Origin of the sequence: Sulfuriferula multivorans (genome assembly GCF_003851125.1) — a bacterium.
GTDB lineage: Bacteria > Pseudomonadota > Gammaproteobacteria > Burkholderiales > Sulfuriferulaceae > Sulfuriferula > Sulfuriferula multivorans.
Genome location: NZ_BGOW01000036.1, coordinates 105,121 through 162,791, shown reverse-complemented (window position 1 = coordinate 162,791; position 57,671 = coordinate 105,121). Strand labels below are relative to the sequence as shown.

Below are 57,671 nucleotides of genomic sequence, written 5' to 3'. Positions count from 1 at the left end.
TGCTGCTTATCCGTTACACTTCAGATAAACAAGGGGAGAAAACATGGGCACCGCTCAGATTGTCACACTGATCATTCTGGTCATTGTCGCGCTTTACACGATATTGCTCTATAACGGGCTGGTCACACTCAAGCATAACGTCGGGCGCGCCTGGTCGAACATCGATGTACTGCTCAAGCAACGTCACGACGAATTGCCCAAGCTGGTGGAAACCTGCAAGCAGTACATGCAGTTCGAGCAACAAACCCTGGAAAAAGTGATGCAGGCGCGCGCCGCGGTGTCTACGGCACGCGAGGCGCACAATGTGCCCGCCTTATCCAGCGCGGAAGGTTCATTGCGTACCAGTCTGGGCGGGCTGTTTGCCGTGGTGGAAGCCTATCCCGAACTGAAAGCCGACGCGAGCTTCAAAACCCTTCAGGCACGCATTATCGGACTTGAAAATGCGATTGCCGACCGTCGCGAATTCTACAATGACAGCGTTAACATCAACAACGTGCGCATTGAACAGTTCCCTGACGTGATCATCGCTAAAAAATTCGGCTTCAAGGCCTTTGAACTGCTCAGATTCAAGGCAGACGAAATAACCGATGTGAACGTTAAAACCTTGTTTGGCTGAATATGGGCTGGATTGCAGAGACCATCGCAGAAGCTCGCCACACCTTCGCCAATGGTCTCACTACCGGATTCAACCTGCTGTTTCTGATCCTGGGTTTGGAGATCGGCAATCACGCTGGCTGGCTTGTTGCGCTATCGCTAGTGGGTGTCACCAGCTTTATCGCCTGGCTCGCCAACCACCGGCGCTACCGTCTGGTAGCTGATACACCCACCTCCAGAATCATCTCCGCACCTCAGGGTTACACTGAATTCGCGGGACGCGGCAGGTATCTTCATGGAGCACAATTAGTCAGTCATCTCAGTAATCTGCCCTGCCTGTGGTATCGCTATCGCGTCGAACGTCGGAGCAACGAAGATAACTGGGAATTTATCGATTCCGGCGCCAGCCATGACACCTTCGCCCTGGATGATGGCAGCGGCCAGATATTAATCGATCCCGACGGCGCTGAAATCCGTACCAACCATAAACGCGAATGGGTCGAACAAGGTTACCGCAAGACGGAATGGATGCTATTGGCCGACGAACCACTCTATGGCATTGGTGGACACGTCACACTGGGGGGCGCCAATGCCGTACTGGATGCGAAACAGGATGTGTCAGACCTGCTGGCGCAGTGGAAACAGGATAAAGCCACGCTGATGTCGCGCTTTGACTTGAACAAGGATGGCGATCTGGACGCACACGAATGGGAAGCCGCTGTACTGCTGGCAAAACAACACATCGCTGCCGAACATCAAGAAATCCGCATGAAAGACGGCGTGCATATGCTGCGCAAGCCCGGTGATGGACGACTATACCTGGTCGCCAACGAACCGCCCGACAAGCTCGCCACCCGCTATCGGCTGTGGTCATGGATACATCTGACCATCATGAGTGGCGCGGTTGCCCGCCTGATCTGGCTCGGAGCGAATTAAGTGATGCACGTCCTGATCTGACTATCTGCTGCACCCTCCCCGGAACAGAAACACGCCCATTTTTCACGCTTTTTCTTGATTGTGTTAGACAGCGCACCGACACAATCCAAACGAAACACCACGCTCTGATGTGATTAAAGGGAACGTACATTATTTTTGTTGCTCCCATATACATCTGTCAAACGCGCCATCATTTGAGCCAGTTCTAAAAAGGAATTCCATTGGAAATTCATGTGCCCACAGATTTAAATTTGCCCAATAGCGCAGACCAGCTCTACGACATCCCCGCATTTGGCAACGTCAGCTTTTTGCATTTCACGGATTGCCACGCCCAGCTGCTGCCTATTTATTATCGCGAACCCAGCATCAACCTTGGCGTAGGTAACAGTGAAGGCAAAGTGCCCCATCTGGTCGGCGCATCCCTTTTGCAACGATTTGGTATCGTGCCGGGGAGTCGTCAGGCTTACGCATTTTCTCATCTCGATTTTTATGCGGCCGCTCTGGCCTACGGGAAAGTAGGCGGTTTTGCGCATCTCGCCAGTCTGGTCAAACGATTAAAAGCAGGCCGTCCCGGCGCCTTACTGCTGGACGGTGGAGATAGCTGGCAAGGCTCGGCCACGGCACTGTGGACTGCCGGGCAAGACATGGTGGAGGCTGCGCTTGAGTTGGGCGTCGACGTCATGACGGGACATTGGGAATTTACCCACGGTGCCGAGCGCGTCCTGCATGTGGTGCGTAATGATTTCAAGGACAAGATCGCCTTCATTGCCCAGAACATCGTGCGCAAGGACAACGCAGACCCGGTGTTCGATGCGTATGTCATTCGCGAGCAGAACGGTATCCCGGTTGCCATTATCGGCCAGGCATTTCCCCACACGCCCTTGGCAAATGGCGAGCAATTTACACCCGGCTGGGATTTCGGCATCGATGAAGCGCACCTGCAGGCTGTGGTCGACGAAGTACGAAAAAAAGGTGCCCAAGTTGTCCTGCTGCTTTCGCACAATGGCATGGACATCGACCTTAAATTGGCTGCGCGCATTTCCGGGATCGACATGATACTGGGTGGACACACCCACGACGGTGTACCGGTGCCCAGTGTGGTTCAAAACCCGGGTGGAAAAACCATCGTCACCAATGCCGGTTCGCACGGCAAATTTCTGGCCGTCATCGATTTTGACGTAAAACATGGTCGTGTTGCCGACTATCGATATCATTTGTTGCCGGTCTTTTCGGAACTGTTGCCCGCCGATCCCGCCATGCAGGCATGCATAGATCGGGTGCGTGCGCCTTACCAAAGCCTTCTTCAGGAACCGATTGCCGAAAGCCAGCAGCTGCTTTATCGACGAGGCAATTTCAACGGCACCTGGGACCAGCTGATCGTCGAAGCACTGATGCAAGTCAAGGGTGCAGAGATTGCCTTCTCGCCCGGGTTCCGTTGGGGAACCACCCTGTTGCCCGGACAAATGATCACCCGCGAAAATTTGATGGAGCAGACGGCAATCACTTATCCCGATACCTCATTGGTGGAAATGACCGGCTCAGAAATCAAGCAGCACCTGGAAAAACTCTGCGACAAAATTTTTAATGATGATCCCTATCAGCATCAGGGGGGCGACATGGTGCGTACCGGCGGACTTGTTTATGCATGTGAACCGGCAGCCAAAATCAATTCGCGCATCAGCGACATGAGTTTGAATGGACAGGCGGTACAAGCCGGTGCGACTTACAAAGTAGCCAGATGGGGTGTCGGCAGTGCGCAGTCGGCGGGTGAGCCGGTGTGGGACGTGGTCGAGCAGTATCTAAAAAGTGACCAGGTTGTTAAAAACCACACACCCAACGTACCGCGTCTGATTGGCGTGGATTTAAACCCGGGTTTCGCCAATGATTAGTGATCCGGCCCGTTGAAGTTTGAAGTTTTCATGCGGCCTGTTTCACGCAAGCTTCCTGGAAATAGGACACATGATGCGCCAACTCCCGCGCACCCGGCATTAATTTGTAGCTATCATGCCTGCGTTACCCAGCCCGCTTTGTTTCCAGCTCCTCCCAACGCGCCAGCGCCGTTTCCAGTTCCGCATCTATATCGGTAAAACGCGCTTGCAGCCGTTTGGCTTCACTGGGCTGATTGCTGTATAGCGTGCCGTCGGACAGGCGCGCAGTGATGCCGGTTTGCTCCTCTTCCAGCGCACGAATCTGCTCGGGCAAAGCCGTCAGTTCCTGCGCTTCTTTCCAGCTCAGTTTTGACTTGGCAGCAGCTGGCTTGGCAGGTTCCGGCTTGCTCAACGTCGCGGCTTTGATGGCTGCCTTGTCCGAGCCGGGCTTGGGGCGCTGCGCCAGCCAGTCGTCGTAGCCACCCGCGTATTCGCGCAACACGCCATCGCCTTCGAAGGCGATCACCTGGGTCACCACGTTGTCGAGGAAGGTACGGTCGTGTGACACCAGCAACACCGTGCCGGGGTAGTCCTGCAGCAATTCTTCGAGCAGTTCCAGGGTGTCGATGTCGAGATCGTTGGTGGGCTCGTCTAGCACCAGCACGTTGGCCGGACGGGTAAACAGGCGCGCCAGCAGCAGCCGGTTGCGCTCGCCCCCGGACAGCGATTTCACCGGTGAGCGCGAACGCGCCGGGGCAAACAGAAAGTCTTCCAGATAACTGATGACGTGCTTGCGCTCGCCGCCGATTTCGACGAAATCGCCGCCCTGGCTGATGGTGTCGGCGACGGTCATTTCCTCATCGAGCTGGGTGCGGAACTGGTCGAAGTAGGCAACCGAGAGCTTGGTGCCGAGTTTGACGGTGCCGGAATCCGGCTCGATTTCGCCGAGGATGAGTTTGATCAGTGTGGTCTTGCCGATACCGTTGGGCCCGATCAGGCCGACCTTGTCGCCACGCTGGATCACGCCGGAGAAATCGCGGATCAGCGTGCGCCCGCCATAGGCTTTGGTCACGTGCTCAAGCTCCGCCACGCGCTTGCCGGATTTTTCGCCGCTGTCCACGTTGAGGTTGACCTGGCCCAGATGATTGCGGCGTTCGCTGCGCTCGCGGCGCAGCTGTTCCAGACGGCGTACTCGCCCTTCGTTGCGGGTACGCCGCGCCTTGATGCCCTGGCGCAGCCATACCTCTTCCTGCGCCAGCACCTTGTCGAATTTGGCCTGCTCGACCGACTCGATCGCCAGCTGCTCGGCCTTGAGACGCTGATATTCAGTGAAATTACCCTCGTAGGTGCGCAACACGCCGCGATCCAGCTCGACAATCTGGCGCGACACATTGTCCAGAAAGCGCCGGTCATGGGTAATCACGATCACCCCGCCGGCGTAGCCGCGTATCAGCTCTTCCAGCCATTCGATGGAAGCCAGATCGAGGTGGTTGGTGGGTTCGTCCAACAGCAGCAAATCCGGCTCGGTGACCAGCGCACGCGCCAGCGCCACGCGCTTTTTGAGACCGCCAGACAGCGTGCCGACCAGGACATCCTCGGGCAGACTGAGCTTGGTCAACGCAGTTTCCACTCGGGCCTGCAAACTCCAGCCGTCGCGCGCTTCGAGCGCCGTTTGCAGGGTCTGCATGCGCGCCATCAGCGCATCGAAATCGGCATCCGGCTCGCCCATCTTATGCGTGACTTCATGGTAATCAAGCAGCAGCTGGCTGACTTCGCCCAGCCCCTCTGCGACCGCCTCGTACACCGTGTGCGCCGGATCGAGCACGGGTTCTTGTGGCACGTAGGCCAGCTTCATGCCGGGCTGACGCCACACATTACCGTCGTCGTGTTTGATCTCTCCGGCCAGCACCTTGAGCAGGCTGGATTTACCCGCGCCGTTGCGGCCGATCAGGCCAATGTGGGCACCGGGTTCGATCACCCAGTCGGCATGGTCGAGCAACGGCACGTGGCCGAAGGCGAGGGAGGCATTTTCTAATGTGAGCAGAGGCATGGGGCGGGAAACAATACAGTGGGAAAACCGGGCATTCTACATGGTGGCGGAGATTAGCAACTTCAAGTCGGCAAGACTGCGTGTGTTCACCACGTCGTCCGCTGCCAGCCAGCCGCGCCTGGCCTGGCCGATTCCGAACAGCAGATCGTCGAATCCCGCGGTGCCGTGTGCATCGGAATTGACCGCCACCAGCGTGCCTTCGGCCTTGGCCATCTGGCACCAGGTATCCGGCAAGTCAAGCCGCTGCGGCTGTGCGTTGAGCTCCAGCCAGCAGCCGCGCGTACGAGCGGCGCGGATAATACGCTGCATGTCCACCTCGATCGGCTCGCGCTCATTGATGAGGCGGCCGAAGGGATGGGCCAGCAGGGTGAAACGTTGATGATCCATGGCGCGCAGAATGCGCTCGGTCTGTTTTGCGCGCGGCAGACCGAAGTGGCTGTGCACCGCGCCGATCACGATGTCGAGCCGGTCGGTCAGACCTTCCGGCAAATCCAGGCTGCCGTCTTCGAGGATTTCCACCTCGCTGCCCTTGAGCAGGGTAATGCCGGCGAGCTCGGCATTGAGCCGGTCGATTTCGTCCAGCTGCCGACGAAAACGCAGCGGATCGAGGCCGTGGGCGACTTTCAGACGGCTGGAGTGGTCGGTGATAGCCAGGTAAGTGAGGCCGCGCGCCTGCGCCGCCAGCGCCATATCACGCAAGCTGTCGTGACCGTCGCTGGCCAGGGTATGCGCATGCAGGTCTCCCCTGAGGTCGGCCAGCTCGATCAGGTGCGGCAGCCGGCCGGCGCGCGCCGCCTCGATCTCGCCGCGGTCTTCGCGCAATTCCGGCGCGATCCAGGGCAGCCCTATTGCGGCATACACCGATTCCTCGGTTTCGCCCGCGATGCGCGTCTTGCCCTGAAACACGCCGTATTCGTTGATCTTCAGGCCGCGTTCCTGGGCCAGGGTGCGGATCGCAATACTATGTTGCTTGCTGCCAGTGAAATATTGCAATGCGGCGCCGTAGCTAACATCCTCAACCAGCCGCAGGTCTACCTGCAGGCCGCTTTTCAGAATCACGCTGGCGCGGGTGGTACCGCCCGACAATATTTCGGCCACTTCGTCGTAGCCGAGGAAACGCTGCATCACCGGGCTGGAGGAGACGGCGCTGACCAGGATGTCCAGGTCGCCCACGGTTTCCCTGCGGCGCCGGTAGCTGCCTGCCAGCGTGACCTGATGCACGCCTGGCACATGCTGCAGGTAGGCAAGCAGCGCCGTAGCGTACTGCGTCGCTGCTGCCAGTGGATAACGGCGCGCCTTGTTGCCGTGGGCTTCGATGGCTTGCAGGATGCTGGCTTCGGTTTTTTCACCGAAACCATGCAGCTGGCGGATGCGCCCTTCGCGCGCCATGCGCAGCAGCTGTTCCGGTGTTTCAACCGCCAGATCGTGATACAGTGCGCTGACTTTTTTGGGGCCGAGCCCGGGAATCTTGAGCAATTCGGTCACGCTGGCGGGTACCTCTCCGCGCAGGCGCTCGAGCAACGCACAATGGCCGGTGGTAACGATCTCTCGGATCTTGCCCGACAGATCCGCGCCGATGCCGGGCAGCTTGGGCAGATCGGCACCCTGGCCCAGCAGCGCCCCCAACTCGCGACCGTATTCGCCCACCACCCGCGCCGCATTGCGGTAAGCGCGGATACGGAACGGGTTGGCGCCCTCGATTTCGAGCAGATCGGCGATCTCTTCGAAGATCGCCGCAATATCGGCGTTGTGAATGGGCATGATCGTGCCTATTCAGGAGATCACAGGCTGGGATGGGCCTCCGCCGCGTAGACACGATCATGCTGTTGTTGGCAGGCAAGGCAGCGCTTGGCAGTGGGATAGGCCATCAGGCGATCGAAACCAATGTCCGCGCCGCAGTCCATGCAGATGCCATAGCTGCCTGCCTTGATACGCCGCCTGGCCGACTCGATGTCACGCATTTCCTTGACTTGCCGATCCACGATCTCCAGGTTGAGATCAGCCACTGCGTCCGCCACTGATTCATCTCCGATATCGCCGGGATCACGTCCCATCAACTCCACGTACTGGATATTGCCGGTGCGTTCCATCTCCTCCTGCACCTCGTTCCTCAGGCTTTGGTAACGATCTGTCAATACTTGATCAAGTTGTGCGGTTTGCTGCGCGGTCAGTTCAGTCATGTTCGGCTCCAGGTCAAGTACGGCTCACAAAATCAGATATTGCCGATCTTTACAATTACAAGACGTGATTGTCAGGGTACCGGCAGACCAGCAGAAACGGCAGAAACGTATATTTATTCATACTTGCTGTTTTTGTAGTGTAGACGCCGCTACCGTGAATGCAGCAACATTACGGAATGACTATTTCTGCAGCATGAATGTTTCGTATTCCAGAATCGCCAACTTTCGATCCAGCCAATATAAGCCCACAACAACGGTGATGAGTAACGACACTGCAAAACCATAGCCATACCAGTTTGCGCCAAGCTGGATGCTGAGCAAGCTGAATACAAGATTCAAGGCGGCAAACAGTGCAGTCAGAATCAAGGCTATGACGCGCTTATCCAGGTAAAAAAGCACATTCATAATACCCAGGAATACCACCTGCAATCCCGCTGCGACCACATCCACATACAGCAACGAAAGATAATATTGGGAGATGCCGATAAGCTTCAATAATGCCGGCGCAGCGACAAAAACAATCAACACCGCCATTGCCTGAATCTTGATAATTTCGAAGATGCCCTGGCGTGCGGTTTCCACCATTTCATCGCGCATTTCTTCAATGTAATCCAGCGTGCCGCCGTCGCGTACCGCATCGTAGAATTTTTGATAAAACCCGACAAAATCAGTTTCCATGCGCACCAGAAACACTGCCATGCCCGGAATAATGGACAAATAGGCCAGGAAAATCGGCAAATCATAGATGAGAGAGGCGTTAAACACGCCGATGACAGATTTACCAGTTGATGGGGTATACCAGAATATGTATTTATCTATCCATACGCCGAGATTAAAGAAAAATCCTGTCCATATCAACGATGCGAACATGCGTTTTTTACGTAAAAAGTCGAATTCAATAAAATGATTGGAAGGATAGGAGCGGATGATCAGCAGCATCATGCCGCTCATGAGTGTGAAATGACCCAACAACATACCGCTCAACAGACCATTCAGCCCGAAGCCCCGTAAAAAAATGGCTGCGACGACAGCAAAACCATAACCGATGGTATATAGGACCAGAATGGCTTTGTAGTTTTTCATGCCGGACAAAAAGATCGTAGCTATCCAGATGTTGCATAGCACCACAAAATTTGCAATCAACAGCAGGCGGTAGACAGCGTCCTGTTCGGGAAAAGCAAACAGCGCCAACGCCATACCGATCAAGCCGGAGATCAGCGTCGTTATGAAAATGGCGCCAATAAAATTGGGAAGAATTGCGTCTGTATTTTTCTCAAATAGCCGATCGGCAATATATCGGGTAAAACCGAGCTGAAGAAAACCGGTCAGAATCAGACTCATCGCGATCAGATGCGTGATCGTGACCTGGAATTGGGTAATCAGCACATGGGGCAAAACCACGCCCAAACTGAACAAGCCGATAATGAGTACACCGAGTATCGATAATACCCATGGCCCGGAACCGATTATGCCTGCATAGGCATAGGCGCTGAACATCGCCAGATAACTGTCGCGACGCAGAATTTTCTTGATTTCAAAACCAATGCCAGCCATTACTTGATCTCGAGTGCCTGTTGATAAACCTGCTTGAATTCATCAAACATCAGGGTTTGCGTGTAGTAACGCTCTACGCGAGCAATGGCGGCGTCGCGTGCTGGGAACCAGTTTTCCGGACGTAATAAATCAATCGCTGCGGCTGCCATTGCCTGTGGGTCGGCAATACGGACCACGGCGCCCGAAGCACCCAGTGCCTGATCTTCAGGCGTCAACCCATAAATCAACTGCCTGCATGAACCCACATCCGTGGTCAACGCAGGTACGCCCGCCGCATAGCCTTCCAGCAAGACCAGAGGCAGGGCTTCGCTAATCGAGGACAGAACGACCAGACCCACCTTTTCCAATACCACCTCTACTTTTTGAAATCCAAGGAATTTCACTTTCTCGGTCAGCCCAAGACTGGCGGTCAAGCTATGGCATTCCTCAGCATAACCGGGATCTTCGTCTTCCGGACCCGCGATCCAGCCTTCAGCCTCCGGAACGCGATTCACCACGCTACGCATCATGCGAATAAAAGTTTTAACGTCCTTGATCGATACCACGCGACCGATCAAACACAGGATAGGTGGCGGCATTTCCGGGCGTCTGGCACGCACAGGCTGGAATCGCGCCAAGTCAATTCCATTAGGGATCACGCGCGTGCGTTCGGCCGGCGCCCCATCGCTAATCTGGCGCTCGCGATTGGCTTCGTACAGTGCAGTAATAATGTCGGCATGGTGATAACACACGCGCCCCAGCGAGGTATAAAAACGCATCCACAATTCGCGGAAATAGCTGACCTCGGTCGGGTCTTTTTCGAAAACATTGCGATTGTCACTGATCCATGTGCTTTGATATAAGTCGATCTTGCGTTCCTTGGTATAAATACCGTGTTCCGACAGAATCAGCGGCTTGCCCGTATGCAATTTCAGCAGGCTCCCCAGCAGCCCGGCGTAACCAGTAGAGATCGTATGAAAAGCACGAACCGGAATGAGGTCTGAAGCTATTTTCGCCATCACCCAAATGGGTTCATGCATGGCCCGCACTGTCCAGAAATAATCAATAAAGGAAGGATCAGTGCAGTGCTCCTGATAATTCTTGGTGATGAAATTCCAGGCTTTCCGGCTATATAAAAAAAACTCTTCGTTGATGTCGCCCTGCTTTAACAGGGTGGCAAGTTGAGCGAAGGCGCCAACGGTATCCGCATGCCCGTGTCGAAAGGACTGATGCAGATTGGCTACCTGTTCGATGATGGCTGGGTCACCCTGTTGGGCTTCTACAACCGGCGGTTTGTGAGCCCCATGTAAATAGTGCGTTTCAACATGGACGACGTTATCGGGAAGTGCATATTTAACCTCGGCATAATCCTGCGGACGGCTACCCAGGAATACCACTGCAAAACGATATTCCGGATAGGCACGGATCATTTGATTGATCCAGCTGGAAACACCGCCGCTCACATAAGGAAATGTGCCTTCCAGCAATAACGCAATATCAGCATCTTTGGCAGTTGGAAAACTCACGGATGAGTCCCTAACCAGAAACGCTGAATATTGGCAATTTGCGGGATTTGACTATTGAATGGCATCAATTGCAGGTGCTCTCTTACTGCCCGGTAATCATGGCGTTGATAGGCCAGTTCGGCCAGATAAGGCTGGATGCGTGATACCGGCATGCCCAAAGCTATCGCCTGATTAAAAGCGAATTCAGCCTGCTGAGGGTTGTGCTGCTTAATCAGTATCTGCGCAAGCAACACCCATAGATCGCCATCAACCTTGGTTTCAAGCGCTGCGCGCGTGTAGTGTTCGGCCTGCGTCAGCATGTAGGTAAGCATGTCGCCTTCGGCCAAATGCTCATATGCGAATGCCCAATAGAGTTCGGCCAATCGTTTCTGGTAAAGCTGGCATAAACTGGGTTCACGACAGGCATCGAGCTTTTTCAACAAATCATGGATCAGGGCATTCAGGCTTTTCTCCCGGTTATCCAGCATGCCATACGCGAGCAGGCGTAAGTCATCCGCTTCATCGCCCAGCAATTCCTTGAGCAAAGGCACTGAGTAACGTGCGGACATGGCATTGGCAGAGAGTAGCGCTTTCATACGCACTTCGGAGGACAAACTGGGTGTCTTCAAGCGCGTGCGTATTGCGCCCTCCCCCAGCGAGTTACGTATCCCCGCGCTCCCCAGGGTAAATTCCGGCAGTCCAACTTTGACAAAGGGGTAATAAATAATGGGTTTGGAGAAAAAACGCGCGGTCACCACGATAGCGATCATGGTAATGAAGGTGAGGAACGGCACAAAAAATGCCAGTAGAAAAAACAATCCCAGGACCGCCCGTTTAGGCTGGCGATAATGCCTGGGTAAAAACAATAAAACCAGCTGGGCGACAACGACTGATGCGGCTGCATGCAAGGTCACAAAACCCAGATATTGCACCAGGATGGGTACGTCCTGTGCCAATGCGGCCAATGCACCGCTTTCCAGGCTGATCCCCAGGAGAATAAGTTTATTGCTGAGGATCATGGGCGCGTTCAGTTAATGCCACGATAAGGTCATCCAGTCTTGTGCTGATCGGATCCTGTTCCAGGGTAACCGAGCGGGTAAGGATGCCCATCTGGCCAGGGCGCGTGCCGAAACGTTCGACGAAAATATGTTCAATTCTATCCAGGTAACCGCCGAGCGCGCCTGCTCCTGCCAACGGCAACAACACCAGGCAAAGGCGCCATTCGCCGCGCACCAGGGTCCAGGTTTCATCCAGACCACGCACCGCATTGGCGATGGATTTCAATTGTTCGGCGCTTTCACGAGTATCGAGTGCTGCAAACCCAACCAGCATGCTGCTAATCTGCATATCCTTTTGCAAACGTCTGAGGGTATGCATCGCCTTGAAGAAATCAATGGGGCAGTCTTTGAGCGTGTCGGTAAGAAAGGGGGTGAATTCAGTGGCGGTAATCGTGTCCGCGTAGTAACTGGTCAATACGGACAGCGTTTGCATGTTTTCAGTTTGCAAGGCAAAAAATGGCATTTTTTCAACCGCCATGATTGCTATGAGGCGCCCATCGGCGGTTTTGGCAGGTACGGCGACCAGATAGCGGCTAGGCAATTCAGTCAGATTTTCTTCTGTGTTGATGTGGACCAACTCGCCGCTTTTAATACAATGCGCGATGAGAGGATCCTGATCGTCAACAGGGGTAAAGGCACCGATGCTTGCTACCGATTCCGGGCTGATCTGGCCTTCGTTAACGGCATGTAAACCGGCGACGCTCAGATTACATTGGCGCACCACCAAAGCCAGGTAAATATCGGCGCCAGGCAAGCCATTGACTGCGGGAAGAATGCGGTTGAGTTCTTTCAACCCCTCACGCAGGCTGGACGGCCGGCCAATCAAATCCTGCTCCAGGCGGTCATGGGAAAGACTTAATAAATACAGGCGTCTGGTAAGCAATTCCAGGCGCTGTTCAGTGTAGTGCTGCAATTCTTCTATCCGACGGGTGCGCGAGATCCATACTCCGCTGAATTCACCGCTTATCATTACCATCAAGGTGCCGCCCAGAAAGGTGATGCGTGGAAATGCGGCGTAACTTACTGCCTGGTCCGTTGCCCACACCAGCCATCCGCCCAGAAAGATCAGTACCGAAACCACCCCCATGAATACGCCATAGCGTAATGCAATCAGAACCGGCGCCATCCATATCCACGGAAAAACATGCGTATTGAGCGGATCGCCGGGCAACAGGCTATATGACAACAGCAATGCGCCCAGGCTGATGCCCAGCGTTTCACCCCATTGCCAATATTCCGTTTTGCCGTGCGGTATGAGATGCTGGTAAAGATTCATTTAAACTTGATGTCGCCGGTAAGCTTTTCCAGCAGTTTCTGGGCAACCGCACTGACGGCCTCACGCCCCCATCCGGTGCGTGCTCCGGCGGCGTCCCAGATCACCTGGCGGTTTTGCAAATCGATGATCCGAAGCGTAACACCGACCGCCGGTTCACCATCTACTCCGGTCTTGTAGCGCCACTCGTTAACCGATCCCGTCACTGCATAGCGCGCCCCTGTTTGCTGTGCCCAATTGATGGCAGCTTCAACGGCCTTGGCATCTGCAGGCTCAAACAAGCTGTCCTGGGTCAACGTGGAAGGATACTTCTCCAGGGATGTAGCGCCCCGCACGCGCAATAATGTTTCGGTAATAGCTTCCATGCGCAAGCCTGCCTGTGGCGTTTCCGTGTGATTCTCCATCGGCAGTAGCGCCCATTTGACGTTTTTTTCCAGGACTGGCGCCCGCGTATGGTCGGTCGTTGCGCATCCGGCTAAAACCAGCAACCCCATGCAGGCAATAATCAAGCGTTTCATCCTATTCCTCTCAAGATGATTAATAATGTAACTGATAGCCTATTCCAACTTCCAGGCTGGCCTTGCCTTGCCCTCTGGGCGCCTGGTCATAGCGAGTAAACACCTGCAATCGATCGGCACCGATGACCCGTGTTGCCACCCCGACATTGGCACGCCAGCCGGTGCCGGAGACTGTGTTATAGAACACGCCGATTTCACCCAGATATTCGAAATCGCGCGCTGGTAAATTGCTATCAATGGCATCGCCGACGCTCGCGTAGGCGGCTATTTCACGCATGCCTTGCGGCATGAAATAGCCCGCAGTATGGGTTTGCCCAGCCGGTATCAAACTTGCGGTCTGGCCGGTCAGTTCTGTATCGGTTGCATGGTATTGGCTCCAGGTTCCGGTCACGCGCCCACGTAATGCGGGATGTGCTCCACTTAGCTCGTGGCTCAATGTGGTGGTAAGCAGATTTCCGTTACCCAGGTTTTGGCCATCGATGCTGCGATATTGGTTGACAACACCCCTCACACTCAATTGGCTCCAGCGATCCAGACGGTAATTACCCTCCAGCGCAATTTGATCACGCCTGCCGATAATGCGCATCGCCGCACTTTCCGGAGCGGTTTGATTATGCGCCACTTGCACATTCCATTGCAGACGCGAGCCAATTTGCTGTTGATACTCGAAACTGATGCCCGCTTGCGTATTTAGTGCCTGACTAAATTGCAATTTAAGTGTATTGACGTAACCATTACCAGTCTGATGCACGGCGACCTCACCACCAGTCTCATTGGGTACACGGGTTAGCACAGTGGGGTCCACGCCACTTCGTGTGTCCTGATGCAAGCTGAGATCAAGTTTCAACCCGCCAATTTGATGACCGGTCGTCGTGATTTCCTTACTTATTGCGTTATACACCCCGAGATTTTGGTATTTCGTCATGAACCCTGCAGTACGATCATTGGCTAATAACATCGGGGCGGCTTGCAGATATAGGGATTCATCCAGTGGCGAACGATCCATGGCAGCAAAAGCAAGGTCGGCCGCATCATTTTGATGTCCTGCCAACGACGCAAGATTCATTCTGTCGTAAAGCAAAACGCCGTCATGGCCTAGAATTTCTGCTGCAGCTTCAGGATCCTGACGCGTCAGCGCATCCGAAATACGCGCACCCAACGGCGTATTCAGCCAGCGGGCATATTGCCGCACCAGCCAGGCTCTGGCGGCATCGTTTTGCTCATGATCATTGAGCCACGCAGTGGCCAACTCTACAAACTGGCTATTTTTCTTGAGTTCGGGTGAACCACTACGCAGTAATTTCCAGAGCACATTTTGACCATGAGCCGGGTCATTGAGCAATAATAAACGCAATGATTCAATGTCACGGGCATTCGCACGGGTATTCATCCAATCGCGATTGGTCTGTTTATTCAAGTGTTGTTGCCAGATTGTCCGGCGGATTTTCCAAGCCGGGCCGGTTTGCCCTGCCGCTTCCAGTGTCGCCGCATAATTGAGCAACCACAATTCATCTTGTGCGTGTGCTTTAGCCATGCGGTGATACAGGGCAAGTGAATCATTCGGGCGACCTAACGCCAGATAACCTGCTGCATATACGTCCCATAAAGCAGGGGTGCCGGAAAGCAGCTTTGCCCATTGCTGCATGAAATGATCCAGCCGGCCAAATTGACGCAAATCGAGCAGTAACCACAGGTAGGATTCCTTGACACCCGAATTATCGGGATAACGCTTGATCAGAAAACGGTAATCGCGTTCGGCGGCAATAAAATTGCCCGCATGTTTGTACATCTCGGCGCGCATGGCGATGAATCTAAAATCCTTGTCATATTCACGCCACTGCGGTGCTTCGGTTATCTGGTATAGCCGCTGCACCGCTTGCCAGTCTCCCAGTTCGGCGTAGGTATCAATCGCGTTCATGAACAAGTTGAGGCGCCCGGTTTTTAGCCAGTACTGCTCGGCAGTCTCAGCGGCCAAGCGCGGATTCTTGCGTTTCAATGCCTGAAATAGACGTTCCTGATAAAAGGGGATGGCATCCGGCATATCACTTAATACCCGGTAAGCTGCGATAGCCTGGTCGTCATGCCTGAGTCGCCAGGCAAGTTCACCAAGGTTTAGCCAGAACAATTGATCCGCCGGTTTTGCCTGAGCGCTGCTGCTGACAAGCACATCGTATGCCTCATCGTAGCGACCGGCGCGCTGCAGCATCCCGGCAATCGTGACAGCCAGGTCAGGACTGGCGACACGGTGGCGCAAATAGCGCTGATAACGTGCAATCGCCTCTGCATCGCGTCCCATGCGCGTTAATAATTCCGCGGAGAGCAACAACAGTTCAGGACGGCGTACTTCATCGCCATTGCGGTCCAGCCAGGCCAGCGCTTGTTCCGGTTTGCCCAGATATTCATAAATCTGGACAATTTTGCGTGCATATTTTTCATCATACCCATGACGCCCCCAGTCACGTTCCAGACCGGTCAATTGTGCGGCATAGTCAAACAAACCTCCAGCCAGGCGCATCCATGACCGCCAGGCTGATTCATTGCCCCGATGCAGCGCCAGCCAGCGCCATTGCACCAAAGCCAATTGAGACTGATTCGACCATTCGGCAACCTGCGCCAGTCGTTCGCGCCACATCGCACTATTGGGCGCCTGGCTGACAGCAAATTGCGCCAGCTTCAAAGCATGCGGCAAATCACGATTACCCAAAAAAGCAGTGTATGCAAGATCGAAATATGCCGGAACAAAGCGCATAGGCATCGTTGGCGGGTTGGTCATGCCAACCAGTCGGGCAGCAAACTCTGCAGCCTGCGCCGGACGGTTTGATGCCAGGGCAAGTTTAGTCAGGCCATATAAAACATCGGGGCGCTGCCACTCGGCTGCGGGGAGCCGCTGCACCCAATCCAGGCCGATCTGCCCCAGACCGCCTGATTGCAGAGTGGCCATGGCGCGTTTGAGATACGCAATTTTCTGTTCGGGGCTACTGACAAGCTGACGAGCGCGCCAAGTATATTGCGCACTGGCGAGATAATGGCCATTTGCCAGTGCCAGGCGCGCCGCTTCATCAAGATCGGCCAGATTATTGCTGGTCAGTGCAAGTCGTGCCGCCACACGTTCAGCCAGCTGTACTTCTCCGCTGGATTCGGCGGTACGGACAAGTTGTCGTAGGGCGTTGGTATTAAAAATCTGTATTTCACTGGCACGTAATGCCTGCCTGAATTGCGCCAATTTGTAATCCCGGTCTCTACTGCCGGGTGCGGCCGCAAAAGCAATTTTGGAAAGGATGTCGAGTTTTTCCAATACAGCCGCTTCGCGCCAATGCGGTTGTGGGTTCGCGTAGAGCAGCTGCAAGGTGGTGAGTGCTCTTTCATATTGACCTATCCTTGCGTAGGCCTGCGCCAACTGTAATCTGAGTTCGTAGTTGTCCGGTTCGGTGGCAAGAAAACGACGCATGTACTGCAGCGAAACCTCATCTACCTTGGGGTTCTTTTTAATTTGCTCGGATAGGCGCTGTTGCGGAAAGAGCAATGCCAGCACGATGCCGACCGCCAACACCAAACCCACCAAACTGATTGGCGAGATCAACCGTGGTCGCGCTACCTTAATTTGCCAGGGGGCAACTGAGGCGGAAAGTGGCTCGTCCTGCCGCATGGGTCTGGTAATGATAATGTTGTCTGATGTGAGAGTCCGCGCGGATTATCCGCCCTTTCTCGTCGGACAAAATGCAATTGTCGGCATGGTCGAGGGTGAAATCCAAATTAACATACGAATTAAATGCCATATTGATCTGCTGAGCTTGCCGCCGCCAATTTAGCAATGTTCCATTCGCATCGACCAGATACGGCGCTTCGCTGGCTTCAGTTGCAAGCGCGATGCGATTGACCGGAGATTTGACCAGATTCAGATAACGGTCGCCGTTGAAATCATTGTAGCCCGCCACGCTGTCATTAATGACCGGATAACCCCATTTGGCATCGATGCGCAGGGTATCTATCTGCCCATCGCCGTAAAATAACCAGTCGTTATCTTCACGCGCCATGACACTGTGATTGAAATCCATGACGCGCCGGATGTAGTCGGAAGGGTAAACAGGGTGATTAGGCTGCTTGAGCGCCCAATCATAAACTTCCTCCAGTGCTTTCAGCGAAGCCGGTTTGGAAGCCGAGTACGTATGGAAATAAATATCCATGGGTTTGAGGCGGCGCGGTGCATCGGTCAGCTTGAAGGTTTCAATGACGCGGCGAAAACCATAAAACTGGCCCGACCAGTTTTTGGTGTACACATTTTCATTCTGGTTCGGCGCATAAACCTGGAAATGCCCATCCCGTGCAACGCCCAGAGGCGCAACGAAAGTCAGACTGGGTTGACTGTTGGTGATGGTGGTTTCTCCGCCATTCATGTTGAGCAGATCCAATGCGTCGGTTTTAGCGATCGCATCCGCGCCGGGGTTGCTATTGCCTGTCCATAAAAAAATCCGGCAGCTTTTACCGGGTGGAGCCAGGCGCTGATTAATATAATTGACGCTCCCTGCAATCTCCCTGTTTAAATCAAACTTATAGCCCGGAATCGGCAAATGGTAATCTTCGCCAATGCCTTCTTCGCTTGTTAATTGCCATTTGAATGGGTGTGAATAGGAGTGACTGGCAATTTCAACATACGGCAAACGATAAATTTCACGGGCAATCTGTTCCATTTCGGCAGATTTTTTTGGATACACGCCCCAAGGGGCCGTTTCACCTTCAATCACGGAAACCGCTGCAGGGATCGTATATTTTTTAAATATTTTTTCCAGCATGACGCGCGACGCCAGGGGCGCCCCGGGAAATTCAGCATTGCTGGCGAAACCATCGCCATCCATATGCGCCATTAATAAACGCCGTCCTGTCGAGGTGGTCACATCGGGGGCGGGCATATCCGGCAAAGCAAGTGCGCGCTTGAAAAAAATGAAGGGATCGATAATCCAGCGCGTGCCTTGTTGATAGGGAATTTCATAAACGGCGTAAGGGGAAAGGACATACCCGCCCCAGGGCATATAAGCCGCCACATCGGTTATCTGGCCTGCGACCTTGAGGCGCAGTATCGGCGTACTGCCTTTGCCCGCATCGATAATATCGAGCGTATCCGGCTGCACCAGTGCTGAATGCTCGAACCCCACCATGGCATCTTTAGTGATGATTTCGACATTGCTGGCGGGTATGCTGCTTTTGAAGTTCAGGCCAAATGGCCGCAAGTTTTCATTGCTGCGGCTGAATCCGAATTCATTGACGACGGCCAGACGCAATCCCTGATTGATTTGTTTCAATAACCAGGGTTTAAGCCGGGGGTTATTAATAGGCACACCATCCGACCATACGATGATGCCTGCGTACTGTCCGGCCAATTGATAGTCAGGTAGCGGCCCGGTTAAATCATGGTATTCCGGGATAAAGCCCATATATTGTATGGGCATTGCGGCAAACCGGTGCAAGTCGCTGAAAATGACATCCCTGTTATTCATCCCGTTATACAGCATCAAAATTCGTCTAGGCTGAATCTCCGGAGAGCCTACGCCCACCATATCGAGTTCAGGATTACTGACCCATGGGATAAATCCAGCCGTACGGATTTTTTGCGCAAGTTCACGCGCTAACGGACGCTGATTTGGGGCGACGTAGTCGATGACGATGACGGGCAAGTGATAGCCGTTTTTGACCTGATTGAGCTGGCCCAGCAGCCATTGCCGATCCGGCTCTTTAACCGGAACATACGACCGCGTCGCATTATTCCAGCCTTGAAACAGCGATTCGGCAGCGACTGCAGTCACCCAGTCATGCACTTGCGGCAAGATATCAAAACCGCGGTTGAGAATGATATGGATGCCGGGAAAACGCTCGCGCATCTGGCGTAAGGTTTCGACCATGCCGGCTTCCTGAGCCGCTTTCGCTTGCGGAGAGGAAGCCGCAAGCTGATAGGAATCCAGCGTATCGACAAATATTCCTCGAAACCCCCGCAGCCATAAGGGAGCGACTATTTTGTCGAGAAAAAAAGCGCGCCAGGCAGGGCTGGTTTGATCCATGACATCGCTTGCCCACGCCGGATTGCGCGCCATTTTTGCAGCGGCCGGAACGCTGCCGGCATAAGGTTTATCGGGCCCCACCTCACCCAGGCTGGTATAGGCATAAAGTTTGTTTTGCAGATTGCCAGGTACCTGGGCAAAGTCCGCCTGGTCTGCTTCAACGATGACCGCATCGTAAATGCGCAGCTCTTGAGGGAATGGCGTGCCATAAAAAAACGCCGCATTGAATGCCTGCGCAGGCAAGCTGAAAAATAACAGCCATAGCGGTAAAAGTAGTTTGGTCATGATGGGCTGGTTTATTTATCGCATGGCGCGGCGCAGGGGCACCGCGTACGACTCTGCAGCCCTCAACGCGAGCCGGGACGCGCCGCCTCGAGCTTGGGCAAATCGGCAATCACCTGTTCGGAATTGCGGCCGGCGTCGGCGCCGGCATAGACCTTGGCAATCCTGCCCTGTGGATCGATGATGAAAGTATTGCGTTTGGCCAGTTTCATCACGATCAGATTGGTCACCGATCCATAACGTGCGGCCACCACGCCGTCTTTATCGGCCAGTAGCGGGAACGGCAGGCCGTGTTTTTTGGCGAATTCGGCGTGGCGGCTGGCGTCATCTATGCTCACCCCCACCACTTCTGCGTTGAGTTTGCGAATTTTCAGAATATCGTCGCGAAACGCACATGCTTCTGTGGTACATGCAGGGGTTTCATCTTTCGGATAAAAATACAGCACCAGCCACTTGCCGCGATAATCCGCCAGATTCTGCAGCTTGCCGTTCTGGTCGACCAGGCTGAAATCCGGCGCCGGCTGTCCGGCCTGCGGCATGGCTGCGGCCTGACCGGAACGCATCCAGACCAAAGCCAGCGCGGCGCTCAGTGCGATAAACAGGATCATGAATTTCATGTTTTTCCTCTCGAATGTGCGGGCCACGCCCAAAAATGCATCAATAATGCAGCAGTCATTGCCAGCATGCCAGCATAACGGAATGCCCACTCTGCAGACTGCAACTGCCAAATCAAACCGAACGCCAACCCTGCGGGAATCGCCGCCAAACCAGTCATCAGGTGATACCAGCCGAATGCGGTACCGCGCGTCTCGGCGCCGGCAAAATCGCTGATCAACGCGCGTTCCGGGCCTTCGGCCAAACCGGTGGTAAGGCCGTAGAGGATGGCCACCGCCCACAGCCAGCTACTATGCGCCACCCAACCCAGCAGCATGAAGGCCACGCCAAACGCTGCCCAACCGAACAGGATCAGCGGTTCTTTTCCCAACTTGTCCGCCAGCATGCCGCCACGCGTCGAAGTCAGCGCCTTGGCCAGATTCATTGCCGCCCACAGCAGCAGCAATTCGACCACGCTCATGCCCAGTTCGTGTCCGCGCAATACGATAAATGTCTCGGAAGCGCGCGCAAAAGTGAACAGCATCAACACCAGCAGATAACGTCGTAGCGGCACAGCCAGCGTCGACCACGGCAACGACGATATTTGCGGGGCAGGTGCTGGAGTAACCGTCAGTGGCTTTTCCCCTATGCCAAACGCAATCAGCAACACCCCCATTGCGCCCGGCAGCGCCGACCAGAGAATCACTTGAGTCAGCGACATGCCTGACCATGCCAGTACCGCCGCCGCAATCAGGCTGCCACCCACTGCTCCGGCATTATCCAGCGCCCGGTGAAATCCAAATGCCAGACCGCGGATTTCCGGCGGCGTCGCATCCGCCACCAGCGCATCGCGCGGCGCGCTGCGCAACCCCTTGCCCACTCGGTCCAGGCTGCGCAAAGCGAGCAATACCGGCCAGCTACCCGCTATCCCTAGTAACGGGCGGACACTATTGGATAAAGCATAACCGGCCAACGCCAATCCCTTGCGACGCCCACCCAACAAATCAGAGCGCCGTCCCGACCATAGCTTGAGCAAGGATGCCACCGCATCGGCCACGCCCTCGACCAGACCCAGCGCCACCGGCCCGGCCGCCAGCACCGTGGCCAGCAGTATGGGAATCAGCGGCACCACCATTTCCGAAGCCAGATCGTTAAAAAAACTCACCAGGCTGAGGACAATAACGGTACGGGGCAAGCGCGGGAGGGGCATGGAAGTCTCTATGGCGGCTTATTTGAAACGACATAATAAGCTAGAATGCGAGCCTTGCCCCCGTAGCTCAGTGGATAGAGCATTCCCCTCCTAAGGGAAGGGTCACACGTTCGATTCGTGTCGGGGGCACCAGTAAAAAGGAGCTGGAAATAATCTCCAACTCCCTTCTCCCCCATCTGTACAGTTGATGAATTAGCTGGTCACATTCATTTGGTCTCTTTTTTTACGCGCGCAATCAATTTGCGCTCTACGTCATAATCCTTGTCGGATGCTGGTTGAAAGCCGTCATAACCCTGATCCAGGATTTTTAATATGGATTGAGCTTCAGGCGTAGGCTTGTTGAGCGCCATGAATGCAGCTTTCAATTTATTCTGCGTGGCCGCATCAAGCTCGCCGCTTACCGCGAAAACATAGGATGCAAGGGGTGGTGAGGTATGCACCACACGCAGACCCTGCGGCGCGAATTTCTCGTAGACGGTGTCTTTCATGATGCCACCATCAAAATCACCCAACAGAATCGCTTTGGCGATATTGTCATAATGATTCAGATAAGCCACTGCGGAAAAATCCTGTATTTTCATCCCCGCTTCGAGCAGTACAGCCGGTTGCAGAAAAGCCTTCGGGTCTCCAAAAGCAAATCGTTTGCCTTTCAAGTCCTCAAGTTTCTTGACATGACTGTCTTTCTGCACGACCACAACCAGATTAAACGTGGCTCTACCATGCGTGAGCGGCGTCACCAAAGGTACAGCATGATATTTTTCATGAGCCATGATATAGGCAATGGGCGTCATATACGCAATCTGTACCTTGCCCTTACCCAAATCCGTTACCGCGGTATCGAGATTCGGAGCAGGCCGGAACTGCACCCGATACCCAGTCTGCTTCGCCAGATACTCGGTGAGTGGCGTCATCCGCTTGATCATCTCCACCGGCGCATCCATTGCGACTGCACCGATGGTAATGTCCTGTGCGCTGGCTTGCAGGACCGGCAATACAAGCGCTAATGCCAGAAATAATTTTGCCTTGAACATTTGAAACTCCTCATCACTCGACTATTAGAAAAACTCGTTTTTATGAATACCCGTTACCTGATTGCGGCCCCTGTGCTTGCTTTCATACAATGCTTTGTCCGCAGCACCATACAAGGCTTCCACGCTGTAAATATCTTCAGACAGCTCCGCCACACCCAAGCTTAAGGTCACCTTCAGAATTTTCCCGTTCGGGATAACAAAGGCGTGTGAGCGGGTTCTTTCCAGAAGATTCTCCGCAAAGACCTTGCCTTGCGCGGCTGGTGTCCTGGGAAGGATAAATGCAAATTCATCCCCACCCATACGCGCACTGATATCGCTATCACGGGTATTCCAGCGAATCAAATCACCCAGCAATTTCAACACCACATCGCCAGCAGCGTGGCCGTGCTCATCATTGATTTGTTTGAAGAAATCCACATCCAGCAAAACCAGGCAGAGTGAATCCGCGTGCCGTTTTGCCTGTGCAAAAACAGATCCCAGGTTTTCATCGAGAAACCTTCGGTTATGCAATCCAGTCAGGCTGTCGGTAGTTGCCAGCCGCTGTGAGAGCGCCACCATTTGCTCCAGTTCTTTGGAACGAAGTGTGAGTTCATGATTCACTTTAGTCAGATTTTCATCCGCGATTTGAACACGTGCTTTTAACTGTTGCTGATGCATGTACAAGGAGGTCTGCACTTTGTTAAAAATATTGGCCAGGTCGGCCAACTCATCATTTCCGGAAACCTGCATTATTTGAAGTTCTCCATCAGGGTTCGCAACGATTTCTTGCATCATATTTCTGATTCTGGCGATAGGAGCAAGTATAACTAGCGAAACCGCTACATAAATAAGCACACTCAGGAACATAGTAACCAAAGCAATCCTGAGCACAAGCCCATGGAAAGTTCCCTGAAGGGCCGCTTCTAGTTTATTGGTTGAAACCAGCATTTCTACGCTGCCAATTGTTTCCGTTCCAAAAATTATCGGTGCTGAAAAAGACAAACTTTGTCCATTCTTGCCGACATTTTTATCCATGCGCTCGACGACAACTTTTCCATTTCGGTTAGTAATCCTGAGCAGGATCACGTCAGAGGACGCGACAATACTGTCCGCAAGCGACTCCATATTGGTGTAATCGTAACCTGCCAATAAATTGGAGAGCGATTTTGCAATTAGCGCAACACGCTCATGACCCGAGCTGTATGCAGCCTGATAAATATGCTGTCGATCTTGTTGTAATCTAAAAAATACAAGAATGCTGACCCCAATGAGCAGCCCGATAACTACCACAAGGGTCAGTTTTGCCCTAAGGCCAAGCAGAGTTTTTTTCATAGTTTTCAGTCTGTTAAGATTCCTGCCTGGCAGAATATAGTAATGTATATCTCATACCTTATTGAAGGAAATGCGATTTCGTCCGTTTTCTTTGGATTGATACATCGCTGTATCCGCGGCCTTGAGCATCTCTGAAAAGCTAGCGCTAGTTTCTATTGCTGTTTGATCGGCAATCCCGATGCTCAATGTAACCGGGACCGTATGGCCGCTTACTATAAGTGGTGATGAAGTAATGGATGCCCGAATGGCTTCTGCGCGTCGATACGCATTATCAGGGGTGCAACCTGGCATAACGACAAGAAATTCGTCACCACCATAGCGAACTACAAAATCTTTATCCCGTGTGTGTTTCTCAATTTCGCGCGCGACTTGCGTCAGAATGTAATCGCCCACATCGTGGCCATAACTGTCGTTTATCTGCTTGAATTGATCCACGTCAAACAGCATGACCTGCATCGGCATATACGATTCAGGATTCAACTTGTTGAGATCTGACAATCGCTCCCACAGGGCACGCCTGTTTTTCAGATTTGTCAGCTCATCAACGTGGGCATGTATGCTCAGTTTCTTATTGGCATCAGTCAATTCCTGTGTCGCCTGTCTGATTCTATTTTCCAATTGACGATTAAGTTCATCACGTGCTGCCACCGCTTCCCTGATACTGTCGACCATATGAATACTGTAGTTACGCAGCGTTTCGATTTCCTGCGGTGCCGTCCTTCCCAACGGAATGAATTTCCCGGAATAATCATTTTTACGAATACGCTCGATGCCTTCCGCCAGTACGTTGATCGGTTTGACAATCCAGTTCGCCATAAATATAGCTAATAACACGGAGATGACTAAACCCACTGCACCAAATAGCAAGCTGCCATGAATGAGAATCTTCGCCTCAGCAGTTAATTCAGACAGTGGTTGGGGTGTCAAAATTACCCAGTTAAATTCGGGTACGGCGGCGTAACCTGCAATCATGTCGGCCTTGATAAATGGTGAGTAAAAAGTCATGACGCCTCGCTTGCCCTGGAGTCCCGCCTGCACAATAGGCCAATTCGATATATTTTTAACGCCACTCATCCACTTCGGGTTAGGGTGATGAACAATATTTCCAAACTGATCGGTAATCGCACAGTGCCCAAGTTTGCCAAAATGGATCGCCGCTGCCAGACTCTCGATGGGTGCGAGCCTTAACGATCCGACCAACATATTCTGTCCCACAGGATGCACAAAAAACAGGGCTGGCTTATTGGTCTGCGGATTGAGAACCATGCCAGAATTTCCGGCTACATGTCTGGATAACATAGATTGAATGACATGGTTTTTTTGCAGAAAATGCACGTATTCAGGTGTGGCCTTATATCCATCGAAACCCTGAGCCGTTCCATCCGGTGCAACCAGCACAAGATTTTCGAAGTAGGCCTGCGAGGTAATGGTTTCGTTTATGGCTACTTGATCCCTGGTTTTTTCCAGAATATTTGCCAACAGGTTAAGATTTCTCTGCGCTGCCTTGAGGTATAAGTAAACAGGGTTTGCCATGTTTTCAGACAATAATTGATTCTTGTCATGCGCCTCTTTCATCACTCCGTTATGAATACCTGTATTCAACCAGGTCGTCATGACTGCGACTGGCGCTATCGAAATAACGATAAATGCCAGGATCAGCATGGTTTTTAGTGAGGGGCGAAATGTACGCATTTTTGTATGTATAAATTTTTCGGTCAGCGCTAGTCGCGATTATTTGCCATATTGAGATTTCATCATTTTTGACGAATATTTATGTGCGCATTGCCACAAACTTTGGGTACTGCTCAAGCTTGGCTCATAAACCCGGTATTACATGCAAAAATAGCAAGAATCGGGCCTTCAACCAGCCAACACTGATAAACATAGAAGCAAACAATATAAATTCTGCGTAAGCGCCGGCATCGAAAAGCGCTTTAACATAGCGATCCTCGATCACACCGGAATGCCGGATGCCGGCAATACATCCATCAACCATCCAAATTACAGCGATTAATTTATGCACAACCAACTCGACCTGAAGCGCGCCCAACTCAATACCGAAACTGCTCAAATAGCGTGGACGGAGTTGCAAGGCTTTTTCGCCAAAGGCGCTCTCGTTCATGTGAGCAGCCATCTTGATCTGGTGGATGTCGCCGCACACATTGCCTGCGACGACTTTGTCGCGGTGCAGGCATGGATGACGGCAGGAAAAGTGCTCAAGCTGGATGACGAAACCGCCGCTGATTGGCAAACCCGCAATCCCCTGTTGTGGGCAGTAGTGGTCGCTCCATGGATCCTGGTGCAGGAACGCGCACATTGATCCCGCTCACGTGACGGCACACCCCAAACATCATCGTTTCGCGCTCACCGTTCTGCTCGCCGGGCTGGCGACGCTGGGACCGTTTTCGATCGACACATACATGCCCTCATTTCCGGATATGGGGGAAAGCCTGCATGCCACGCCGATTCAACTGCAGCAGACCTTGAGCGTGTATCTGCTGGCGTTTGCACTGATGATGCTGCTGCATGGCGCGCTGTCGGATGCATTCGGGCGCCGGCCGGTGATTCTGGTGTCGCTGGTGGCGTTTGTACTGGCCTCTATCGGCTGCGTGTTTTCTTACGACATCAATCACCTACTGTTCTTTCGCGCCATGCAGGGCCTGTCCGCCGGAGCTGGGATGGTGGTAGGACGAGCGATTATTCGCGACCTCTATGCGGGTCATGAGGCGCAGCGCCTGATGTCGCAGGTCACCATGATTTTCGGTATTTCTCCTGCCGTGGCACCGGTGATCGGAGGCTGGCTGCAAACCGGGTTCGGCTGGCATTCGATATTCGTTTTCATGGCACTGCTGGGTGTGTTGCTGTTTGCGCTGAGCTGGCTTTATTTACCGGAAACACTCCCCCCGGTCGGGCGTCAATTGTTTTCGCCTCGACCTCTGGCACGCAATTACCTCATGGTATTTACCAATCCGGTTTTTTTACTGCTGTCGGGCACGGTAGCACTGCATTTTGCCGGCTTCTTCCTGTATATCGCGTCGGCGCCCGTATTTGTCCTGCAACACTTGAAGCTGGGCGAGAACCAGTTTGCGTGGCTGTTTATTCCAGCCATTTCCGGCGTGATTCTGGGCGCATTCCTGTCCGGCAGGCTGGCCGGGCATGTCTCTCCTCGCACCACGGTGAAATATGCCTATTTGCTGCTCTTCACTGCCGCGGGAATCAATCTCGTCTACAACCTGACAGCCACCCTCTCGTTACCATGGGCAGTACTGCCAATTACCCTTTACAGCACCGGCATGTCGCTGGCGATGCCCAGCATCACCTTGCTGGCTCTGGATCTGTTTCCGCTCAATCGCGGCCTGGTAGCTTCGCTGCAGGGATTTGTGCAGACCATGCTGAACGCTATGGTGGCGGGATTGTTCTCACCGATGCTGTCTTGGTCTCCGATTGCTTTGGCAGTGGGTATGCTGGTGTTTTTGATCTTGGGACGGATTACATGGATGACTTATTTACACAAGCAGCAGCGGGCAGCATGAACCCGATAAATAATCCTAAAAACCGCAATACAAGCCACAGAGATCACAGACACGGAGATGAAGCGGGTTCCACATGTTTTTTCCGGTTCACCTGATGAATGAGGTCAATATTTACGGCAAGCAATTGTTTTTGCGAGTTGGGCGACGAATTGTCCATCCCTGCGAACCCCATTGCCTCTGTGAACTCTGTGGCTAACTGATTTTTTCAGGATAATCGGTGCTCTGGCAATAAATCCATCCAGTGCTGAACATTGTGCGCTCTGGCGTGTCCGAGAATCATTGCCAAGCAGGGCAATATCTGAAAGCGATTCAAACGCGGGAACCTGCTTTTCCAGCATCGACCCAACCATACAACCGGCAGAGGGCAATTCAATGAACTCAACACTAGCGCAACATATTTCACCACCCATGCGCATTTCGGATTCCTCGGCAGACAAGGTCTGCGACGAATACGAAATCATTAAAAGCCTGTTGCCTCTCAATGGCGCACGCGTTCTCGAACTGGGTTGCGGCAAGGCGGAGAAGACACGCACCATCGCTCAGCGGGGCCAGGTAGCGTCGATCACTGCGCTGGAGGTGGATGAAATCCAGCACGCCAGAAACCTGCAGATCGCCGACCTGCCCAATGTCAGCTTTTGCCTCGGCGGCGCCCAGGCAATTCCTGCGGAAGACGCCAGTTTTGACATCGTCCTCATGTTCAAATCCCTGCATCATGTGCCCGTGGAGCAGATGGATCAGGCGCTGGCGGAAATTCGGCGGGTGTTGAAACCGGGTGGCCTGGCCTACCTGTCCGAACCGGTCTACGCGGGGGAATTCAATGACATCCTGCGTCTGTTCCATGACGAAAAAACAGTGCGGGAAGCGGCGTTTGCCGCTATTCAGCGCGCCGTCGACGACGGCAAACTGGAACTCGTCAGCCAGACCTTCTTCAGCACCCCCGGACACTTCGATGATTTTGGCCAGTTCGAGGAACAGATCCTGAAAGTCACGCATACCCATCACCATCTCTCCCCGGAATTATATGAGGCGGTTCGCACCGCATTCATGCGCCATATGACGCCTCAGGGTTTTGATTTTAAGCAACCGATCCGGGTCGATCTGCTACGTAAAACAACTCCGTAAAACAAGGAACCCAGCATGAACTATCGGCAACTTGGCAACAGCGATCTGAAGGTGTCCGAGATCACCCTCGGCACGATGACTTTTGGCGAACAGAACAGTCCTGAAGAGGCCGCCCGGCAACTCGACTACGCGATCGCACACGGCGTGAATTTTATCGACGTGGCAGAGATGTACCCGGTGCCGCCGCGTGCCGAGACTCAGGGTCGCACCGAGGACTATGTCGGGCGCTGGCTCAGCAAGCAGTCACGCGACAAACTCATTATTGCGACCAAGATTACCGGGCCGGGGCGCGGCTTCGAATGGGTACGCGGCGGCCCGCGCATTACCCCGAAACAGATCAGGGCCGCGACTGATGCCAGTCTGACTCGTCTGAAAACCGATTACATTGATCTGTACCAAATTCATTGGCCGGACCGTAATGTGCCCACTTTCGGCCAGAGTGAATACGATCCCGGAACAGAGCGCGAGACCACTCCGATTGTCGAACAACTCGGCGCGTTCGCCGACCTGATCCAGGCCGGCAAGATCCGCCACGTCGGCCTGAGCAACGAGACGCCGTGTGGCGTGTGCCAGTTCACCCACGCGGCGGAAGAGGCGCGACTGCCACGCGTGGTGTCGATCCAGAATGCCTACAACCTGCTCAACCGGACCTTCGAATTCGGCCTTGCGGAAACCTGCCATCGCGAACAGCTGGGACTGCTGGCATACAGCCCGCTTGGCTTCGGCACGCTGACCGGAAAATATATAGGCGGAGCAGACGCCGGACGCATGACCAGGTTCCCCGGCTTCGGACAGCGCTACAACAAGCCCATGGTGCCGGAAGCGGTGGCGGCCTATGTCGAACTGGCCAGGCAAGTGCACATGCACCCGACCACCCTGGCACTGGCTTTCGTGCGCAGTCGCTGGTTTGTAACCAGCACCATTATCGGCGCCACCACCATGGAGCAACTCCAACAAAATCTGGATAGCGTCGAAGTCGCAATGGATGCCGGGTTACTCGAGAAAATTCAGGCTATTCATACCCGCTACCCCAACCCGGCGCCTTAACAAGCACGCGTTGAACAGCTTGATTTGATACCTCCCGGCAGGTGGTTTCCTTCCAGACGCGAAGGAAGCCCTGTCTCCCGCTCAATCCATTTCCATCCAGGATGGATGAGTCAAGCTCCTTTAGAAAACCATCACGCCTAGCAAGACTCCAAACACCAGGACTACCAGGAAAATGGTCAATGCAACAAAGAACAGAATTTTTGCTATGCCCTTTGCTCCCGCAGCAATATTGGTAAAGCCGAAAAAACCTGCAATGAGGGAGATGAGGAAAAATATAATAGCCAGCTTCAGCATGGTCATACTCCTGTAATTTACCTGCGGTTTTTTGACCGTCACCCGCCATCACACTACGCCAGAAATCAATACGCTTCTGTACGCAATCGTACCAAACACCCACTTCCCGGCATGTGCGCCACCACACAGACCAGTTCTGTCATCCAGGGTAAATTGGTCTGACTCATGGTTTGCCCGGCTGGCAGTCAAACGTATTTGACGGCCCCGTTACAAGCCGCGTATCGAAATGCTTCTTCGAGTTTGATACGAAGCTGGTTTCTCCTACCTGAGTATAGTCGGACGCAATAATATTTAACTTCACAAGGAGCGGAATATGGAAACGATCGCAATAGCAGCAAATAAATCATCCATCGATTTTTCAGAAGCGCGGCGGCAAGCAGTCAATCAAGCTTATGACATGCTGAATGATCCCGTGATCATCGCCTGGAAAGACGACCAGGCTCAAAAATATGGCCCCGAGATCCCGGGCGGAAGCGAAGAGCGCTGGCACGACTATGCAGATAGCCACGAAGGTCTATTGGAACTGAACGTAGCGGATGCGTTTCACTTCATCTTCTTAGAAGCTGCCGACTTTGAAGAACCCGATCTGAATCTCACCAGCATTTCGGAGGATGACGGTACAACTATTTTGTGCCTCAATGACGCATGCACCGAAGAGGATCTGAAAAAAATCGGATACTTCTCGGGCGGCGGCATGGGCGATTAGATGCTTGCAACCCCAGTGCGTAAAATTCATCGGTCAGGCACGAAACGACTTTCCTGCCTTGTCAGGTATTACGCAGATTCCAGTCCTGTGGCACGACGAAGCCTCGCGTAACTTCTTGCCAGGTATTGCCAGTCGTGGCCAGGCCCGCCACCAGCAACGGTGCACCGTCCATGGCGAAATGCGTAGCCAATGCTGCGCTGAAATTTGCCCCGGTTTGCAACCCCTCCAGATTTTGACTCATGACCGGGGAAAACCATTCCAGCCGGGGTAATACTTTCCAATGCAATCCGGATGGTGGAGTGAACGGCGTCTCGCCCCAGCGCAGCCACCAGCCGGATAAATGCTGCACGGATACTTCCGGGGCAGCAACAATCGCCTCCCCGTACGGGTAAAACAACCAGCCCTTGAGCAGTGCGTGAGCGCTGACTGCCTCTTCGGCATCAGGCAAGGCCGCCATACCCGCAGGCGTTGCGGCAAGCTTGAGTTGCTTGTCGCGCAGATGGCCGAACTTCAAATCAAGCCGGTCACGGGTAAAGGTTCCAACATACCCGGCCAGTCCGGCAGCGACATCCACTTGTAAGTAAAATTTTACCGATGCTTCCCAGTGGTTGAGCACACCCGCCGCATCGCGCCACAGAAAATCGTATTCGCCGATGACAATATCGCCGGCTTTGACCGGCAGATTGGCAGCGACCAGTTGTCCGCCCATGAGGTGGCTAATCCAGTATTCCAGCAGAGCTTCGAAATAGCGGCCCAGACGGTGTGAGCTGCGCGCAGCAATCCAGTCGTGCAACGGTGCGGGGTGGCGATCCAGTTCAAGCAACTGCGGCATCGCCCGCGCCAGGGCATCCCGGCACACTGCGTCAGGCACGCCGAAATCCGCTGCGACAGATTCACTCATCAGGCCCGGCGCGGCCATCACCCAAACAAGGTCGCGCACGCGCGCATCGTGGAAGGTTTGCAGCAAATTCATCATCGTGCCATTGTGCCACCAGATTGATGCGCCATCCCGACTTGATCCGTAATGACGCCCCGCCCTCCACCCCGTACAATGCCGCCTTTGCTTTGTTGCCTGAAAAATCGTGATCAGCCTGCGTCAACTCACTCTCGCCCGCGCCGCCAAAGTCCTGATCGAAGACGCCAGCGTGCAAATCCACCCCGGCCAGAAAATCGGCCTGACCGGCGCCAACGGCTCGGGCAAATCCAGCCTGTTCGCGCTGTTGCTGGGAGAGTTGCATGCAGAAGTGGGCGACCTGTTCATGCCGCCCGGCTGGATGATCGCACACGTAGCGCAGGAGACCCCGGCGCTGGATCAGGCAGCGCTGGAATTTGCGCTCGATGGCGATGCGGTATTGCGCCAGGTGGAGCGCGATCTGGCCGCCGCCAGCGCTGCAGATGACGGCCATCGGGTCGGCGAGTTGCATGGGCGCTTGAGCGAGATCGACGGTTATGGGGCGCGCGCCCGCGCCGCCGAGTTGCTGCACGGCCTGGGCTTTACCGACGCGGACTTCGCCAAGCCGGTGGCGGCGTTTTCCGGCGGCTGGCGCGTGCGCCTGAATCTGGCGCAGGCACTGATGAGCCGCTCCGACCTGCTATTGCTGGACGAGCCCACCAACCACCTCGATCTGGACGCGGTGATCTGGCTGGAAGGCTGGCTCAAGAGCTACCCCGGCACGCTGTTGCTGATCTCGCACGACCGCGATTTTCTAGACGCGGTGGTCACCCATATCATCCATATCGAAAACCGCGTGCTCAAGCTCTACACCGGCGGCTATTCGGATTTCGAGCGCCAGCGCGCCGCCCAGCTGGCAGTGCAGCAATCCCTGTTTGAAAAACAGCAACGCGAACGCGCGCATCTGGAAAGTTTTGTCGAGCGTTTCCGCGCCAAGGCCACCAAGGCGCGCCAGGCGCAAAGTCGCATCAAGGCGCTGGCGCGGATGGAAGACGTGACCGCCGCGCACGTTGATTCGCCGTTCACCTTTCGCTTCCGCGAGCCGGCCAGCGCACCCGATCCGCTGCTGGATTTGCGCGAAGCAAGCGTGGGTTATGGCACGCAGCCGATCTTGTCCAACATCGAACTCACCTTGCGCCCGGGCGAACGCATCGGCCTGCTGGGTCGCAACGGCGCGGGCAAATCCACCCTCATCAAACTGCTGGCGGGGGAGATCAAGCCGCTGACCGGCACGCGCAGCGAGGGCAAGGGGCTGGCCATCGGCTACTTCGCCCAGCACCAGCTGGAGCAGTTGCGCCCGGATGAATCACCGCTGCAGCACATGCTGCGCCTGGCTCCGCAAACGCGCGAGCAGGAATTGCGCGATTTTCTCGGCGGCTTCGATTTTCGCGGCGACATGGCGCAAGCGCCGTGCGGACCCTTCTCCGGCGGCGAGAAATCGCGTCTGGCGCTGGCGCTGCTGATCTGGCAGCGCCCCAACCTGCTGCTGCTCGACGAGCCCACCAACCACCTCGACATGGAAATGCGCCACGCGCTCAATCTCGCCTTGCAGGAATTCGATGGCGGCGTGGTGCTGGTGTCGCACGACCGCTCCCTGCTGCGCGCCACCTGCGACCGTTTCCTGCTGGTGGCGGACGGCGGCGCACCCGCTTTCGACGGCGACCTCGACGACTATCGCGACTGGCTCAACCAGCAGCGCATCCAACAATCCGCCGCCAATGCCAGCCCGGAAAAAGCCGTGCGCCGCGAGCAGCGCGCCGCCACGCAGGCCGACCGCCAGGCGGTGCTGGCCAAACGCCGCCCGCTGGTGAAAGAACTGGAACAACTGGAAAAGAAACTGGCCGGCTGGCAAAGCGAAAAAGCACAGCTGGACCAGCGTCTGGCCGATACGGAATTATACGAAGCCAGCCAGCGCGCGCTGCTGCATGGTCTGCTCAAGCGCCAGGGCGAACTAACGCAAACCATCGAGGCAGGCGAAGAACGCTGGCTGGAACTTCACGCAGCGCTGGAGCAACTGCCCAGCCTGTAGCCAGGCGTCAGCCCATTCCATCCGGAATCCGCGCAGCTATTTTCCGTACTTCTCTATGAGTCCCGTCGCCAGAAATATCTCGCGCAGAAAACACAATAAACCGGAAATCAGCGCCAGCATCGCCAGAATAAACAGCACTGAGATCGTGCTGGATGGGTCAAGACTCATCACCGATCCGACAAACAGCGCCGCAATCACGATACAGATGAGCAGAGCCGACAGGGTGCAGAGACTGATTGCCCAATGTATCCAGCGCGCCCGGCTCAATAGCATCGTCATTTCCTGTTCATGCACGATCCGCTCTTCGTCTTTAGTATTGTTCAACGTCCGAAAGCGGTCAACGATACGCGCAAGCCGGCTGGTCAGCACAGACAACATGGCACCGATGCCGGTCAACAGAAAAACCGGCCCGACTGACAGCTGAATCACATGGGCGACGGTGGTGATACTAGCGGCGGTTGGCATGGGAATAGGTCATGTTGAAATCGTCAAAAATAAATACTGAAGCCTCGAGACAATCAGTCTTCACGCTCAACGTTACCAAAACCAGCATGAAATAGACAGGGGCACATCCCTTGCCAGGAAGTTCCGCTCTCCAGTGCATTGATCATGCGACCCGGGGTTGCGCAGCGGCATAGCCAGCGCGCGCCGCCCCCGGTTACTGTACGGCCCGGTATATTTCCGCCAACGAGGTAACACGCTGTCGCGCCTGGTCGATGGCATTGGCCCTGAGCGACGCCATCCCGCTCTGCAGCGCAGTCTTGCGCAATTCGGTGCTCGCGATGCCGGGTACGCACTGTTCCCGCAGCGCCTCGTCCATCACCAGTAATTCGTACACTGCCAGCCGCCCGTGGTATCCGGTATGGTTGCAATGTTCGCAGCCGCGCCCGCGATAAAATTTCTCATCCGCCGCCACTCCCAGCTGCTCACGCACATGAAGGTCTATGGTTTCCTCCTCGATGCAATGAGGACAATTGCGGCGCACCAGACGCTGCGCCAGCACGCCGATTACCGACGATTTCAGCAGGTAGGGCTCCACACCCATTTCCATCAAGCGCGTGATCGCGCCCGGTGCATCGTTGGTGTGCAGCGTAGACAGCACCAAATGCCCGGTCAGCGCGCTTTCCACCGCGATTTTGCAGGTTTCCTGGTCGCGTATCTCGCCGATCATGATGACATCGGGGTCGTGCCGCAGGATATGCCGCAACGCCTGCGGAAAGCCGAAATGGATTGCCGGCAGGATTTGAATTTGGCGCATGCGCTCGAACTCGTATTCCACCGGATCTTCCACCGTGACAATGTTGAGATTGCTCCGCGCCACCTCGCGCAATGCGGCGTAGAGCGTCGTGGTTTTGCCCGAGCCGGTGGGGCCGGTCACCAACAGGATGCCGTAGCTGCGGTTGATAAGGTCGGTGAAGCGAACCTTGTCGTGCGCGCTAAAGCCGATATCGTCGAGGGCGCGCAACCCTTCTCCCTTGTTGAGAATGCGGATTACCACGCTTTCCCCGTGCTGGCAGGGGATGATGGAAATGCGCAAGTCGATGATATTGCCGCCATCCAGCATGCGCGCGCGCCCATCCTGAGGAAGGCGGTGCTCCGCGATGTTGAGCTGGGACAGGATTTTGATACGGCTGACAATCGCCGGCAGCAGGCCTTTTTGTAGCTCGCGCTTGTGCATCAGCACACCATCGACACGGTACAGCAACTCCACTTGCTCGCTGCCGGGACGGATATGAATATCCGAGGCGCGGTGATGAATCGCATCCAGCAAGATGCTGCTCACCAGCTTCACGATCGGCGTTTCGTTCGCCAGCCGCTCCGCCTTGCGCCAAACTTCCTTGTCGTCTTCGTGATAAAAGTCGCTCAATTGCAGCTGTTCGAGCTCCCGCTCCTGTTCCTGGAAATCGTAGTGCTGACTGATGGCCTGTTTAATGTCCACCTTGTGCGCAAATACCGGTTCGATATTGCGCTGAGATACGAACTGGAGCGTATGGATCGCTTCCAGATCGAGCAGGTTTTCCATTGCCACCACCAGATGCTCCTGGTGCAACATCAGCGGAATCACCTGATAAGTACGCGCCAGTTCCGCCGATACGCAGGCAAGTGCTTCGGGTTCGATGTCGAAATCTTCCAGATTCACAACCGGCGCGCCGAGCGAGTGGGCAATGGCAAGATGGATACTATCCTGGGAAGCGATCCCCATTTCCGCCAATATCGTACCCAGCTTTTTCTGCGGAAACTGCCGCTGAAAGTCCAGAGCGCTAGCCAATTGTTCCGGGGTGATCACCTCGGCTTCGAGCAAGCGGCGGCCCAGCTTCAGGTAAGGAGCGGTCCGTTGCGTTTCCAGAGCCAGCCCGAGATCGTCGGTACTGCAAATTGGCTGATTCTCTTGCTTTGCCTTCATAGGTAGCTCCAACATGGCATTTCCCATCATCGAACAGAATTGAAAAAAAGGGGGCTGAGCCGGATGTATTGATATGGATGCCATGCCTACCAGCAACTTTCATACCGGGCGCCACAAGCAGCTCCGCTGCAAGGTTGGTTGTCGCACCCAGGCGCCAATAGATAGATTTTCGACTTCATCGGTGATTTTTTGACGCAAACCGGCCCGCCCACGCAAGCAGCCGGAACCGGTACCAGGCGCGCTCGTTATCTGGAGAAAATCGTCATGGATTATCGCCTTCGATTTGCAAAAGATCGCGCGATGCTCGTCACCGGTGTTGCATGAAGGCTCACATCTTGTGAGGGCAAGCTTTGAGCAACGGCTGTAATACTAGGGGCGGTATGCATGAAGCGCGAAGGGCGGCATCCTTATGATGGGGCTTTTTTCAGCGCTTTTCGCGCGACCAATCATTCGCACCATCTCGTCCTTGACGAAGAATCATGGCAATCCCGCCCAACACCAGCATGCCTCCCGGAATGAACAGGGGCGACAGTCTTTCGCCGAGTATCAGGAAAGCGAATATCCCCGCGAACAACGGAATGAACAGTGAAATCGTTGCCGTCACCACCGCAGGCAGGCGCTTTGACGCAACCGCGAAACCGATTGTCGGGATCGCCGTTGAAAGCACGCCGAGGCCGAGGAACACCAGCACGGATGTGCCATTCAGCGTATCCAGCCCGGCAGGCCCCGGCGCCAGACCCACCATGAGCACCAGGATGGCGCTCCCTGAAGCGAATGTCAGCAAAGACACGCCGATGATATCCGGCGCGCAGCCGCGTTCGGCCAGAATCCGGTATCGGTAAGCATATAGCGCAGTCAATCCCGCCGCACCCAGTGCCAGCACGTTTCCAATCAGGTGACGAAGCGGCGCCGCGCCGGCGAAGGATATTCCTGGAACCAGAACCAGGCTTATTCCGGCAACGGCCAGCACCGCGCCGGCGATTTCAGCACGGCCCGGAATGTCGCCGCGCACACGGCGAAAAGCCGGCACGAAAAGTGGCGGTGTGCTCAGCAACAGCGCGACCTCTGCCACCGGCGCCATTTGAAAAGCTGCCGTTGCCAGCAGGTAATAGCCTGCCAGGAGCAGCGCCAGCACATAGGCGGCGGGATGCCGCAGTGCCGACCGAAAACTCCGGCGGCTGCTGCGCAACAGCCCAAGAACGGGAACAACCACGAGCAGCGCGATCAGGAGGCGGCCCGCGGTGACCGTCAACGCCGGCAGGGAAGGCAGCAGCCGCACGAAAATTCCGGTGAGGCCCCACATCAGGGAAGTCACCCCGGCGGCCAGCAAGGCGTTTCTGTTCATGATTGATGGCACGTCCGGAATGCCGGCGGAGTCTATTTGAAAAACCGAATTCTAAACCACGGAGCGCACGGAGGAAGACAATCGTGGGGCAGTTATGGCATTAGCTGACAGGTCAATACAGGCGAGTTTGTTTTTACTCCGTGTGCTCCGTGGCCGCCGCAGCTAAAGCATTTAGCCTTTGGCATCAGCTCCAGTAACCGATTTCCAGCGCCTTGGATTTCAGCTCGTCCTTCAGCCACTGGTCGTCGTCGTCCAGGTAGCTCCAGGGTATCTTGCCCTGTGCCAGCATTTCGCGGATGTACGAGCGGTAACGATAGTGCTGATACACCGACATGACATAGGCGGCATAGGCGCGGGCGAGCTTTTTCTGGCCGCGCACGATCACCAGATTTTCGTCGTTTTTTTCACTCGCTGGGGCGGAGAAATTGTGGCTTCCCGTCACGACCACCGGATTATCCGACAGAGGATCGATCACCAGCACCTTGGAATGCACAATCGCGTGGCCGACCTGGGACAGGAAATTCTTGCGGGTGACTTCTGCCAGCCATGGGCCGAGCGCGGTATCGACCCCTTGCGGCTGCACAATGGTATAGCGGTCGGGGGCGAATTTCCTGTCGCTGCTCAACAGCCGGACGTCCAGTACACTCTTGTCGCTGTCGCCCGTCTCGTTACCCAGCGTGCTGACCACGCCGCGCACGTACATGTTCGTCTCGTTGGCGCGCTGGCCGATGAGGGTGTGCAGCCCCTGTTTCCCCGGCGAGAACATGAGGAACAGAATTGAATCTTTGGCCGAGGAGATAAGTTCGCGCAGCGCATCCATGTCGCGGCCGTCGGAGGTACGCGTGAACCAGACCGTTGTCTGCGCCTTGCCGACCGAGAGTGTGTGGGGCGTGTCGTTGGCATCGACCAGCGCTGCGGGAAACCCGGCCGGATCGAGTTCGGGAGGGGACGCGGCCTGCAGCCTGTCCCATTGCTGGCGATACAGTTTGGCAACACCTTTGTGCTCGATGAGCAGCGCATTGTTGATCTGCGTACACAGGCCGGTCGTGCTCCAGTTGGTGCTCCCGGTCCACACTGCCCTGGGCCCTTTCGCGTCCGACAGCACCGCAAACTTGTTGTGGCCCAGCCCTTTGGACTTGAGCAACCGGTTGATGGTGGGAATCTCGCCATCGTTCAGGTGTTGGCGCGCCGCCCGGTTGCCATCGCCGGATTTGTCCGAACCATTGGCGAGGATCAGATGCAGGTGCGACTTGAGCGCGATCATTGCATCTTCGAGTTGCGTGTCCCCAAGCTCGTACAACGCAGCGTGGAGCTGGGTATCGCCGTCTTTTGCATGGCTTAGAATATCGAGAAGCCTGGCACCCAGATCGCCGGCAAGGAACGCGCGGAATTTCGGATCGACACTTTTCTTGAGCTGGGCCTTGAACGCCGCCGGCGTCAGTTTCTTGTCCTTCAGATAACGCGCGACAAATTGCGACAGCACCAGACCGCGGTTGAAGTAACACGAAAACCCGCCGCCCGCGTCCGGGGTGAGTGTTGCCCAGGGCGTCCAGTTGCTCGCGACGCCTTTTTTGTAAGGGCGGCCGCTGCCATCGTCGATCATCGCGGTCACCCGGTAGCGCACTTCGTTACCCACATTGACCGCATGATCCGTCCAGTTGAAGCGCTGAAACGGCCACTTGCTCGAGGGTTCATGATCGCCCGATTTGGGCTTGTCTTTTTTGAATCCCAGGCGGTTTTCGACCTGCACCACTTTTTCGCCTGCCCGGGTCTTGCTCGCCCGCTCCAGCAGGAAGCCGCGGCACCCTGGAATAAATGCGCTGGGCGCCCATGCAACGAACGCATCGTCGCTGTTGGTATAGACAGAAACCTTGATGTTTACGGCCATCATCTTCTCCTCGGTAAACAGAGCGTATCCAACAGCCGCGTAGGCTGGCTACGCAGCATGGAAGCCCTCAGCGTACATCCAATCGAAACGGATTGAAATCAGACGAGTCCGCTCAATACACGCCCTGGCACAGCCAGGTATATGCAAAGGGCAGCGCCTTGCGTCCGCGTAAAGCGGCTGCAAGGCGATGTTCAAGATGAATATCTAGTTGCCGGGAACAATAACCGGATCGAAGTGGAATACGTTCTTGCTGGATGGATCTACCGTCACTTTTACCCAGTGCACGTTAGGGCTGCCGAAGGTCTCAACGCGGGTGAAGTTCTTCAACATATTGGCCTGACTGAACAGCGGCTTGTCGATTTTGAAGAAATGCGTATCGCCATGCACCAGCACCACCTGTCCGTCGAAAGCCTGGGTATCGGCGGCCAGCGCATTCAGGAACGCGGTGTAGCCGTTATAGCCTGGCAGCAATCGTTCATTCACGGTTTCCGTCTCCGGCAGATCGAAGCCCGGATCGGCTTGCATGACGACCATCACCCCGGCCGCATGACGCTGCTTTGCGATCTGGAACGATTCATTCAGCCACGCAATGTTGTGTGCGTTGCGATCGGCGTATTCGGCGTTATCGGCATCGCAGTCGGCCTGGGTACGGACGCTTTTCGAGCTCAGGCAATCACCGTCGTTGACCTTGTTATTGTTGCTACCGGGAATATTCAGCCCCACGAATACCACGCCTTTATGCAACCAGCGAGTGTTTTCACTATAGGGCGTGGTAACGCTACCCTGGTGCTCCAATGCCATCTTGTGTTGTCCGAAACTCTGTTCCACATTGAACAGCGTGCGGCGGATGAAGTCGAGCCGTTCCAGTGCGTTATAACCGCCATTATTCACGCGGTGGCAATCGGTCCATTCATTGTCGCCGGGAACATAAACGGTCGGCGCCTTGATCTGGTTGAAGCGCTCGATCGCCTGCGCACCGATCAGCTCATCGGTACAAATCGACCCCCCGTCCTTCGTGTCGCCATCAAAGATGGTGAATGCGAGATGCTCTGAATTCATGCTGTGAATCAAAGCCGGTATCTTCGGATCATCACCATTCTTGGCATACGGCATGTCGCCCCATAGCGCGAATTCGAAACGGCCATCGTGGCGATCGTGCTCGCCGCTGTCCGCGTCCGCCGCAGCCATGTTTGCAGCGAGCAGCACCCCCGCGCAAACACCAATATTCAACATGCGTAATAAGTTTTTTCCAGACATCATGATGACCTCCCCGTCAGTATCGAAAAATCGGTAAGTTTAGGCACACGGCACATATCGATCAGAAGACCGGACGCGTTCCGCCAGTTACCCTATTCCTCCGAAGTGACAGGGGGATGACATGAATGCCGCACAGGCGAACAGTATTGTGATGTGAGCTTCTGATGTGGGAAGTGCAGGCCGAATGATCCTGTTGGGTCGCTTCGACTGAGGGGCATGCAGAAATTCAGGGCTGTACGGTTTGAGTTACGCAGCAGTTTTCGGCTGTACAGGTTGCCAGAGTGTTTGCGCAGCCCTCGCCGTCTTCTTCTGCCGGAGATGCAGACGACGATTTTTCCGATGAGTATTTGATTTCAATCCGCGATCAAAAAAAACACTGCGGTGGCAGCGTCTTGTTGCCCCGTTTGACTGTGAAGCGGAGGAATTATTATTGGGGGGAGGAAAGTTCTTGTTCCTTCCCCAATTCTGCCAATGGCCGCGGTCTGCAGATGACGTAGCCCTGGACATGGTCCACGCCAATCTCCTGCAGGGCGCCCAGGCTGGCCGGGCTTTCCGTCCATCCGGCCACGGTCCTGGCCGACATTTCGTGCGCCACCTGGTTGATGGCATCCACCAGCGCTTGCGCAATGCGATCCTGCGCAATGTCCTTAACGAAATAGCCGTCGATCTTGAGGTAATCCATCTGCAGCACGTTCAGGCTGGCGATGGAAAACATGGCGCTGCCAAAATTGTCGAGCGTGGTCCGGCAGCCCAGATTTCTTATCTCGTGGAAGAAATGGGCAGCCTGGGTCAGATTGGCAATGGCCGTTGCCTCCGCAATTTCAAAACCCAGCATGTTCCCCGGAACCTGATTCAGGATCAGTTGCTCCCGGATGAAGTCCAGCATGGCATGGTCGGCCAGCGAAGCGCCGCTCAGGTTGATCGAATAGATGGCGGCCCGCTGCTCGCTTTCCGGAGGCTGCGCGGCCAGCCAGGAAATGACCCTGCGCACTACCCAGCGGTCGATGGCAGGCATCAGGTTATAGCGTTCGGCGGCGGCCAGGAATGCCTCCGGCGCGATCACCCGGCCGTCTGGCTCCAGCATGCGCAGCAGAATTTCGTAATGGACGCGCTCCCCGGCATGGGGGACAAGTTCAGCAATCGGCTGACAGAACAGCCCGAACCGGTCTTCTTCCAGTGCCTGGGTGATGCGCGCCACCCATTGCATTTCGCTGTTGCGTTGGGCCAGCTCGGCCTCATCGATCTGGTAAACATAGACGCGGTTGCGCCCCTTTCCTTTTGCGGTGTAGCAAGCCGCATCGGCAGCGCGCAGCACGGCGGACAGGCTCTCGCTCGCGGCCGTGACCGGAACCACACCAATGCTGGCCCCGATACTGTGAACTTTGCCTTCCCACACGAACTTGAACTGCTGCACGGCTTGCAGCAACTCTTCGGCAATGCGCATTGCCTGCTCGGGATGGCAGTGCTCCAGCAGCAGGCCGAATTCGTCGCCGCCGAGGCGGGCGAGTGTATCCCGGCTGCGCATCTGATCCAGCAGCAGGGCGCTCAGCTGGCGCAACAACTGGTCGCCTGCGGCGTGGCCGCAGGTATCGTTGATCACCTTGAAACGGTCCAGATCGAGATAGCACAGGGCGTGCTCGGCGCCATCCGCACGTGCATTGGCCAGGGCGCGTTCCAGACGCTGTTCGAAGTCGCGCCGGTTGATGAGACCGGTAAGCGCGTCGTGGGTTGCCTGGTAGGATAGCTGCTGGGCCAGCTTGCGTTCCTGGGTAACATTGTGGAACACCATCACGACGCCGGTGGTTTTCCCGTGCCGGTCGTGGATGGGCGAGGCCGTATCGGCGACGGCGAGTTCGCTGCCGTCGCGGCGTAGCAGAATGCTGTGGTTGGCCAGGCCGATGGCGTGGCCTTCGCGCAGGCAGCGGTCCACCGGACTTTCCACCGGTTCCCGGCTGGTTTCGTTGATGATGTTGAACACTTGCTGCAGCGGCTGGCCTTGCGCTTCTGTGGAGCTCCAGCCGGTAAACTGTGCCGCAACCGGATTCAGATATTCGACCCTGCCGGCGGCATCGGTGGTGATGACGGCATCGCCGATGGATTCGAGGGTGACCTGGGCGCGTTCTTTTTCCTGAAACAGCGCCTCTTCCGCCCTTCTGAGCTCGATGACATCCTTGCGCAAGTGCTCATTCGCCTTGGTAAGCGCGTTGGTGCGCTTTGCCACGAGTTCCTCAAGACGGTAGCGATGTTCCCTGAGTTCCTTCTCCACCCGCTTGCTTTCACTGATGTCCACCAGAATGCCTTGCAGAAACAGCGGATTCCCCGCTTCGTCACGCACCACACTGGCTTCGTCGCGAAACCATACGATGGCTCCATTGCGGGCAAGCAGGCGGTATTCGCAGCGCAGCGGCTTGCCGGTAGCGCGTACGCGGTCGAATTCCTCCACTGCCCGTATTTGGTCATCGGGATGCACATGGCTGCGCAGAGCGCCGACTTCAGCGATCCATTCCTCCGGTAAATAGCCCAGTGCCTCGAGCTGCGGGCTCACGTAGAGCAGCTTGCCGGATACATCCAGCGCGGCAGTGTAGGTGATAGCGGGAATCTGCTCTACCAGGGAACGGTACTTCGCTTCGGCCTGGGCCAGTTTGTTCTCGGCGTGCTGCTTCTCCAGCAGCATCCGCCGCTCGCGCAGCACGCGCTGGATGACGGCGGGCAGCAACTCCAGGTATTGACGGTTCACATCCTTGACCAGATAGTCCTGCGCACCGCGTTTCATGGCTTCGACTGCCACCGACGCGTTGTCGGCGCCGGTCAGCATCATCACCGGCACCGGAATTTCACCCAGGTCGTTTCGCAGTTCGGCCAGAAACTCCAGGCCGTTCATGTCGGGCAGATGGAAGTCGAGCAGCACGCAGTCCGGTTTCTGACCGTGGGCGAGCCGCAACCCCTCCCCGCCCGTTTCGGCCTCGGCGATAACGAATTCGAAGTCCGCGTCCCGTGCGAGCGCACGGCGGCAGGCCATGCGGTCCACCGCATCGTCTTCGACCACGAGCACGCGGATCTGCGGTTTGCTCATTGCGGGATCTCGCTGATGGTCCAATAGGCGTTGATGGTGCGCATGACTTCCACGAACTGCTGGTAGGCCACTGGCTTGGCCATGTAGCCGGCGACCCCCAGGTTGAAACTCGCCACCTTGTCCTGCTGCTCCTGCGAGGTGGTCAGTACTACCACCGGGATGGCCTTCAACGTATCGTCATGCTTGTCTACCTGCAGGAACTCGATGCCGCCCATGACCGGCATGTTGAGATCGAGCAGAATCAGGCAGGGTTTTTCATTGTTCGGGTCGCGCAGGTAGGCCAGCGCCTCCTCGCCGTTTTCCCGGAGCACCAAGGGGTTGGTGACATGCAGATCCTTCAGCGCGCGCTTCACCGTCATGGCGTCCACTTCGTCGTCTTCCACCAGCAGGATGGGTTGATTGGCGAATCTCATGATTAAGTTTTTCCTTTGTTTGAACGAATGCCTGTTTTAGTTCGCGGGAGGGTGAAGAAAAAGGTGCTGCCTTCGCCCATGCTGGATTCGACCCAGACCCGGCCGCCGTACATCTCCACGATCTTCTTGACCAGAGAAAGGCCGACGCCGGTGCTTTCCACCTTGTCGCGCGGGGTGAGCGTCTGGAATAATTGAAAGATACGCTCAAAATGCCGCTCTTCAATCCCCGGACCGTTGTCGGCCACGCTGAACTTCCATTCGCTGCCCTCGGCGGCGCAGCCGACGCGGATTTTGCCGTCGGGTTTGTCCAGGTATTTGATGGCATTGGAAAGCAGGTTCTGGAATACCTGCTGGATGCGGGTTGGTTCAATCACGATGGTGGGTAGCGGGTTTTCGATGGTCACCGCGATGTTCGGCGAGGGCGCGAGCAGATCGATCACTTCGTGCACCAGCCTGTCGAGATCCACCGGCAGGGCGGTTTCCTTGACCCGGCCCACACGCGAGTACAGCAAGATGCCGTCAATCAGGCTGTCCATGCGACGCACGCGGCTGACCAGAAGGCGCATATGCTCCTTGCCCTCGGCGTCGAACTTGTCGGCGTAATCGGCGGAAAGCCAGTCCGCCAGCGAACCGATGGCGCGCAGCGGCGCCTTGAGATCGTGGGAGACGACATAGGCGAAGTTTTTGAGCTCTTCGTTGGCACTTTCCAGTTCATGTACCAGGAGCGCCCGTTGCTCTTCTGCGCGCTTGCGCTCGCTGATGTCACGCACGGTTCCGGCGAACATGCGGCGCTCGCCCAGGCGCGTTTCGCCCACCGCCAGATCCATCGGAAAGGTCGTGCCGTCTTTGCGCAGCCCCACCACCTCGCGGCCGATGCCAATGATTTTTTTCTCGCCGGTCTGCAGGTAGTGGGCGAGGTAACCGTCGTGCGCTTCGCGGTAGGGAGAGGGCATCAGCATGGAAACATTGTTGCCGGCCACCTTGGCTTCGCTGTAGCCGAACATGCGCTCGGCGGCGGGATTAAAACGTTCGATGATGCCGTGTTCATCGATGGTGACAATGCCGTCCACAGCAGTGTCGAAGATTGCCCGCATGCGTGCGTCGCTCTCGCGCAGTGCCTCTTCGGCCTGCCTGCGGCGCGTGATGTCGTGAATCGTCGCCATCACCAGCAGCCCCTGCTCGGTCTTGAGCGGGGAAAGGCTCACGTCCACCGGGAACTCGCTGCCGTCCTGGCGCTGGCCGAGAAGATCCATTCCCGTGCCCATGCCGCGCGCGCGCGGCTGGGTGAAATAACCCATACGCTGGGAGCCATGCGCCTGGCGGAAGCGTTCCGGCAGCAGGATTTCCATCGGCTTTCCGATCAGTTCCTGGCGCGGATAGCCGAACAGCCGCTCGACCGGAGGGTTGGCGAGGATGATCAGTCCTTCCCGGTCGGTGATGATCATTGCATCGGTGGCGGATTCCAAAAGCCACTCGAGGCTTTTGCCTTCTAGAAGATGTCCTGTCACGGGCTGTTGGATTTTTATAATAATCAGTATTGAAAAAACTATAACACAGCACACCCGGAACTAAACAAGCATCTGCTAAAGCCGGTGGCTTAAACCCTGGATGGCCGCTTACGAAACTTCGGTCGCCACCCCTTGTCTCAGTTTGTAGTTAGCCGGACTAAGCGCCGGAAATTTTTCTGCGGCAGGAAGTTCGGACATCCACAGCCCCTCAACGAGACTTTATACCTCCCGATCTGGCAATAGTTCACTGCACGAGGTAAACATGATCAAGAAATCGTTCCACAGAAAAAAGCCAGCGTCCATCATGCGCTGCCAGATCGGATGACATGATGACGCAACCGACGCTGCACGTGGACATCCCCATCACGCTGAAACAGGCCAATGCGGTGTTCAACATGGACCACCTTGCCTTTGCTGGCGACACGCCGGTCGGCATCCATTACATGCATCTGCTCGCCGAGCGCTACGTGAAGGATGGGACCAAGGGCAAGATCATCGGCATCTTTCACGGCGACGCCGCCTACATGGCCCTCAACGACAAGGCCTACAACGCCTATCGTCACGTCAACACCGGCAACCCCTACAAGGGCACTATCGCCGAGTTGCTGAAACAGGGCGTTCAGATGGAGGAATGCGCCGTGTCGATGAAGGCGCACCACTGGGTAAACGATGACCTGTTGCCAGGCGTGAAGGTGAACGCAGGTGCCGTGGCACGCCTGATCGAGTTGGTGCAGCAAGGCTACGTTCAGATTCAGCCCTGATCGTTTGCAGGGCCCGCTTGACCGCTTAGAGGAAGGCACCTCAAAGGGACGACGCAGTTGGTCGCCCTTACGTCGCCTTCCATCCTTCGTGCCAATGTTTACTTACCGGGGCAGCCCGGCGAACCATGTTCAAGCGATACTCGTCGCATAGCCGCGCTAATTAGCTATGGCATGTGTTAATGCAAGACGTGAGCCCGATGATTTCCCGATGTTCCGGTGTTTTCCGCACTGCCGTTTGAAAATTTGAAGTGCAGCCGTCTACCGCTGCGCGACAGGCGGGTTGTTCAGAGCATCGCTAAGAGAAACGTTTTTCGGAGGTAGGATCAGCAGGCCACCGGCCCCGGGGTCAGGGTATTGATGCGCATGTTGGGGTAACGCATTTCCCATTCCTGCGTCCATATCTGCATCAGTGACTGTGGCTCCACGCCGGCTTTGGACACACTGTGCCTCCAGCAGTCAAAAAGCCCGCCCGAATTCAATACCGAAATAGGCTCTTGCTGCTTCGCCAGATGTGTGGCGGACGCCCATCTTTATCGCCGTGTCGATGGATTGAGCAAGGCGCAGGTTTGCGAGAACCAGTCCGAACTGGCGCGCGTTGTAGTTCGGGTCGCCTTGCAGGAGCAACTCCGGGCCGATATGCATGCCGTTACCGAACGGGGTGAGTAGACGAAGTCTTGCCCAGTATGCCTTTTGGCCGAGGATATAGCTCAGGTTTCCATTCGCGGACCAATTGGCGGCAATGGGGGCCTGCATCTCAGCCTGCACCTTGAGCCTCACCGACTCTCCTCGGGCTCGGCTGTTGGGGTCATCCGGGCTGAGCCGGGTATCCCTGCAGACAGCACCAAGGTAGGTTCCCCACCACCGGTCTCGCTCCGCTCCCTGAAAACCCAAGGCCGCCTCGGCACCCCAGCCCTCGGCTTTGACTGTTTGTCCCGCACTGGCGTAACGATATTCGACATGATCGATCCAGTACCGCTGAACCAGACCATTCCCCATTGGACCGGGGCCGACGGGAGCAAGTATGCCGGCATAGAGATAGGAATTTGCTCCGTCAGTCTCCATTCCACCGAGAGTGATGCCCTCCGCAGCGCTGGCGCTCACCATCGCTCCCGCCAGCAAGGTGCCGAGTAGTAGTCGCATCATCATGCAGCGGAAGAGGGTTGCACTCTTGGCGCTGTCACGAAATTTTCTTTGCATTTTGTCTCTGCCTCACACAACTCGGTCTGGTAATAGAAAATAGGTGCTACCGGACTTTGAATTTGTCTCACACCAGTAACTTTCAGATGATATCGACGCTGCTCCGTCCGGGTAAAGGAACGCAGAAACACAACCGCGCCGGTGGCAAGTGGGGTGAAGGTTATCATGGCCCGTTCGGACTGATTGTCCAGCGGGGTAGAAACCAATCCAAGCCGGCCTGTCTCCTCTCCATCCACGTCGTACAACATGGTATTCCAGTGGGCTGGAGACGGAATGCGATGGCGCCCATCCTCACTGAATCGGCTGAATGCCCACTCTAGCGGGGTTAGTACGCGCTCGGACAACTGCAGAAGATGCCACTGCAAGTCCGAACCATACAGAAAAAGATCCAGCCGGTCCCGCTCATGGGGATTTTTCCACTCGAAATGGCAGCTTACCGACGGTGCGCGGGATTCGTTTCCCTTGTCGGTTTTAATGGAGACGACTCGTCCCTGAAAAGGAAGCATTCCTGCTGGCAGGGCGAGCACGCCTTGCACGGGAGAACCCGGTTCCAGATTCCGCGGAAACGCGCCATAGAAGGAGCAGCCGCTCGATGAAATATTGTCCACCGTCGCATAAAGGGTAAGCCTGTCCTTGATCGTTACCTTTGCCGGAAGGGGAATCGGAAACCGATACTCCGAACGAGTATAGGAAACCCGGCGCAGCGAGAACCACACCACAGAGAGGGCCAGCGCAAGATTGATACCTGCCCAAATGATATTGGCCGCCAAGCCGGTAAGGGGAAGATGTGCAGCATAGACGAACAAAAATATGCCGACAGGAACAGCCAATCCATTCAAAAGGATGACGGCAATCTGAGGTAAAACAAATGTGGCCGTCTGGCCCGCCTGACTAAGGTCTTTGGACGTCACCCGGAATTTCAGGTGGCGCTGGAACAAGCCCAGGGTTGACCATGCAAATGCCGCAAAACGGCCCATATTGTATTGCTCAATGTAAATGGAACGGCCGAAACCTCTGCCCACTTCTTCAAAGGCCCAGAATGTCAATAGATAGTAAGGGATGAAGTGCAACAGGAATTCCGCGCCGAACGCGCTGATCGGCATCACGCCCGTGACCAGCACGATTACGGGAGCAATATAGAACAAGCCTTTTTGCCAACCGTCGAAGTAAGTCAACATCGAAGCGAAGTAATTGAGCCGCTGAGCCAATGTCAGCCCTGATCCCGTCAGAACCCGTTCTTGGCGCCAGACCTGCATCGCACCCTGCCCCCAGCGTATCCGCTGCTGCAGGAAAGGCACCACCGATGACGGGGCGATGCCAAACGCCAGGGGCTCGGCATGATAGACAGACTTGAAACCCTGCTTATGGAGACGAATGGAGGTATGCAAATCCTCGGTTACCGTTCCGGTGGCGAAGCCGCCGATTTTCTCCAGAGCGCTGCGACGCAGGGTCGCGCAACTCCCGCAAAAGAACGCGGCGTTCCAGTAGTCTTTGCCCCGCTGGATCACCCTGAAAAACAGCGACTGCTCGGTCCAGACGGTGTGTTTCCTGGTTTGCTGGCGGTGCTGATAGGAATCCAGATTGAAGAAATCCTGGGGCGTCTGCACAAATGCCACAGCAGGATCATTAAAATAGCCCAAAGTATGGGTCAGGAAATTTTGTTGTGGGGCATGGTCTGCATCAAATACCGCGATAAATTCTGCCGAACTGTTTGCGAGCGCGTGGTTTAAATTTCCTGCCTTTGCATCAGTATTCCGCTCCCGCGCCAGATAACGGACCCCGAGATCCTCCGCCAGGCTGGCCATCTCAGGACGGTTGCCATCATCCAGCAACCAGGTCTCGTGGGGGTAATCCATATGAATGGTGGCCAACAGTGTGCGCCTGACCAATTGCACCGGTTCGTTGAAAGTGGGAATGAAAACATCTACGCTGAGCCCTCGCGACGCCGGGGGTGCAATGCGTACCGTCAGTCGCCAGGTCATGAACAAATGCAGGAGTGTCGTTACAAATCCATATAACTCAGCCGCATAGAGTAACCAGGAGAAGAACTTGGCCTGCGGATTTATGGTTCCGAGCCGCCATGTGAGATACCAAACAGTAACGAAGAGAAATACCGCGACAAGAACTGCACGATAGGACTCAAGAGATTGGAAGCTTGGTGTGCGTTGTTTATTCATTCTGCTTGCGGACTTTTAAGTTAAATGCTCACCCTGCATGTCCGCAAGATTTGTGCCGCAGCAAATTTTCAAATTTTATATTTATTATTCATTGAGTTGCACAAAATTGAAGGAAGGAGATTCTCTCGCAAAATCGCCAAGTCTGGCGGGTTTTCAACTGTCGTCACTTCAGGCGCCGGTATCCGCCGAAGTCGCAGGATTTCGTCTTGAGTTATCCCTTGTGTACGCTTTTAGACCGGGCACAGGGGTAACACTTGTGACGTAAACCTTGGTCAGGAGAAAACCATGCCTTGGAACGAAACGAGTGCGGCTGATTTACGCCGTGAATTTGTCACGCTGGCTCGGTGTGAGGATGTCAATGCAAGACCTGAGCCCGAATTTTGTGAAAATTTTGCCGAATTTTTCTATCCGATTTCTTCGAATAAGCGGCCAGGAATTCTTCGAGAATCTCTGGCCGCCGATTGAGGTAAATGGCGACCCTTAATCCAGGCTGCCAATTGCAACGGAGGGTGTAGCGGCTTATTTACCCGCGACTTTGAGCTCCGAGGTATCCACACTCTTCACGCCATCCACCTTTTCCGCAATGGACTTGACGTGTTCGACCGCAGCCTCGTTTGCCAAAGTGCCTTTGAGAACCACCACCCCGTGACTCGTTTTCACGCTTACATCGAAGCCTTTAGTCAAACTGTTGGCAAGTATCTCGGATTTCACCTTGGTGGTAATCCAGCTGTCCGAAACGACTCGCTTCGTCTTGCGCACGGCATTGCTGCTGTCTGGTGTTTTCAGGGCATTGTCGACACTTTTCACGCCTTCAACCGACTTTGCCTTTTCTTCTGCCAAAGCCTTGGCATCCGAATTACTTGCCGACCCATTCAGTGTCACCACGCCATTGGTGGTAGTGACATCAATTTCAGACTTCTTAAGGCCACTCTCACCCATCAACTTGGCTTTCACTTTCGCGGTAATGACCGTATCGGATATGGCTGCGCCCATGCCGTCGCTGTGGGCTTGCGGCATCGGCTTATCGCTGGCAATTGCGTTTACCGTACCGGCGCCAACCATGCCTGCAATACTCGCGGCCAACAAGGTCTTGCAAAATGCGTTTCTACAAATCAGGGTCATATTCATATCAGCTCTCCCTTTTGTCGTTCATGCGACTTACGTTGCGAGTTATTCGCAGGGCTAGTTTGCCCAAGTGGTTAAAGTTTATCTGTGCGCTATGACACATATACTGATTGCCGATATAACAGTCCAGTTGCGATGAAAGCAACTCGAAAGGGCGACGTTGCGGCCGTATCCCTTTTTGCGAGCGGCGGAAAAAGGGAACAAAAAAACCACGCGCAGCGCGCGTGACTCAAGTTTTTTGAAGTTCCCCTTCTGCGCCGCTTCGGCTGAGCCGCTCAGGCGGGAGGGGTAGGCGAGCACTGTTTGAGCTCCGCAGCAGCTTGCGGTTTGTGCAAGCTGTCAGGGCGAGTTGCGCAGCCCCCGTCTGACCGGTTCAGACGAAGGTATCCCGAAGGGGCGGCGCAGTGGGGTGGCCTTCTTTTGGGTTACCTTTTCTTGGCCACACAAGAAAAGGTGACTAGCCGCCGGGCTACCCCCGGCAAACCATGTTCAAGCGATACACGTCGCATAAACGCGTCAATTCGCTAATTGCTATGTGTTAATGCAAGACTTCGTGACCTTCGGATCTTCGAATTTGCGGTGTTCATCTGACCAAAATTCCCAAATTCCTTCCCAGATTTATAGACATTTGAAGATCAAGTCTCCATAACCCCAGATTACGGTTCCAATAGCTACCATACTATGGGCAAATCCACGCAGGTGGCGTTCCTTGTCTGACAGATTGGACGCTTCAGCTAGTTGAAGCATGGTGATTGGGGAACCCGGCGTGTAGGTGTTGCGAAGATATGCACCTATGCCAAGTTGGTATTCGAGAATTGCGCCGGATAGGGCAAGCAACGCGCCGGACCTCGAAAATAGACTGAGCTGCTGCACGACCGTCCTGTAGTCAGCAATGAAGCACAGAATGGATAAAAGGATTGCGGCAATTGCCACAAATAATGCTGTTCTGATGTAGGGCCGTTTTTGCATGGGGTTGTATAACAACGTCTGAATTCACCGACCTGCGTGGCTTTTCGCACATGTCTGGTGTAATGATGTGTTGGGCCTCATAGGGAAATTTGACATTCTTGTTCCTGTGATTCACCTGCACTATTCTTCCAAGACATCTTTCCGGTAAGCGGAAAATTTGTATCAAGGTTGGCGGCGATAAGCATGGAAACGCTTTCGTCAGGTCGAAGCACTTTGATTGGGAATAGGGAGTTGAACACGTCATAAATCAGCGGATTATGTTCACCCGCTTTAACTAGCAGTTCGAACTCGACATCTTGCGCCGGCGCTGGGCCGCGGTTTTCGAAGACCAAGAGCTGCCTTTGGCCCTCTTCAGCAAAGGTGACGCGCAAATCTGCATGTTGTCTTTCTTTCAGTTCATTGACTAAGACAATGTGTTGAAGGTTTGCCAGGTCGGACTGCACCTTCTGTAAAGCAATTTGTTGCTCGGCTGTTCGGTGGGTACGGTAAAGCGACACGAACGAGATGATGGCGGCAAGAGTTGCTATTAGAACGGACAGAAGTTCGAAATTAGACATGGTTAACGAGGGCTACACAGTGAGAAGCTTAACTGCTCATTACCCCCGCAGCTCCAACCTAAAATCCTCCCGCTCCGCCACCACATCCGCCAGTATCTCCAGCAACCGCCAGTAATCCTCCCCCAGCGCATCGCGCGTAACCCCCGGCTTTTCCCAGATCAGTTCAAACGGGCCTTCCACGTCGTCGGTCAGCACATCCCACAGCGCGTCGAGATTGCGCCCGAAGTGCTCGGGAAAGGCGAAATCCTTCGTGATCTGATCGTAGAAGTTTTTCATGCTGGTGATGCTTTGCAGGTGGCAGGTTTTCATTGGCAGGCGGGGATCTCGGTAAAGGTGCGGTAGTGGTCAACGGTGACGAAGCGACGGCCTTCGCGCGAGAAGATCAGGCGCTTGGCGCCGCGATGGCCGCCGTTGTAGTCGAGGTCGGCTTCGCGCCATTGGCCGTAGGGTAACTGGCGTTCGCGGTTGCCGAAATGGTCGCCGCCTATGCTTTTGCCATTCAACGCAGGCGCCTCCCACAGGTCGTGGCCGCGCTGCCAGCCGGCGGATTGCGCCTCGCGCTTAGTGACGAATTTATCCGGCAGGCGCGTATTGCGATCGGCGTTGAGGGTTTGCAGGGCCTGTGTCAGCTCGGCCTCGTCAATGTGCGGGCGCGACTGCTGGTTAAACGCATGCACGACGTCGCGGCAACTGGCCGCCTGGACCGAAGGCGCGAACGCCAGCAAGCCAAGTAATGCCAGCAGTGCGCGCGTCATAGCACCTCACCCGCCCAGTCGGCCAGACGCGAACGCTCGCCGCGCGCCAGGGTGATGTGCCCGCCATGCGGCCAGCCCTTGAAACGGTCGACCACGTAGGTCAGGCCGGAGCTGCCTTCGGTGAGGTAAGGCGTGTCGATCTGCGAGATGTTGCCCAGGCACACCACCTTGGTACCGGGACCGGCGCGCGTGATGAGGGTTTTCATCTGCTTGGGGGTGAGGTTCTGTGCCTCGTCGATGATCAGGTATTTGTTGAGGAAGGTGCGCCCGCGCATGAAGTTCAGCGACTTGACCTTGATGCGGCTGCGGATCAGGTCCTGGGTGGCGGCGCGCCCCCAGTCGCCGGCGCTGTCATCAGTCTTGTTGAGCACATCGAGGTTATCTTCCAGCGCACCCATCCACGGCGTCATTTTTTCTTCTTCGGTACCGGGCAGGAAGCCGATATCCTCGCCCACCGGCACGGTCACGCGGGTCATGATGATTTCCGAATAGCGCTTGTGCTCCAGCGTCTGCATCAGCCCGGCGGCCAGTGTGAGCAGGGTTTTACCAGTGCCGGCCTGGCCCAGCAGGGTGACGAAATCGACCTCCGGATCCATCAGCACATTGAGCGCGAAATTCTGTTCGCGGTTACGCGCGGTAATGCCCCACACGTTGTTTTTCTGGTGGCTGTAGTCCTTGATGGTCTGAAACTCGGCGACATTGCCATCAACGGACCGGACAATGGCATAGAGCGGATTGCTGCCCTCCTGATAGACGAATTCGTTGACCAACAGATGGCTGACCAGCGGCCCCTTGACGCGATACCAGGTGTGGCCGTCGGCCTGCCAGGATTCGATCCCCTTGCCGTGCTTGTCCCAGAAATCTTCCGGCAGTTCGCGCACCCCGGCATAGAGCAGGTCGGTGTCTTCGAGTACCTTGTCGTTGAAGTAGTCCTCCGCAGGCAAACCCAGCGCGCGCGCCTTGATGCGCATGTTGATGTCTTTCGACACCAGGATGACCGGGCGCTTGGGCTGCTCCTCGCGCAGGCTCAGGATCACGCCGAGAATCTGGTTGTCCACCTTGCTGTTGGGCAGGCTGAGCGGGGTGTCGATGCGCGAAATTTTGGTCTGCAGGAACAGCCGGCCGGTGGCCGCCTTGCGGCTCTTGCTGCTCAACGGAATTCCGGCTTCGATCGAATCTTCGCAACCGGATACGATTTCGTCCAGAAAGCGGCTGGCCTGACGCGCATTGCGCGCCACTTCGGTCATGCCTTTCTTGTTGTGATCAAGTTCCTCCAGCGTGCCCATCGGCAAAAAGATGTCGTGCTCTTCAAAACGGAACAAGCTGGTGGGGTCGTGCATCAGCACGTTGGTATCAAGAACAAACAGCTTGGTGAGCGCAGCGGTTTTGCGGGGCATTCAGATTTTCTCCTAGAGGGTTTTAACAGTGTCCAGCACTTCCTGCGCGTGGCCGGCGAATTTCACGCTACGCCATTCCTTGACCAGCTTGCCGTCGGCGTCAAACACGAACGTACTGCGATCGACACCGCGGACTTCCTTGCCGTACATGTTCTTCAGCTTCATCACGCCGAACAGTTCGCACACTTTTTCGTCTGTGTCGGACAAAAGCTCAAACGGCAGGCTCAGCTTGGTCTTGAATTTTTCGTGGGATTTCAGATCGTCGCGCGATATGCCCACGATCTCGCAATGGTGCGCCTGAAATTCGGCATACAAATCGCGGAAGTCGGAGCCCTCCACGGTGCAGCCCGGGGTATCGTCCTTGGGATAGAAGTACACCACCAGTTTCTTGCCGCGCGCATCCGTGAGCTTGAAGGTCCGGTTGCCGGTGGAGGGAAGTTCGAATTCGGTAATTGTTGCCATGGTGCTCCTCCAAAACGGTTTTCATGAAGACTTGAGTAACACTACCACCGCGCCACTGCCGCCGTCCACCGCGCGCGCCTGGCAAAACGCCAGGACCTCATCTTTTTGCATCAGCCAGTTTTTTACCTTGGTGCGCAATACCGGTTCGCGGTTTTTGGAACGCAGCCCCTTGCCGTGAATGATGCGCACGCAGCGCAGGCCGCGCTTGCTGCAGCCGGCGATGAATGCATTCACTTCCTGGCGGGCTTCGACGCTGACCAACCCATGCAAATCCAGCTCGGCCTGCAGCACCCAGTGCCCGCGCCGCAGCTTCTTCAGCGTGTCGCGGCGCAAGCCGGTACGCAGGAACACCAGCTCCTCGCCGGTTTCCATGGCGTCTTCCCAGGCGATGTGGTCGGACAGGCTGTCGGCGAGCGCCTGCTGTTCGTCGCGGATACGCTGGCGCGGGATGGGCGAAACGCGCGGCAGGACCGGCTCGACCTTGCCGTGCTCGGGCAACGGCCGGGCGTCCTCCACCGCCGCCTTGAACAGCGCGACGTCGTCCGCGGGAGGCACGCGCCCGGCCATGAGCTGATTACTTGCCGAGGCTTTCCAGGTAGCGGTCGGCGTCGAGCGCGGCCATGCAGCCGGTGCCGGCGCTGGTCACAGCCTGGCGATAGATGTGGTCCTGCACGTCGCCCGCAGCAAACACGCCAGGGATATTGGTGGCGGTGGCGTTGCCCTTGTTGCCGCCTTTGGTGACGATATAGCCGCCTTCCATCTCGACCTGGCCGGTGAAAATATCGGTGTTGGGCTTGTGGCCGATGGCGATAAATACCCCGGTCAGGGCGATATCCCTGGTGCTGCCGTCCACGGTGGACTTGATGCGCATGCCGGTGACGCCGGTTTTATCGCCCAGCACTTCGTCCAGCTGGCTGTTCCATTCCACGCTGACCTTGCCTTCCTTGACCTTCTCCATCAGATGATCGGCGAGTATCTTTTCCGACTTGAACTTGTCGCGGCGATGCACCACGGTAACATGGCGCGTGATGTTGGACAGGTACAGCGCTTCCTCCACGGCAGTATTGCCGCCGCCGATCACCGCCACATCCTGGTTGCGATAGAAGAAACCGTCGCAGGTCGCGCAGCCGGAGACGCCCTTGCCCATGAAAGCCTGTTCGGACTCCAGCCCCAGGTACATGGCCGACGCGCCGGTGGCGATAATCAGCGCATCGCAGGTATAGGTGCCCTGGTCGCCGATCAGCGAAATGGGCTTGTCGCTCAGCTTGGCAGTGTGGATGTGGTCGAAAATGATTTCGGTGTTGAAGCGGCGTGCGTGCTTTTCGAAACGCGCCATCAGTTCCGGCCCCTGCACGCCGTCGGGGTCGGCCGGCCAGTTGTCCACGTCGGTGGTGGTCATCAGCTGGCCGCCTTGCGCCATGCCGGTAATGACGACGGGATTCAGGTTGGCACGCGCCGCGTAAACGGCGGCGGAATAGCCTGCCGGGCCGGAGCCGAGGATGATGAGGCGATGGTGTTGGGTTGTGGTCATGCAGTACTCCGTAGCGGGATTGAAGAATGGAAAACTGAAACAGTATGGAAGATGGTCACGGACTGGACAAGGTTCAAGTTATAATTTTGCATTCCTGTAAATTATCCGACCATGTCGATTACCCGGCGCAATACTCAAAAATCCGTCCGTAAACCACTCCCGCCCAGGCTCAGCGGCCTGCTGCGCGAGATCGGCTGGCTGCTGAGTGTCGCGCTGGCAGCGTTCCTGGCGGTCATCCTGTTCACTTATTCCCAGTCCGATCCGGGCTGGTCGCATAGCGGACAAGGCGGTGTGCACAATGTGGGCGGCACTTTGGGCGCCTATCTGGCCGACATTTTGCTCTCGTTATTCGGGCTTTCCACCTGGTGGCTGGTGGCACTGGCGCTGTATGCCACCTGGTGGGGATATCGCAAGCTGGAGATTTCCGAAGCGTCCGACCGCCGCTCCCTGTATATCCGCAGCGCCGGATTTGTATTGCTGCTGCTGTCCAGCGCCGGGCTGGAATCGCAGCGCCTGTATAGCCTGCACACGGCGCTGCCGGAGCACCCGGGCGGTATTCTGGGGGCGATTGCGGGGGAAGCCGTCGTCCGGATACTGGGCTTTACCGGCGGCACGCTGGCCTTGCTGGTATTGATTGCCGCCAGTTTAAGCCTGTTTACCAATATTTCCTGGCTGACCGTCGTGGAAAAAACCGGGGAATACCTCGAACGCAGCTGGTTTTGGGCCATCGAGACCTGGACCGTGCGACGCGAACGGCGCGTGGGGCAAGCCGCCACGCTGCGCCGTGACGAGATGGTGATGGAAGAGAAACGCCGCAACGTGGACCGCGCCCCGGTGATCATCGAAACACCCCCGCCCACCATTATCAAATCGGAACGCGTGCAGGTGGAAAAGCAGGCGCCGCTGTTTGCCGAAATGCCGGATTCCCCTTTGCCGCCGCTGCATTTGCTGGATGCCGCGACGGCCCATGTGGAAAGCCTGTCGGCGGAAACCCTGGAATTCACCTCGCGCCTGATCGAACGCAAGCTGGCCGAGTTCAACGTGCAGGCGCGCGTGGTCGCCGCCCTGCCCGGCCCGGTGATCACCCGCTACGAGATCGAGCCGGCCTCCGGCGTCAAGGGCAGCCAGATCGTCAATCTCGCCAAGGATCTGGCGCGTGCGCTGTCGGTGGTGAGT

50 protein-coding genes and 1 tRNA gene are annotated in these 57,671 nt (G+C 55.7%); 13 read left to right on the top strand and 38 right to left on the bottom strand.

Features of this window, described 5'->3' with window-relative positions; translation table 11 throughout:
• The first annotated feature begins 43 nt into the window (after positions 1 to 43).
• From EI185_RS15330 to soxB, 3 genes are all read left to right on the top strand, one after another.
• Positions 44 to 616 (top strand): LemA family protein, encoded by a 573-nt coding sequence (locus EI185_RS15330; RefSeq protein ID WP_124706014.1) that lies wholly within the window; start codon positions 44 to 46, stop codon positions 614 to 616.
• A 2-nt stretch (positions 617 to 618) separates the two neighbouring features.
• On the top strand, positions 619 to 1,530 hold the full coding sequence (locus EI185_RS15325) for an E3 ubiquitin ligase family protein (protein WP_223247884.1): 912 nt from the start codon (positions 619 to 621) through the stop codon (positions 1,528 to 1,530).
• Positions 1,531 to 1,763: 233 nt separating this feature from the next.
• Entirely contained in the window at positions 1,764 to 3,419 is a 1,656-nt protein-coding gene (soxB, locus tag EI185_RS15320) for a thiosulfohydrolase SoxB (RefSeq protein WP_223247883.1), read from the top strand.
• Between the two features lie 124 nt (positions 3,420 to 3,543).
• Here the strand turns inward: soxB and EI185_RS15315 are convergent, their stop codons facing one another.
• The 12 genes from EI185_RS15315 to EI185_RS15260 form a co-directional block, all read right to left on the bottom strand.
• Entirely contained in the window at positions 3,544 to 5,448 is a 1,905-nt protein-coding gene (locus EI185_RS15315) for an ATP-binding cassette domain-containing protein (protein ID WP_124706012.1), read from the bottom strand.
• A 36-nt stretch (positions 5,449 to 5,484) separates the two neighbouring features.
• The gene (gene polX, locus EI185_RS15310; RefSeq protein WP_124706011.1) at positions 5,485 to 7,209 is read right to left on the bottom strand and encodes a DNA polymerase/3'-5' exonuclease PolX; all 1,725 of its coding nucleotides are present in this window, start codon (positions 7,207 to 7,209) and stop codon (positions 5,485 to 5,487) included.
• A gap of 20 nt (positions 7,210 to 7,229) precedes the next feature.
• A complete protein-coding gene (locus tag EI185_RS15305) occupies positions 7,230 to 7,628 on the bottom strand; it encodes a TraR/DksA family transcriptional regulator (RefSeq protein WP_124706010.1) in 399 nt (132 codons plus the stop codon).
• A gap of 180 nt (positions 7,629 to 7,808) precedes the next feature.
• On the bottom strand, positions 7,809 to 9,182 hold the full coding sequence (pelG, locus tag EI185_RS15300) for an exopolysaccharide Pel transporter PelG (protein WP_124706009.1): 1,374 nt from the start codon (positions 9,180 to 9,182) through the stop codon (positions 7,809 to 7,811).
• Positions 9,182 to 10,687 carry a GT4 family glycosyltransferase PelF gene (pelF, locus tag EI185_RS15295; RefSeq protein WP_189836429.1) on the bottom strand — a complete coding sequence of 502 codons (1,506 nt, stop codon included), beginning with the start codon at positions 10,685 to 10,687 and terminating at the stop codon, positions 9,182 to 9,184. The genes pelG and pelF overlap by 1 nt, the downstream gene beginning before the upstream one ends.
• Positions 10,684 to 11,685, bottom strand: coding sequence for a hypothetical protein (locus tag EI185_RS15290; protein WP_124706008.1), 1,002 nt, complete (start codon positions 11,683 to 11,685; stop codon positions 10,684 to 10,686). The genes pelF and EI185_RS15290 overlap by 4 nt, the downstream gene beginning before the upstream one ends.
• The gene (locus EI185_RS15285) at positions 11,669 to 13,000 is read right to left on the bottom strand and encodes a PelD GGDEF domain-containing protein (RefSeq protein ID WP_124706007.1); all 1,332 of its coding nucleotides are present in this window, start codon (positions 12,998 to 13,000) and stop codon (positions 11,669 to 11,671) included. The genes EI185_RS15290 and EI185_RS15285 overlap by 17 nt, the downstream gene beginning before the upstream one ends.
• Positions 12,997 to 13,515 (bottom strand): penicillin-binding protein activator LpoB, encoded by a 519-nt coding sequence (locus EI185_RS15280; RefSeq protein ID WP_124706006.1) that lies wholly within the window; start codon positions 13,513 to 13,515, stop codon positions 12,997 to 12,999. Before EI185_RS15280 ends, EI185_RS15285 begins: the two co-directional genes overlap by 4 nt.
• 19 nt (positions 13,516 to 13,534) lie before the next feature.
• Complete coding sequence (locus tag EI185_RS15275; protein WP_223247882.1) at positions 13,535 to 17,074, bottom strand: tetratricopeptide repeat protein; 3,540 nt, start codon at positions 17,072 to 17,074, stop codon at positions 13,535 to 13,537.
• A gap of 37 nt (positions 17,075 to 17,111) precedes the next feature.
• Positions 17,112 to 19,850: a bifunctional glycoside hydrolase/polysaccharide deacetylase family protein gene (locus tag EI185_RS15270; RefSeq protein WP_124706004.1), complete on the bottom strand. Its 2,739-nt coding sequence runs from the start codon at positions 19,848 to 19,850 to the stop codon at positions 17,112 to 17,114.
• Positions 19,851 to 19,912: 62 nt separating this feature from the next.
• Positions 19,913 to 20,464 (bottom strand): peroxiredoxin, encoded by a 552-nt coding sequence (locus EI185_RS15265; RefSeq protein WP_124706003.1) that lies wholly within the window; start codon positions 20,462 to 20,464, stop codon positions 19,913 to 19,915.
• Positions 20,461 to 21,651, bottom strand: a complete 1,191-nt coding sequence (locus EI185_RS15260; RefSeq protein WP_124706002.1) for an MFS transporter — start codon at positions 21,649 to 21,651, stop codon at positions 20,461 to 20,463. The genes EI185_RS15265 and EI185_RS15260 overlap by 4 nt, the downstream gene beginning before the upstream one ends.
• Before the next feature lie 56 nt (positions 21,652 to 21,707).
• On the opposite strand from EI185_RS15260, the gene EI185_RS15255 reads away from it, so the two are divergent.
• Positions 21,708 to 21,783, top strand: a tRNA-Arg gene (locus tag EI185_RS15255).
• Between the two features lie 74 nt (positions 21,784 to 21,857).
• On the opposite strand, the gene phnD is transcribed toward EI185_RS15255, so the two are convergent.
• From phnD to EI185_RS15235, 4 genes are all read right to left on the bottom strand, one after another.
• Positions 21,858 to 22,682, bottom strand: coding sequence for a phosphate/phosphite/phosphonate ABC transporter substrate-binding protein (phnD, locus tag EI185_RS15250; protein WP_124706001.1), 825 nt, complete (start codon positions 22,680 to 22,682; stop codon positions 21,858 to 21,860).
• A gap of 24 nt (positions 22,683 to 22,706) precedes the next feature.
• Positions 22,707 to 23,993 (bottom strand): diguanylate cyclase, encoded by a 1,287-nt coding sequence (locus EI185_RS15245; protein ID WP_124706000.1) that lies wholly within the window; start codon positions 23,991 to 23,993, stop codon positions 22,707 to 22,709.
• A 51-nt stretch (positions 23,994 to 24,044) separates the two neighbouring features.
• The gene (locus EI185_RS15240; protein ID WP_124705999.1) at positions 24,045 to 25,685 is read right to left on the bottom strand and encodes a sensor domain-containing diguanylate cyclase; all 1,641 of its coding nucleotides are present in this window, start codon (positions 25,683 to 25,685) and stop codon (positions 24,045 to 24,047) included.
• Positions 25,686 to 25,809: 124 nt separating this feature from the next.
• Positions 25,810 to 26,115, bottom strand: coding sequence for a hypothetical protein (locus tag EI185_RS15235; RefSeq protein WP_189836430.1), 306 nt, complete (start codon positions 26,113 to 26,115; stop codon positions 25,810 to 25,812).
• On the opposite strand from EI185_RS15235, the gene EI185_RS15230 reads away from it, so the two are divergent.
• Both EI185_RS15230 and EI185_RS15225 read left to right on the top strand, forming a co-directional pair.
• Positions 26,011 to 26,313, top strand: a complete 303-nt coding sequence (locus EI185_RS15230; protein ID WP_124705997.1) for a DUF2288 domain-containing protein — start codon at positions 26,011 to 26,013, stop codon at positions 26,311 to 26,313. The genes EI185_RS15235 and EI185_RS15230 overlap by 105 nt on opposite strands.
• A 10-nt stretch (positions 26,314 to 26,323) precedes the next feature.
• A complete protein-coding gene (locus EI185_RS15225; protein ID WP_124705996.1) occupies positions 26,324 to 27,526 on the top strand; it encodes a multidrug effflux MFS transporter in 1,203 nt (400 codons plus the stop codon).
• Positions 27,527 to 27,630: 104 nt separating this feature from the next.
• Here the strand turns inward: EI185_RS15225 and EI185_RS15220 are convergent, their stop codons facing one another.
• A complete protein-coding gene (locus EI185_RS15220) occupies positions 27,631 to 27,864 on the bottom strand; it encodes a hypothetical protein (protein ID WP_124705995.1) in 234 nt (77 codons plus the stop codon).
• A gap of 34 nt (positions 27,865 to 27,898) precedes the next feature.
• On the opposite strand from EI185_RS15220, the gene EI185_RS15215 reads away from it, so the two are divergent.
• Both EI185_RS15215 and EI185_RS15210 read left to right on the top strand, forming a co-directional pair.
• Complete coding sequence (locus EI185_RS15215) at positions 27,899 to 28,648, top strand: class I SAM-dependent methyltransferase (protein WP_223247881.1); 750 nt, start codon at positions 27,899 to 27,901, stop codon at positions 28,646 to 28,648.
• A gap of 15 nt (positions 28,649 to 28,663) precedes the next feature.
• Positions 28,664 to 29,695, top strand: coding sequence for an aldo/keto reductase (locus tag EI185_RS15210; protein ID WP_124705994.1), 1,032 nt, complete (start codon positions 28,664 to 28,666; stop codon positions 29,693 to 29,695).
• 120 nt (positions 29,696 to 29,815) lie between these two features.
• Here the strand turns inward: EI185_RS15210 and EI185_RS15205 are convergent, their stop codons facing one another.
• Positions 29,816 to 29,989 (bottom strand): DUF1328 domain-containing protein, encoded by a 174-nt coding sequence (locus EI185_RS15205; RefSeq protein ID WP_124705993.1) that lies wholly within the window; start codon positions 29,987 to 29,989, stop codon positions 29,816 to 29,818.
• Positions 29,990 to 30,302: 313 nt separating this feature from the next.
• On the opposite strand from EI185_RS15205, the gene EI185_RS15200 reads away from it, so the two are divergent.
• Positions 30,303 to 30,695 (top strand): AF1514 family protein, encoded by a 393-nt coding sequence (locus EI185_RS15200; RefSeq protein ID WP_124705992.1) that lies wholly within the window; start codon positions 30,303 to 30,305, stop codon positions 30,693 to 30,695.
• Between the two features lie 61 nt (positions 30,696 to 30,756).
• Here EI185_RS15200 and EI185_RS15195 read toward each other — a convergent pair whose 3' ends face one another.
• Complete coding sequence (locus EI185_RS15195) at positions 30,757 to 31,671, bottom strand: DUF1853 family protein (RefSeq protein ID WP_124705991.1); 915 nt, start codon at positions 31,669 to 31,671, stop codon at positions 30,757 to 30,759.
• Positions 31,672 to 31,777: 106 nt separating this feature from the next.
• Here EI185_RS15195 and EI185_RS15190 point away from each other — a divergent pair, with 106 nt between their 5' ends.
• Positions 31,778 to 33,676 (top strand): ATP-binding cassette domain-containing protein, encoded by a 1,899-nt coding sequence (locus EI185_RS15190; RefSeq protein WP_124705990.1) that lies wholly within the window; start codon positions 31,778 to 31,780, stop codon positions 33,674 to 33,676.
• Between the two features lie 36 nt (positions 33,677 to 33,712).
• Here the strand turns inward: EI185_RS15190 and EI185_RS15185 are convergent, their stop codons facing one another.
• The 8 genes from EI185_RS15185 to EI185_RS15150 form a co-directional block, all read right to left on the bottom strand.
• Positions 33,713 to 34,141 carry a DUF2721 domain-containing protein gene (locus tag EI185_RS15185; RefSeq protein WP_124705989.1) on the bottom strand — a complete coding sequence of 143 codons (429 nt, stop codon included), beginning with the start codon at positions 34,139 to 34,141 and terminating at the stop codon, positions 33,713 to 33,715.
• 193 nt (positions 34,142 to 34,334) lie between these two features.
• Entirely contained in the window at positions 34,335 to 36,080 is a 1,746-nt protein-coding gene (locus tag EI185_RS15180; protein WP_189836427.1) for a GspE/PulE family protein, read from the bottom strand.
• Positions 36,081 to 36,504: 424 nt separating this feature from the next.
• Entirely contained in the window at positions 36,505 to 37,425 is a 921-nt protein-coding gene (locus EI185_RS15175) for a DMT family transporter (protein ID WP_124705987.1), read from the bottom strand.
• Between the two features lie 184 nt (positions 37,426 to 37,609).
• On the bottom strand, positions 37,610 to 39,316 hold the full coding sequence (locus EI185_RS15170) for a phospholipase D-like domain-containing protein (protein ID WP_124705986.1): 1,707 nt from the start codon (positions 39,314 to 39,316) through the stop codon (positions 37,610 to 37,612).
• A gap of 201 nt (positions 39,317 to 39,517) precedes the next feature.
• Positions 39,518 to 40,573: a hypothetical protein gene (locus tag EI185_RS15165; RefSeq protein WP_223247880.1), complete on the bottom strand. Its 1,056-nt coding sequence runs from the start codon at positions 40,571 to 40,573 to the stop codon at positions 39,518 to 39,520.
• A gap of 424 nt (positions 40,574 to 40,997) precedes the next feature.
• A complete protein-coding gene (locus tag EI185_RS15160; protein ID WP_124705985.1) occupies positions 40,998 to 43,643 on the bottom strand; it encodes an EAL domain-containing protein in 2,646 nt (881 codons plus the stop codon).
• Positions 43,640 to 44,056: a response regulator gene (locus tag EI185_RS15155; RefSeq protein ID WP_124705984.1), complete on the bottom strand. Its 417-nt coding sequence runs from the start codon at positions 44,054 to 44,056 to the stop codon at positions 43,640 to 43,642. The genes EI185_RS15160 and EI185_RS15155 overlap by 4 nt, the downstream gene beginning before the upstream one ends.
• Positions 44,057 to 44,058: 2 nt before the next feature.
• Positions 44,059 to 45,522: a sensor histidine kinase gene (locus tag EI185_RS15150; protein WP_262982405.1), complete on the bottom strand. Its 1,464-nt coding sequence runs from the start codon at positions 45,520 to 45,522 to the stop codon at positions 44,059 to 44,061.
• A 368-nt stretch (positions 45,523 to 45,890) separates the two neighbouring features.
• Here EI185_RS15150 and EI185_RS15145 point away from each other — a divergent pair, with 368 nt between their 5' ends.
• On the top strand, positions 45,891 to 46,325 hold the full coding sequence (locus tag EI185_RS15145; protein ID WP_124705982.1) for a DsrE family protein: 435 nt from the start codon (positions 45,891 to 45,893) through the stop codon (positions 46,323 to 46,325).
• A 456-nt stretch (positions 46,326 to 46,781) separates the two neighbouring features.
• Here the strand turns inward: EI185_RS15145 and bcsS are convergent, their stop codons facing one another.
• Complete coding sequence (bcsS, locus tag EI185_RS15140; protein ID WP_189836426.1) at positions 46,782 to 47,471, bottom strand: cellulose biosynthesis protein BcsS; 690 nt, start codon at positions 47,469 to 47,471, stop codon at positions 46,782 to 46,784.
• Positions 47,468 to 49,699 carry a glycosyltransferase gene (locus EI185_RS15135; RefSeq protein WP_124705980.1) on the bottom strand — a complete coding sequence of 744 codons (2,232 nt, stop codon included), beginning with the start codon at positions 49,697 to 49,699 and terminating at the stop codon, positions 47,468 to 47,470. The genes bcsS and EI185_RS15135 overlap by 4 nt, the downstream gene beginning before the upstream one ends.
• A 285-nt stretch (positions 49,700 to 49,984) precedes the next feature.
• On the opposite strand from EI185_RS15135, the gene EI185_RS15130 reads away from it, so the two are divergent.
• The gene (locus tag EI185_RS15130) at positions 49,985 to 50,164 is read left to right on the top strand and encodes a hypothetical protein (protein ID WP_124705979.1); all 180 of its coding nucleotides are present in this window, start codon (positions 49,985 to 49,987) and stop codon (positions 50,162 to 50,164) included.
• Positions 50,165 to 50,218: 54 nt separating this feature from the next.
• On the opposite strand, the gene EI185_RS15125 is transcribed toward EI185_RS15130, so the two are convergent.
• The 9 genes from EI185_RS15125 to trxB form a co-directional block, all read right to left on the bottom strand.
• Entirely contained in the window at positions 50,219 to 50,827 is a 609-nt protein-coding gene (locus tag EI185_RS15125; RefSeq protein WP_223247879.1) for a BON domain-containing protein, read from the bottom strand.
• A gap of 615 nt (positions 50,828 to 51,442) precedes the next feature.
• Positions 51,443 to 51,793 (bottom strand): hypothetical protein, encoded by a 351-nt coding sequence (locus tag EI185_RS15120; protein WP_124705978.1) that lies wholly within the window; start codon positions 51,791 to 51,793, stop codon positions 51,443 to 51,445.
• 77 nt (positions 51,794 to 51,870) lie between these two features.
• The gene (locus tag EI185_RS15115) at positions 51,871 to 52,350 is read right to left on the bottom strand and encodes a DUF8453 domain-containing protein (protein WP_124705977.1); all 480 of its coding nucleotides are present in this window, start codon (positions 52,348 to 52,350) and stop codon (positions 51,871 to 51,873) included.
• A gap of 39 nt (positions 52,351 to 52,389) precedes the next feature.
• Complete coding sequence (locus tag EI185_RS15110) at positions 52,390 to 52,659, bottom strand: barstar family protein (RefSeq protein WP_223247878.1); 270 nt, start codon at positions 52,657 to 52,659, stop codon at positions 52,390 to 52,392.
• Positions 52,656 to 53,105 carry a ribonuclease domain-containing protein gene (locus EI185_RS15105; RefSeq protein ID WP_124705975.1) on the bottom strand — a complete coding sequence of 150 codons (450 nt, stop codon included), beginning with the start codon at positions 53,103 to 53,105 and terminating at the stop codon, positions 52,656 to 52,658. Before EI185_RS15105 ends, EI185_RS15110 begins: the two co-directional genes overlap by 4 nt.
• Entirely contained in the window at positions 53,102 to 54,502 is a 1,401-nt protein-coding gene (locus EI185_RS15100) for a PhoH family protein (protein WP_124705974.1), read from the bottom strand. The genes EI185_RS15105 and EI185_RS15100 overlap by 4 nt, the downstream gene beginning before the upstream one ends.
• Before the next feature lie 12 nt (positions 54,503 to 54,514).
• Complete coding sequence (locus tag EI185_RS15095; RefSeq protein WP_124705973.1) at positions 54,515 to 54,964, bottom strand: peroxiredoxin; 450 nt, start codon at positions 54,962 to 54,964, stop codon at positions 54,515 to 54,517.
• A 21-nt stretch (positions 54,965 to 54,985) separates the two neighbouring features.
• Positions 54,986 to 55,531 carry a Smr/MutS family protein gene (locus EI185_RS15090; protein WP_124705972.1) on the bottom strand — a complete coding sequence of 182 codons (546 nt, stop codon included), beginning with the start codon at positions 55,529 to 55,531 and terminating at the stop codon, positions 54,986 to 54,988.
• A gap of 7 nt (positions 55,532 to 55,538) precedes the next feature.
• The gene (gene trxB, locus EI185_RS15085; protein ID WP_124705971.1) at positions 55,539 to 56,495 is read right to left on the bottom strand and encodes a thioredoxin-disulfide reductase; all 957 of its coding nucleotides are present in this window, start codon (positions 56,493 to 56,495) and stop codon (positions 55,539 to 55,541) included.
• 111 nt (positions 56,496 to 56,606) lie between these two features.
• Between trxB and EI185_RS18250 the strand changes: the two genes are divergently transcribed.
• Positions 56,607 to 57,671, top strand: a 1,065-nt coding sequence (locus EI185_RS18250) for a DNA translocase FtsK (RefSeq protein ID WP_223247877.1), incomplete at its 3' end; no start/stop codon positions are given.

What these genes read in the sequence shown, in the direction of transcription:
- EI185_RS15325 (WP_223247884.1), top strand. Translation starts at nt 619, where the DNA reads ATGGGCTGGATTGCAGAGACCATCGCAGAAGCTCGCCACACCTTCGCC.
- EI185_RS15160 (WP_124705985.1), bottom strand. Translation starts at nt 43,643, where the DNA reads ATGAGCAAACCGCAGATCCGCGTGCTCGTGGTCGAAGACGATGCGGTG.
- EI185_RS15195 (WP_124705991.1), bottom strand. Translation starts at nt 31,671, where the DNA reads ATGATGAATTTGCTGCAAACCTTCCACGATGCGCGCGTGCGCGACCTT.
- EI185_RS15230 (WP_124705997.1), top strand. Translation starts at nt 26,011, where the DNA reads ATGCACAACCAACTCGACCTGAAGCGCGCCCAACTCAATACCGAAACT.
- EI185_RS15105 (WP_124705975.1), bottom strand. Translation starts at nt 53,105, where the DNA reads ATGACGCGCGCACTGCTGGCATTACTTGGCTTGCTGGCGTTCGCGCCT.
- EI185_RS15155 (WP_124705984.1), bottom strand. Translation starts at nt 44,056, where the DNA reads ATGAGATTCGCCAATCAACCCATCCTGCTGGTGGAAGACGACGAAGTG.
- EI185_RS15305 (WP_124706010.1), bottom strand. Translation starts at nt 7,628, where the DNA reads ATGACTGAACTGACCGCGCAGCAAACCGCACAACTTGATCAAGTATTG.
- EI185_RS15240 (WP_124705999.1), bottom strand. Translation starts at nt 25,685, where the DNA reads ATGCGTACATTTCGCCCCTCACTAAAAACCATGCTGATCCTGGCATTT.
- EI185_RS15220 (WP_124705995.1), bottom strand. Translation starts at nt 27,864, where the DNA reads ATGCTGGAAAAGCAGGTTCCCGCGTTTGAATCGCTTTCAGATATTGCC.
- EI185_RS15315 (WP_124706012.1), bottom strand. Translation starts at nt 5,448, where the DNA reads ATGCCTCTGCTCACATTAGAAAATGCCTCCCTCGCCTTCGGCCACGTG.
- EI185_RS15185 (WP_124705989.1), bottom strand. Translation starts at nt 34,141, where the DNA reads ATGCCAACCGCCGCTAGTATCACCACCGTCGCCCATGTGATTCAGCTG.
- EI185_RS15180 (WP_189836427.1), bottom strand. Translation starts at nt 36,080, where the DNA reads ATGAAGGCAAAGCAAGAGAATCAGCCAATTTGCAGTACCGACGATCTC.
- EI185_RS15130 (WP_124705979.1), top strand. Translation starts at nt 49,985, where the DNA reads ATGCCTTGGAACGAAACGAGTGCGGCTGATTTACGCCGTGAATTTGTC.
- EI185_RS15245 (WP_124706000.1), bottom strand. Translation starts at nt 23,993, where the DNA reads ATGAAAAAAACTCTGCTTGGCCTTAGGGCAAAACTGACCCTTGTGGTA.
- EI185_RS15095 (WP_124705973.1), bottom strand. Translation starts at nt 54,964, where the DNA reads ATGGCAACAATTACCGAATTCGAACTTCCCTCCACCGGCAACCGGACC.
- EI185_RS15110 (WP_223247878.1), bottom strand. Translation starts at nt 52,659, where the DNA reads ATGAAAACCTGCCACCTGCAAAGCATCACCAGCATGAAAAACTTCTAC.
- EI185_RS15200 (WP_124705992.1), top strand. Translation starts at nt 30,303, where the DNA reads ATGGAAACGATCGCAATAGCAGCAAATAAATCATCCATCGATTTTTCA.
- EI185_RS15100 (WP_124705974.1), bottom strand. Translation starts at nt 54,502, where the DNA reads ATGCCCCGCAAAACCGCTGCGCTCACCAAGCTGTTTGTTCTTGATACC.
- EI185_RS15210 (WP_124705994.1), top strand. Translation starts at nt 28,664, where the DNA reads ATGAACTATCGGCAACTTGGCAACAGCGATCTGAAGGTGTCCGAGATC.
- EI185_RS15135 (WP_124705980.1), bottom strand. Translation starts at nt 49,699, where the DNA reads ATGAATAAACAACGCACACCAAGCTTCCAATCTCTTGAGTCCTATCGT.
- EI185_RS15115 (WP_124705977.1), bottom strand. Translation starts at nt 52,350, where the DNA reads ATGTCTAATTTCGAACTTCTGTCCGTTCTAATAGCAACTCTTGCCGCC.
- EI185_RS15215 (WP_223247881.1), top strand. Translation starts at nt 27,899, where the DNA reads ATGAACTCAACACTAGCGCAACATATTTCACCACCCATGCGCATTTCG.
- EI185_RS15270 (WP_124706004.1), bottom strand. Translation starts at nt 19,850, where the DNA reads ATGACCAAACTACTTTTACCGCTATGGCTGTTATTTTTCAGCTTGCCT.
- EI185_RS15290 (WP_124706008.1), bottom strand. Translation starts at nt 11,685, where the DNA reads ATGATCCTCAGCAATAAACTTATTCTCCTGGGGATCAGCCTGGAAAGC.
- EI185_RS15330 (WP_124706014.1), top strand. Translation starts at nt 44, where the DNA reads ATGGGCACCGCTCAGATTGTCACACTGATCATTCTGGTCATTGTCGCG.
- EI185_RS15285 (WP_124706007.1), bottom strand. Translation starts at nt 13,000, where the DNA reads ATGAATCTTTACCAGCATCTCATACCGCACGGCAAAACGGAATATTGG.
- EI185_RS15235 (WP_189836430.1), bottom strand. Translation starts at nt 26,115, where the DNA reads ATGAACGAGAGCGCCTTTGGCGAAAAAGCCTTGCAACTCCGTCCACGC.
- EI185_RS15265 (WP_124706003.1), bottom strand. Translation starts at nt 20,464, where the DNA reads ATGAAATTCATGATCCTGTTTATCGCACTGAGCGCCGCGCTGGCTTTG.
- pelG (WP_124706009.1), bottom strand. Translation starts at nt 9,182, where the DNA reads ATGGCTGGCATTGGTTTTGAAATCAAGAAAATTCTGCGTCGCGACAGT.
- EI185_RS15165 (WP_223247880.1), bottom strand. Translation starts at nt 40,573, where the DNA reads ATGATGTCTGGAAAAAACTTATTACGCATGTTGAATATTGGTGTTTGC.
- EI185_RS15205 (WP_124705993.1), bottom strand. Translation starts at nt 29,989, where the DNA reads ATGCTGAAGCTGGCTATTATATTTTTCCTCATCTCCCTCATTGCAGGT.
- bcsS (WP_189836426.1), bottom strand. Translation starts at nt 47,471, where the DNA reads ATGATGATGCGACTACTACTCGGCACCTTGCTGGCGGGAGCGATGGTG.
- EI185_RS15090 (WP_124705972.1), bottom strand. Translation starts at nt 55,531, where the DNA reads ATGGCCGGGCGCGTGCCTCCCGCGGACGACGTCGCGCTGTTCAAGGCG.
- polX (WP_124706011.1), bottom strand. Translation starts at nt 7,209, where the DNA reads ATGCCCATTCACAACGCCGATATTGCGGCGATCTTCGAAGAGATCGCC.
- EI185_RS15170 (WP_124705986.1), bottom strand. Translation starts at nt 39,316, where the DNA reads ATGATGGCCGTAAACATCAAGGTTTCTGTCTATACCAACAGCGACGAT.
- EI185_RS15260 (WP_124706002.1), bottom strand. Translation starts at nt 21,651, where the DNA reads ATGCCCCTCCCGCGCTTGCCCCGTACCGTTATTGTCCTCAGCCTGGTG.
- EI185_RS15280 (WP_124706006.1), bottom strand. Translation starts at nt 13,515, where the DNA reads ATGAAACGCTTGATTATTGCCTGCATGGGGTTGCTGGTTTTAGCCGGA.
- trxB (WP_124705971.1), bottom strand. Translation starts at nt 56,495, where the DNA reads ATGACCACAACCCAACACCATCGCCTCATCATCCTCGGCTCCGGCCCG.
- phnD (WP_124706001.1), bottom strand. Translation starts at nt 22,682, where the DNA reads ATGTTCAAGGCAAAATTATTTCTGGCATTAGCGCTTGTATTGCCGGTC.
- EI185_RS15125 (WP_223247879.1), bottom strand. Translation starts at nt 50,827, where the DNA reads ATGAATATGACCCTGATTTGTAGAAACGCATTTTGCAAGACCTTGTTG.
- EI185_RS15145 (WP_124705982.1), top strand. Translation starts at nt 45,891, where the DNA reads ATGATGACGCAACCGACGCTGCACGTGGACATCCCCATCACGCTGAAA.
- EI185_RS15175 (WP_124705987.1), bottom strand. Translation starts at nt 37,425, where the DNA reads ATGAACAGAAACGCCTTGCTGGCCGCCGGGGTGACTTCCCTGATGTGG.
- EI185_RS15120 (WP_124705978.1), bottom strand. Translation starts at nt 51,793, where the DNA reads ATGCAAAAACGGCCCTACATCAGAACAGCATTATTTGTGGCAATTGCC.